The organism is Candidatus Effluviviaceae Genus V sp. (genome assembly GCA_014728125.1).
Lineage (GTDB): Bacteria > Joyebacterota > Joyebacteria > Joyebacterales > Joyebacteraceae > WJMD01.
Window position 1 is genome coordinate 1 of sequence record WJMD01000094.1, and the last position, 41,576, is coordinate 41,576.

The following is a 41,576-nucleotide window of genomic DNA, read 5'->3' on the forward strand; positions in this document are numbered from 1 at the left end:
GCCGCTCCTCGCCATGACGATCGCTCTCTTGACGGAGCCGTCGGCGTCGGTGAGAAGGCGCACTGCCTCGTCCGTGTCCACGCCGGCGGTCTCGCGCAGAATCCGGATCGCCCGGTCCCTGAGCTTGTCGCACGTCGCCGTCAGGTCGACCATCAGGTTCTCGTACGTCTTCCCGAGGAGCACCATGGCCCCGGTCGTGATCGTGTTGAGCACGAGCTTCGTCGCCGTACCCGCCTTCATCCGGGTCGAGCCGGTGATGACTTCAGGGCCGACGACGGGAGCCACCGTGATGTCGGCCTCGACGCCGCCGCGCGCAGGCGAACAGCACACGAAGACGGTCGCCGCTCCGGCACGCCGTCCCTCCCGGAGCGCACCGTGGACGTACGGCGTGACGCCGCTCGTCGCGATCCCGACGATGACGTCATCGTCCCGGGGGTCGAGCTCGGACAGGTCCCGTGCGCCGTCGCCTTCGATGTCCTCGGCCCCCTCCTTCGCCCGCACGAGCGCTCCGTAGCCTCCGGCAATGATGCCCCGGACGGCCGCGGGATCGGTGCCGAACGTCGGGGGGCACTCGGCCGCGTCGAGCACGCCGAGCCTCCCGCTCGTCCCCGCGCCGACGTAGATCAGACGGCCTCCGCGACGGAGCCGCTCGGCCACGAGTTCGACCACTCCGGCCAGCTCATGCCGCACCCGTCCGACCGCCTCCGGGACCAGACGGTCCTCGCCGTTGATGAGATCCACGATCTCGAGCGCCGACATGCGGTCGATGTCCCGCGAACGGGGATTCCTCCGCTCGGTCTCGAGGTCGCCCATGCCCGACATGTCACGCCGGGGCGGTTCGAACGCCTTCGCGTCGGGGCTCATGCCGTGCCCGCCTCCTTCAGCTCGAGATAGGCCAGCGTCCAGTATGCGTAGCTGAAGGTACCGTAGAACCCGTTCGCCAGAATCAGGATGATGAACCCGAGGGGGATTCCGACGGCGAGCGCCGCCACCAGGTTCTGTGTTCCCAGAATGAAGAGAGGCGCTCCGACGACCACCAGGATGAAGACGATGCCGACCGTGTAGACGATTCCCGCCAGGAGCCCTATCAGCCAGTAGGCGAGCGAGTCCCAGACGCGAGACCGGAGCAGCGTCCATCCGGCCGCGATAGCGTCGAAGAACGGCGTCCGGTCGATGACGACGGCCCGTTCAGCGTAGGTCACTGTGAGCGCAAGCGCGAAGAGGAACGCGAGATAGGGAAAGAACAGAATGACCGCGATGACGACCGAGATCGCGATGCCGGGCGCACCCGCCACGATCGGCAGGATGACCGGAATCGCACAGATGGCCGACACAAGAAGAAAGGCGAGCAGTGAGAGCACAACGAGTCCGAACATCGCCAGCGCATTGCTCACACCGAGATCCCAGGCCTTCCCGAACGTCGGCCTCTCGCCCCGTGTGATGCGGCCCACGCTTCCGATGAGCGCTCCACGCGATATCATGCTCATGATGAAGAGCGCCAGGACGAGGACGACGAGCGCCAGGATGATGAGCACCAGGAGCTCGACCCGCTGTGCGAAGAAGTCCTCCACCCACGGGGCGGCGTCCTCGCTCCAGTTCGTCCCGCCCCCACCGCCCCCGCCGGAGGCGGCAAAGAAGCCGAAGAACCAGAGGAGCCTGTGCCGCCCGGCGATCCGGAGCGCGCCCGTGACGGCGCCCCAGTAGTCGACGCTCCTGCGGTCTCGAACCGCAGGCTCGGCGGAACCGCTGCCGTTGTCGTCCATGTCACACTCCTCCCCTGAACACCAGATAGAGGCCCACAAGGTAGACGGGCGCCATGGTCGCAAGGAGCGCCCTCGAGAGACTGCTGGGCGTGCCCCTGCGGGCCGTCCGCATCGCGGCCAGAACTGTTCCTGTCAGGATCAGGGCTACCGCGACGTTCACCATGTTCGCGGATGAGAGGTTCGACCAGCCGCTGCGTCCCTCCGAGAACCAGAGAAGCGGGGCCCCCACCGCGAAGATGAGGACGTTCAGGCTATTGCTGCCGAGAAGCGTCCCCAGTGCCATGTCGCCCGATCTCGCGCCCCGTACCGCTCCGATGGCCACCGTCACCTCCGGAAGCGAGGTCGCGATCGCCACGAAGAGCGTGCCTACGAACGAGTGCCCCAGCACGAAGAACCTGCCGCCGACCGAGAAGCGATACGTCGCGATCGCGTCAGCCGAGAACGAGACGACGACCCCGGCCCCGACGACGAGGACCGCGAGCCCGAGGAACAGCAGGATCTCGCCCTTTGTCGCGGGAACCGGCACGGATCCGTCCTCGTCGTCCTCGATGACTCCGCGTCCGCCGAGGAACGACTCGATGATAAAGACGGCGACGATCGGCAGACTGACGACGAGGATCGGAGCGACCCCGCTCCCGTCGGTCCAGCCGATCACGATGCCCAGTCCCGCGAACGCCGTGAATCCGGCCACGAGCGTGCATGTCCGCGTGAACCGGGACGTGTCGACGTGCGCCAGGAAGACGCCACGGGCCGCGACGAACTCGAGGAACACGACCATTGCGAGGTTGAAGTTGTTGCTGCCGAGGACGTTGCCGAGCGCAAGGTCGGGCGCACCCCTGAGGACCGCCGAGACCGTGACGGCGAACTCGGGAAGCGATGTGATGAGCGCGAGCACGAAGAGACCGATGGTCGTCGCGCCGATGCCCAGGCTGACAGCCACCGACTGTGCGAGGACCGGCAGTCGGCTCCCGCTCCAGAGGATGACGGCCGCCCCGGCGATGAAGAGCGCAATGTGTAGTTCCAGCACGATGCCTCGGATCGCTGTGGCCGGGGGTGACCAGTGCAGTATAGGGAGCCCGGCGAGCGGGTGTCAACGTCGTGGACACGAAACGCGAACGGGCCCCGACCGGCGGTGCGGTCGGGACCCGTTGCGTGACAGGGCGAGCGCTTCGCCCGGCATGCCGGGCGGCGCACGCGAACCGGATGCGCCCGTGCGGGGCCTCAGCGGAAGAGCGCCTTGATCTCACCCCAGCCGCACGGTTCAACGGGCGAGGCCACGTTGACATCGCCGGGCGAGGGTTCGATTCCTGAGATCGGCGGGTCGGCCGGGTTGAGCCCGTCGAGGACCTCCCACCAGCCGACGCCGTCCGGAATGCGGCCGATCGAGCGGTCGTCGTCGACCTGCGACCCGTCGTAGGTCACGGCGTCGACGACCGTGCCGTCGGGACGGACGAGAGCGACCGTGTCGCCGCTGTTGTTGAGCGAGAGACCGTACCTCGGGTATCCGTTCTGATCCTCCCAGTCGTAGGCCTCGTTCCCGTACACGACCGCGTAGGCCCCGGCGGCGAGCGAACCGGAGAATTCGTAGCGCCAGCTCGAGTCGGACACGGCGTCCCTGAGCCTCCAGCCCGTGATGTCGATCGGGCCGGCACCGATGTTCAGGATCTCGATCCACTCATCCTCGACCGAATGGTACTCCTCGTTCCCGTCGGACGGCGACCAGTCGACCGCCGGGTCCGGCATGAACTCATTGATCACAACCTGGGCGCAGGCCGGCGCGGCGACAGCACCCGCGAGCACGAGCACAGCAATGCGCAGCATGAACATGGTGAGCTTCTCCTGGGGAGGCGTTTCTGAGAGCCGACGGCGTCGGGGACGGCAAGGTGAGCGGGGGACGCGGCGGGGGATCTGTCCACGGCGGTGTCGGAACCGCACTGTACGCGCTGTCAGAAGCACGAAGCGTACCACCCGGGACCGGTCGTGGGACCGGGCGGCGGCCACAGGAAGAAGCCCCCCACGCCGGATGACGCGGGGGGCTCTGTTGCTTCTCTATCGACCGAGCGGGCTACTTCAGAAGCACCATCTTCCGGCTGACCATCTCGCCGCCGGCGGTCAGGCGATAGAAGTAGACGCCGCTCGCAACCTGCTCACCCGTGTCGCCACGGCCGTTCCAGACCGCGCGGTGGACGCCGCCCTCGAGGGTGCCGTCCACGAGCGTCGCGACCCTGCGGCCCGTGACGTCGTAGATCGCGAGCTCAACGTCCGTCTCGCGCGGGACGCTGAACGCGATCTCTGTGATCGGGTTGAACGGGTTCGGAGCGTTCTGCGAGAGATCGAACCTCGCGGCGGAGAGACCGTCGTCGATCCCGGCCGGATTGGCCGCGATGTCCGCGTTGTCCCTCGGCTGGATCTTGTAATCGCCGTAGCTGTACTGCACAACGCCGATCACGTAGACGTTGTCACCGATCGTCGGGACGTAGTCGTAGCTCCCAAGATCGTCGACGCGGCAGGTGTCGGCGGGAGCGCCGTTCGTGATCGCCCACTCGCCGTAGCCGAGGTCGTCGTCCTCGACGGTGCAGTCCTCAGCGTACACGAGCACGCCCTCATACTGCTCGCCGGAGACAACGTTCTGGAGCAGACCCGTCGCGATCGAGGTGGGATCGGGGATCGTCGCGCGGGATGTCACCAGCTCGGCCGCCTCGGGGAAGTGGAGCGCGAACTCGGTCTCGCCGAAGTACTCGTCCACCTGCCCGGACAGCAGCACCTCATCGCCACGCTCGAAGCTGAGCGAGCCGGTACGGTCGTAGACGAGGATGCCATTCCAGGCACCCGAGGCGTCCTGAACGTACCAGTTGTAGTCGCTGAACTCGCCAGGGGCGACCGTGACGACACCCTGGATGTTCGCGGCCAGCCCCTTGAGCGAGGACGTGTCCTCGCCGGCCGGCACGGTCTGGATGTCGGCGATGTCCAGGAGGCCGACGTAGAGGCTGTAGCTGCCGGCTGACGGCACGCGGCCGTCCATCTGGCCGTCGGAGACCTCGACGTAGTAGTAGACGCGGTCGCCGCCGGAGAAGGGACCGATATCGGCCGTCCAGGTACCCTCGTAGCGCGTCACCTCGGACATCGGAACGCCCGTGAAGGGACCCGACGACGAGAGCGCGTAGTAGAGGGTGGCCGTCGTCACAGCGACGTCGTCCGCGGCGATGCACGTGACGGTGATGGTCTCGCCCGCCTCGGGCGCCACCGGCGTGTACCGCACGGTACCGACGGTGGGAGGACCGACGATGTCGTCGTCGCTCCTGGGCTCCAGCTTGTAGTCGCTGTAGCTGTACATCAGGATGCCCCTGAGCTCGGACAGCTCGTCGAGGACCTCGGGCTCGTAGTAGTAGAAGCCGTAGTCGCCGACCCACGCGTCCTCACCGGACGAGTCACGCACGCGCCACTCGCCGTACGTGTTCGGCTCGTACGTCACGGTCACGTCGTTGAACTGGCACAGCTGGCCCTCGTAGCGCTCGGCCTCGACCGAGAGCGAGTTGGCCTGCGCCGTGGTGATCTCGGTGAACCCGTACGTCGGGTTGTCGCTCGAGTGCACGACGAGCGCTTCCGCGAAGTGCAGGTAGATCTCGGTCTCGTTGTAGTACTCGGTCACCTGACCGCAGATGGTGACGTCGTCTCCCTCGAGAATGTCGCCGTCGTAGCCGGGCGCATAGCACTTGACACCCTTGAACGGACCGGTGCCTTCGTGGAGATAGAAGTTGCTGCTCCCGAAGGCGTCGTCGCCCGCGGTGACGATGCCGCGGATGTTGACGGCCTGGCCGACGAGCGGCGAGGTGTCGCCGCCGGCCCCGACGAACTGCACGTTGTAGACCGACGTGTAGCCCACCGAGTACTGGTACGGGTCGTTCTGACCCTCGGCCGGGTAGTTGATCCCCGCGCCGAAGTCGTCGACCGCACGGACGTAGTACTTGACCTGCGAACCGGCCATCTGCGCCGGGACGCTCCCCGTATAGACCGAGTCGGGCGAGCTGGCGAAGACGCGCGCCCATCCTGTGTCGTCGACGTTGTAGTACACCATGACCGAGTCGATGACGCCGTCGTCACTGATGGTCGCGCTGATCTCGGTCGGCGTGCCGCCGGTCGGCGGGATCGGCGAGTAGCGCACGTCACGGATCCACGGCGGCGTGTTCAGCACGTTGACCGCGCCCGGCGTCGGCGCCTGGAGCGTCCAGTCGTCGATGCTCGCGTCCGAGTCGGTGCCGCTGGCGTCGCGGCCGATCGTGTTGCCGAGGAAGGGAATCTCGGGGAAGGCGTTGTCGTCGGCGCCGTCGTCGCCCGGGCAGGGGTCGGACGTGCAGATGTCCATGTCGGCGTACTCGACGAGGTCGACGAGTGTGAGGAGCGTCGCGGATGTGTAGAGGTAGACGACGTCCGCGTTCGAGTAACCGCCGCACTGGACGCCGTAGCCGTTCCCGCCGACGAGCGTGATCTCGTCCGTGTAGTACGTGGCGGGGTCGTCATCGAGCAGCGTCAGGTTGTCGACGAGAGCGCTGTCATCGTCGTACTGGAACGACGGATCGAACATCTCGAAGTCCGGATAAAAACCGAACTCCTCGAAGAAACCGTCGTCGCCGTCGGCCCCGTCCTTCGCCACGACGACGTAGCCGCCGGCCGGGATCGATGTGCCGGCGGGGAACTGCCAGCGGTCCTCGCCGCCGCAGGTCTCAGCGTACTCCGTACCGGCCAGCACCCACCCGCTGATGTCGATCGCGGAGCCGGTCGGGTTGTGGAGCTCAATGAACTCGGCGCCGTCGTAGTTTCCCGAGGGATTGGGATAGACCTCGTTCAGAACGACGTTGTTGCCTGAGGGATCCGCCATCGCGAGCCCCGCAAAGAGCACGAGACACGCAACGGCCACGAAAGACACGTTCCTCATCACTGTCTACCTCCTTGTGCATGCGCAGGGATCCCCGACGGGACCCGCAGTTCCAGAAGAGCCGCCCCGAAAAGCGGCTTCCCTGATCATCCAGATACCCATCCGCAGTGCGGGGATAGACCTCTCCATCGCCGCATGCGGCTCGCTTTCGGAGTCTCGCAAGTATAGCAGATTGTCCTTGAAATGTCCAGAGGAACGGGCTCCCTGCCACCGGCATGAACCAGCGCTCAGCGCTGACCGCCGCGCCGCGGGCGCCGTGCGTAGGAGCGCCGCGGTGCACCGTACGTCGCCGACGAGACCGCAGAAGGCCCCCGGAGAGGAGCTCCGGGGGCCTCGCTGCCTGTTTCTGACTGCTGGTCGCTCTCTACTCGTAGGGTCCCGTCTCGACCTCATCCGGCGGCTTCAGAGGCTCCATTCCCTCCATGGCCTCGGCCAGCGCGGGGTCCTTCTCGGCGGTGTCGTCCCGCTGCCAGCGGCCGTCAAGCTCGACGTTGATCGGCGTGTGCCTCTCAATGTAGTGAATGACCGCGTCCTTGATGGTCGTCGAGGTGCGCATGGTCTGATCGTCGGGAATCCCCGGAAGCATGTAGAGCCCCGCGTTCCCGGCGGCCAGGAAGTCGCTCGTCGTGACACGGTAGATCTTGTCCGGCTCCCACTGCTCGCCGCCGACCTTGAAGTGCGTGATGCGGTCGTAGTCGGGCCGCGTCTTGTTGTAGACGATCTCGGCGCCCGACATGTAGACGCCGTGATGGTCGGCGCTGACGCGGTACTCGATGATCTGCTTCAGGAGCCTCCCGCTGATCTCGTAGACAATGAGGCTGTTGCCGAACGGGAGCACGCGGAAGACCTGCCGCGGAGTGATCGGCCCCGCCGGGATCTCGTCGCGGATGCCGCCCAGGTTCGTGAATGCGAAGTCGGCGTCGGTCTCCTCGCGCATGGCGTCGCAGACGAGGTTTCCCATCCGTGTCTCGCCCTCGCCGCCGCGCGTCAGGTTGACCTCGGTGTAGCCGACCACCCGGTCCATGCCCTCCTCGGCCTCCTCGACGAAGGCCGTCACCATGGCGTCCATCTCAGGATCCGGCCAGTGCTCATCCTCGAAGAGCGTGATCAGGCCGCCGCGGATCGAGGGCAGATCGTAGCCGGCGATCGACTCGGTCTCGGGATCGATGAGGATGTCGACGTGCCCGACGCCGGAGCCGCGCCCGTACGTCTGGAAGAGCAGCGTGTGGGTCGACGGTTCCTCCCACGGCTTGTCGAAGCCCTTGTGGATGTGGCCGCCGAAGAACACGTCGATGCCTGGGACGGCGTGCGCGATCTCCATCGCGTTCGCGCCCCACTTCCCCTCTTCGAGAGGCTCGCGGACCGTCTCGCCGCGCTCCTCCTCCTCCTGGATCATCTCCTCGTATCCCTCTTCCGGATCATACGGCAGCCCCATATGTCCGGAGATGAAGACGATGTCGGCGCCCTTCTCGCGCGCCTCCTCGACATACCGCTCGGCCGTCGGGATGGCCGGCAGGAACTGCACGCCCTTGACGTGCTCGGGGAACGCCATCTGCGGCGTGTCGGTGGTGGTGAGACCGATGACCGCGACCTTGATCCCGTTGTAATCCTTCATGACGTAGGGTTCGATGAGGTCGATCTCCGTACCGTCCTCCCACCGCAGATTGGCCGAGAGCACGGGCATCTCCGACATCTCGACAAGATGCCAGAGATTCTCGATTCCCTCGTCGAAGTCGTGGTTGCCGATTGTCCAGAGGTCGATCGGAACGTGATTGAAGTACTCGATGACCGACTCGCCGTTCCTGTAGTTCCCGACCGGTGTGCCCTGGAAGATATCGCCCTGGTCGATTATCAGAACGTATCCGCCCTCCTCGCGTGCCTGCTCCCGGACCCTGTCGATGTAGGCCTTCGCCGAGGCGGCACCGCCAAGCGGCGGCGGGAACTCCGGGTTCATGAAGGTCGCGCCGGTGGGGTCGATCCCGCCGTGGATGTCGTTCGTGAAGATGACGGAGAGGCGCACCAGGCCGTCCTCGTCGGCCGCACCCGCCGGAGCGGCTGCGAGCAGGACAGCCGCGGCCACCGCGACCCACAGAGCCTGTCGTGTCATCCGGTTCCTCATCGCTTCAACTCCTCCCGTCCTCGTAGATCCCCTCGAAGGCGCCGGACGATCCCGCCGGAATCACGCGGCGGCCACATCGCCGGTCGCGTCGCCGAACGTCGGCGTTCGGACCCGGGCGCCGCGTCGGTCTCCGGGGCTGCCCCCGGGCGCGTCAACCTCTCAGAAGGTGTGCACGACCGAGACGGTCGCCCTGCTGGTCGTCTCCCTGACCCGGGCCTCGACAGTGACGAACTCCTCGTTAACGAAGTCGTAGCGCACGTCCTCGATGTCATACTCGCGGACGCCGATCTGGCCGCCCATGTCGACCCTGACACCCAGAACATCGAGTCCGAGACCGGCCGAGAAACCCGTTCTGGTCACACCGTCATCAATATAGGCCGGCTGGTAGAGAAAGCCAAAGCGGGCGAACGAGTTATCGTAGAAGCCGTGCTCCACACCCAGACGGTAGGTGATCGTGTTCTCGAAGTCGGGATCCCCGTGAAGGTCGTCCTCGAACTCGGACCACTGCGCGAACTCGACATCAAGGCTGACGGCGGTCAGGATCTCGTTCCTGGGATGGTACTCGAGGCCGACGACGAACGTCCCGGGATACTCGTACTCGAATCCTCCCTCGGACGTGTCGCCGAAGGCGCTCCGGATCTCGTAGTCGCCGTCGAGCGTATAGCCGCTCCTGTAGACGCAGGCGATATCAAGCCGGTGAAAGCGCTCGTAGAGGAAGCCGAGCGAGACCTGCGAGCCCGACATATCATCGAACTGGGACCAGGACTCGGCGTCGTCGATCTCCGAGTCCTCCGGATGGACCCATCGCTCGCGGACATCGAAACCGCCGCGAAGGAAGTCGATCCCCAGTCCCACATGCACGTCTTCGACGATCGTCTGGCCCAGCGTGACGGTCAGTGCATCGACCCCGCCGTCAGACTCGAGGAAGTAGTCCTCGATGATCCTGTCCTCGGGCTCGGCCTGGCTGTCCGGGTCGCGGTACTGCACATGGTAGTCGTAGCTCATGTCGAGCCTCGGCCGATATGTCAGCCCCACGACGGGCATCCATCGGCCCGCGTTCGGCGACCGGTACGCGACGGCGCCGATGTAGCGATCGTACAGCGCCGAGTTCAGCGCGTAGGTATTGTCGACGATGACGCCGTCGAAGCTGTCGTGCACCGGGACGTTCCTCGCCTCCTCTGCGTTGATCAGGAGGGACGAGAACCCGACCTGAAGTCCGTCGGTCTTGGCGATCAGCGCGGGGTTCATCGCCATGCCGCGCACACCGTCGGCCGACGCGAGACCCGCCTCACCCATCGCGAGCGACCTCCCGTCCGCGGGCGTGATCTCGTTGCCGTAGAGCCGCTCGGCGAGCGTGTAGCCCCAGGCGCTGCCGGCGGTCAGGAGGAGCGCGACGAGGGCCGTCACGGCCGTCGCTCGTCTCATGGTCTGCCTCCGTTCGCTTACCAGTCGCATCGTGTCATCCTCTGTCAGATTCCGTCGGTGTCTACCACGAGTAGTCGAGCTGAACGCGGAACATCGAGCCGTCGTCCCGAACGTACCACGCATCCGGCTCAGGGTTGGCCGGCGGGTCGTTCTCGTTGTACTCCCTGGCATCGACGTACGTGAGCGGGATGCCGGTGTTGTTCGTCCAGCGGACCCTGAGAGCCAGGTGGTCCGAAATGCGGTCGGAGATCGAGATCCAGTATCTGAACGCCTCGCCGTCCATCACCTCGAACTGACCGTCCTCGAAGTTCCAGAGGAAGCCGTCGTAGTAGACGGCGGACGCCGTCAGCTTCAGGTAGTCCGAGAAGTTGTGGGTGACCGTGCCGCCCAGCGCGTACGAGGGCGACCCCGCGTTGCCGTAGGGTGGATTCCCGCCGTCGGCCTCGAAGTTGTCGGTCAGCCGCGAACGCGGCGGCCACTTGATCCACGAGCGCGAGAACAGGAATTCGACCTCGTCGTAGGCCGAGAGGCGATACTCGATGCGGAACCGCGTCTCAACCTGGTCGTAGACCATCGGCGAGAGACTGTTGGAAACGAGCCGTCCCTGCCACTTGTGCCTCAGGTTCATGATGATGTTGTAGATCGGCTGGAACCGGAGCTTGAGCACGAGACGGGAGTAGTCGGACCCGTCGGCCTTGCGCTCCCACACGTCGTACTCGAAGGACGGTGTCAGCCTGTGCGAGAAGCGGTAGCGGGAGTTCAGGTAGAGGCCGCGCTCCGCCTGCGGCATGAACGAGTTCGCGTGAAGAAGGCTGTAGATCGGGTCGGCCACGTAGAAGGGATCCTCCAGGACCGTTCCCTTGAAACGGGCGTACTCCGAGAAGCCTCTGCAGTAGGGGTTCTCGAAGCCGAGGTCGTAATCCCGGTAGACGCCCAGCAGGTTGAGATTCGAGTACTGCGCGTAGCCGGTCACGACGAGCGCCTTCGGATCGTCGTCGAACTGCGAGAGCTTCCCGTCGGCATCGAGGCCGGCATACTCGCCCGCGATGACCATGTTCTCGTGGACCCACTGGAACTCGCTCCCGTAGACCCGACGGAACTTCCCGGGGCTCGTGTACGAGCTGAAGTACTCGCTGTCCATTGCGACCAGGTGGTCCTCGTCGCCGTCCGGTACCATCCAGCTGACGTCGTTCGTGCCCTCGGGGTCGTACGCGGCCTTGAAGTACTTGTTGTACCTGGCCTCGTAGCCCGAGAGGCCGACCCACGTGCCCGGACCGAACACGTACTTGACGTTCCCGCCGAGCGTCTGCTCGTGCAGCACGTCTCGCATCGGCCTTAGGCCCCCCGCCTCAAGGTCCGAGTTCTCGATGCGGGGCGTCATCACGATATACTGATTGGCGCTTCCGTCCGGATTGAGAACTGCGTCCTTCCAGTCGTCGGAGTAGAAGAGGATGCTCCTGACGGGACCCACCTCGAACTCCGCAGCGGCGCCGTTGAGCTGGAACTCCTGCGTCGGGGAGATGTCGCCGAGGATCCCCGTGTAGCGCGTGTTCCAGCCGTACCCGGTGTTTCGCGGCCTGAAGTAGTCCGTGTTCTGCATGACGAGGCCCTGGCCGAACGCGACCGAGTAGTTGCCCAGGATGATGCTGTCAAAGTCCACCGGGCCAAGGGACTGGTCCTGGAAGCTCACGTGAGCCTTTGTAGCATCGAAGTCGGTGTCGCTGCCGAAGCCGCTGTAGACCAGCGCCCCCGCCCGCATCGTCTTCCCGTAGCGCAGGCGCAGCTTGTGCTGGAAACTCGGCGGCGCGTTCTCGAGATCGAGACGGTCCCACCAGGAGTCGTACCCGTCGTACGACTCGTTCCGGTCCTCCCTCAGAATCTCGCTCTCGTCGAAGAGGCTCGGCTCGTACGAACGGAACTGGTAGCTGCCGCGGAACCCGGTCGTCTCCTCGGGCTCCTCGTAGCGAACGAAGTTCCTGGCGTTGTAGTAGCCCCAGTACGTGAGTCCGGGAACCCTGCGAAGCGCCGTCCGGTAGTCGATCTGGTTCCGTCTCGTGTAGCGATAGATCGCCGCCGCGTCGGGCGGCGAGACGTTCTGGAGGTTCGCGAGCTGGTAGTAGGACGCCGTGTTGACGTTGAACGGGTCCTTCGCCAGATCGATCCAGTGGTCGACGAGCGCCTCGTTCGCCCCCTCCTCCGCCTCCCAGCCACGGATACGGTAGTAGATCTCGTTGACCCTCTGGAGCTCCTCGTCCTCGATGGGAACCGGCTCGATGAGCACGAGCGGCTTGATGCGCTCGAACTCCTCGGCCGTCAGATCGTCGAGCGCCCTGACCTCGTAGACGCTCTCGAAGTACGCGCGGAACTCCCGGTAGTGCCAGATGGCTCGCGCCGCCTCCTCGGAGATCGGCAACTCCATGATCTCGTCGAGCGTCGCCCGGTTCAGATCGAGCTGCTCGGCGGCCGTCGCGTCAAGCGCGCCGGCGAGCCCGAACCCAATCAGCACGGCCAGGAGTCCCAGGGTGCCAACTCGTCTCATCGTTCCTCCCACGCTTCCATCGCCGCGCCGCCTTTCCTCCGGGGCGCGACCCTGTCAGACCGCCGTGCTAGAAAGAGACTCCCGCCCCGAAGTGATGCGAGCCGGGGAGCTCCGCGTGCGACGTGTAGCTGTAGTCGATCCGGACCATGCGCCAGTGGGTACCGAACCCGACGGAAAGCCGGTCCGGCTGATTCTGAAGTCCGCCGCGCAGCGTCAGATACTCCGCGATCTCGAACTCGAGTCCGAAGCACGCCCGCAGGTCCTGCGTGTCCTGCTTCTGGAACTCGAGGCTCGTCGTGACGCCTCCGTAGGGATTGTAGGCGACGCCGGCGGTGAACCAGCGGGGCAGGTCCTCGGCGTCCGGCTCACCCATCTTCGGGTTGTTGAAGTTCTTGAGGAAGAACCCGAAGCTCGTCCGCGTCCGCAGCGTGCCCATCACGCCGATGTCGAGCCCGACGGTCGTGGCATCACCAAGGTCCTCGCCCGCGAGGTCCTCGGCGCCGAACGAAAGACCGTAGAGGTTCACGGCGTAGCCGAGCGACAGCGACGAGTGCACGTCCTTCATGACGGTGAACCCGTGAGCGACGGCCAGTGTCGTCTCGCGCTCGAGGTCGACCCCGCCGTACTCGACGGCCAGAACGCGTCCGCCGACGCCGATGGTGCCGTACTTCGTCGGAACCCGCGCCGCCACCGAGCCCAGGTCCAGGAAGTCGTACCCGTAGAGATCGACGTAGCTCCCGTAGACCCCCACACCCTCCTGCTCCGCGAGCCCGGCCGGGTTCGTGAACACGGCCGTCTCATCGTCGGAGACCGCGACGAACGCTCCGCCCATGGCGCGCGCCCGGGGCGACAGATTGAGGTTGTCGAAGACGCCCGCCGCCGATGCGACCGCCGGCGTCAGAAGGAGCGCCGCGCAGAGAACCGCTCCTGCTGTTACCTTCCTCACGATGTCCTCCTTGTCCGGTCCGTTCCGCCGGATCCCTGTCATCGAGTGTCTCTCCGGATTACGCGTTCTCATATCACTCAAGCTCCCTGCCCACGACGATCGGTATGGCCGCGTCGCCGTCCGATCCGCCCGTGGTGCTCCGGGACTGAACGTGGCAGATATAGACGCCCACGGGGACCTTCAACCCCTCGTCGTCCCGCCCGTCCCAGCTGACGCGCTGCGGGCCGAGCGAGAGTCCGTCGTAGAGCGTCGCGACGCTGCGCCCCTGCAGGTCGAAGACCTGGATCGACACGTAGCTTGAGCGCGGAGCGTTGTAGGCGATCTGGATTGACTGATCAGCGTCGATGTTCAGGATCAGCCGGTCCTCGTTCTCCGTATCGACGACCAGCGACGCCTCGGCCGAAGACGAGTAGTGGGCGTCGCGGATGATCATGTCGCTCTGATACCTCGGCGCCAGCTCGTAGCCCGAGAAGTAGGGACGCGAGAGGTCGTACTGCAGGATGACCCCCTGGACCTCGACGCTGTCGCCGAGCGCGAACTCGGAGAAGTCGAGGTCGGAGAAGTTCTGGTAGACTTGGATGGAGCCGGAGCCGTCGTCGATGAAGTAGGCGAAGCCCTCGACGCTGATGACGACGCCCGAGGTCTTCACGAAGGCGCCCTCGTAGCGCTCGTCGTTGACGTCGCCCGACGGCAGATCGACGGGCTCGATGATGTCGAAGCCGCGGGCGAGCACCGTGATGACGGCGTCGTCGATCTCGGTCGTCGCGCCGGCGCCGCTCGAAGCGCTCACGTAGTCGGTCACGCTTCCCGAGGCCTTCACGAGATCACCGAAGATCGGCGGCTGCGCCACGAGACCGTTCGAATAGAGATTGATGCCCCAATCGTCCAGGCCCTGGATATACATGTTCGTGCGGTCGGGCTGGAAGACGCCCGGGGGGACGGTCGTGAACCCGACAACGGCGACCTCCTCGGTCACCATCTGTGAGAAGCCGTCGTCGTTCCACGCCTGCGTCTCGGCGATCGGCGTCGTGTCGTCGAAGTAGCCGCTGAAGGTCACCGAGGTGTCCGGGAGGGCGTTCCCGGCGACGTCATCGATGCCGGTCACGAACATCGTGTACTGCTCGTCCGGGACCTGCCGGCTCGTCGAGATGAGAACGGTTCGCCCGTCCCTCGAAAGCCAGGCGCTGTTGAGGTCGAGCGTCCGGTCGACATCGTAGCTTCCGAGGTCCTCGGCGTCGCCCTCGTCGACGGGCTCATTGAACACGACCAGCAAGAACTCGCTGCCAGCCCCCTGCACGCTCTCGACCTCCGGTGCGAGGTCGTCGGTCACGACGTTGACCTCGCCGGGTGTCGGCGTGGAGGAGAGCACGAGATCGGCGCTCGAGACGTCGGTGTCGGTCGAAAGTTCGTCCCTGCCGAGCGAGTAATGTGTGGGTGGCGGCCCCGGAACCCACGCGTCCGCTGTCCCGCCGAGGCCGGCGCCGGTGCACGCATCCGTGTCCAGGAAGACCGGGTCGCGGTACTCGACGGCGTCGACCAGGTAAGCCTTCGTGCGGTCGGAGTAGAGGTAGACCGCTTCGTAGGCCGGCGTGTTCGCGACGAGCGTCCCGTTCTCGTCGTATCCACCGACGAGCCGGATCTCTCTGCTTCCCTCCTCCGTCGAGCTCGCAACGAGGGTCAGGTTGTCGACCCCGGGCCAGTCGACGTCGCCGTACTCGGCGTCGTAGAGTTCGTAGTCGGGATTGAAGCCGAAGACGGGATTGAATCCCTGCGACGACGTCCGCTTCGTGTCTTTCGCGATGACGAGATACTCGCCGGCACCGATCTCGGCACCCGCGGGGAACTCCCAGAGGTTCGCGCCGCACTCGCCGGAGTCGTCCACGTCCGTCAGGACCCAGCCCGTCAGGTCGACCGGCGAGCCGCCCGGGTTGTAGAGCTCGACGAACTCGGCCCGGTCCCGCGAGTCGGTCGATTTCGATACGGCGTAGATCTCGTTGATGAGAACGACCCCCTCGTCGGCCGATGCTCCGACGTCCACCACGGGCGACGTCGCCAGCTCCGCCAGCGAGTCCGAGCCCGTCGAGACGACGAACATCGACTGAACGGCCGAGGCCGGGGTACCGAGTCCTGAGATGGTCACTGTTCCCGCAACCTCGCTCTCGAGCGACGCACCCGTCACGCTGACGCGCGATGCGGACGTACTGTCGGCGAGGACGCTCGCCCCCGAGAAGCCGTCGCCGGAGAGCGAGACATCGGCGACGTCGCCGCTCCAGGTCCAGCCGTCGGGGATCGCGATGTCGACGCGCGAGAGCACCGACCCCTCTCCCTCGACGTCGACATCGATCGTCACGGTCTCACTCGTGTAGACCCTGTCCGGGTTCACTGACGCGGTGCCGCTGCCGGGCCCCAGCGAGAGGATCCACGAACGCATGGCCGGCAGCACGCCGTGTCCGGGCTGCCAGTTGGAGCGCGGGTCCGGTGTCACGATGCCGTACACGTCGAACGACTCGAGTGGAGCACGCGAGCCACAGACGTCGGTGTCGTTGTCGAGCCACAGCCAGCACAGCGTGTCGTCGTCGGCGACCTGTGTCGCTCCGTCGCCGTTCTGGGGACAGGAGGGCGGCCAGCTGTAAAGGAGCGAAACATCGCGCACGACGACGTAGCTCCCCTCCCAGTCCTCTCCGTTGACATAGATGTCCTCGCAGTCGAGCTCGATCGGTTCGGGCAGCGGGTTCCCCGAGTTGAGCACCTCGATGCTCGACCCCGGCACCAGCATCGTACTGACGAAGACGGCCGTCCGCTTCGACGCCGTCTGAACGACGACCTGCCCGGTCACCAGGACGCTGTCGCCCGCGGCCACACTCGGTGACGTCATGCCGTCCTGGATGACGTTCACACCGCCCGTCGTGTCCTGAATGTAGATGTCGTTCGTGCTGTCGAGAAGTCCTGTGCCGACCGTGACGACGCCGCGGACCGTGACAACCTCATCCCACAGAATCGGGAAGCCGTCCACGTCGTCGGCATTGACGTCGGAGATGGGTATCACGTCCGCGTGCAGCGTCGCCGCGAGGAGGACGACCAGGACTCCGGCGAGAAATGCTCCTCTACTCATGGGTCTTCCTTTCGACGGTTCTCCTGGTGCTATCCGTCCAGCTTGACACCGACGACAACGGGCATCGTCGCAACGCTGGTGTCGCCGTCCCTGTCGGTGGCTTCGAGTCTCACGATGTAGGTCCCGGCGGGAACGAGCCGCTTGAGTTCGTCGCGGCCGTCCCACCCCTGGATGCCGGTCACGTAGAAGTCGTCCTTGTAGTACCCGGGGAGGTCCGAGTGACCGGTGTACTCCCCGTCCGTCAGCGTCCGCACACGACGGCCCTGGAGATCATAGACCTCGATGGTGACCGTGCTCTCCTCGGGCGCTGCGTATTCGATCGGCATGACGTAGCCGAGCTCGGGGACGAACGGCTTTGCCGGCGCCCTCAGCGTTGCGTTCGGCCAGTACTCGGGGTCTCCCGGCTCGGGCGCGTCGGCGTACCTGAGGTCGCGCTGGAACCGCGGCACGAGCTCCCAGCCGTCGAAGTACGGCTGGTCCCGGTCGTACTGCAGCGTGATCCCCGTCACGTCCAGCGTATCCCCGATGTCGAAGCCCGAGAAGTCGGTCGAGTCGTTGTTCGACTGGTAGACCTGGATCTCGGCACCCGACCAAGGCTGCCAGATGTACATCTGCCAGTCGTAGTTGGTCTCCCTGACGACGCCGATGGTCCGGATGAGACGGCCCTCGTACTCCTCCTGCCCGGCCTCCTGCAGGTTGAAATAGCTCGGCTCCGGCTCGGGGTTTCCCGACGAAATGAGCGTGATGTCACTCGGGTTGTCGCAGAAGATCTGTGTCGTGGCGCCGGCTCCCGTCGACGTGCTCACGTACTCGTTGACCTCGCCGCTGATCTGGATGGTGTCCCCGAGCGCCAGGTCGAACGGTAGAGGGTCGAAACAGAAGACAGCCACTCCGCAGCCGTCGTTCTCGATGTACATCGACGTGTACATGGGCTGGATGTAGCCCGGAGGAAGCGTGACGGCGCCCCTCACCGTCACGTTCTGACCCTGCAGCGGCGAGAACCCGTTCTCGTCGTACTCCTGAACGTCGCAGATCGTGACGGCCCGGGCCGGGGCCGCGAGGGCCGCTCCCGTCAGCAGGACGGCCATCGCCGCCAGTGCGACCGTTGCGCTTCTCGTCATATCACTCTCCCAGGTGTTTCCCCGCAGACGGCTCGTCTGCGACGTGTACCGTACGGGCCTTCTAGAGCTCGGCGTTCACCGCGGCCGCGGCTTTGGCGAGCGCCTCCGCCGGCTCGGCCTGTTTTCTGAGCGCGCTCTCGACGGCCATCTCCTCCAGGTACTTCCTCCCCGCGTACCACGCGGCCGTCCGCGGCTCGTAGCTCGCGAACTCGAGCTGCCGCAGCACGGCGTCGAGTCCGTCGACCTCGGCGAACCTCGCGACCATCGCGTCGTCCTCGACGGCGCTCATCCTGACCGGCACGTAACCGGTCCGGGCCGCCCACCGCGCGGTGACCTCCGGACTCGTGAACCACTTGATGAACTCCCAGGCAGCCTGCTTCTCCGCCTCGGACGCGTCGGCGAAGACAACGACGTTCGTACCGGCGATGAAGCAGCCCTTCTCCTCCTTCTCTGGAAGCGGCGCGACCGCCATGTCGAACGTGTACTTCCCCTCCATGAAGGAGAGCGAGACGGTCGACCCCTCGATCATCGCGACCTTCCCGGCCTGGAAGTCGTTCTGGTATTCGTAGCCGGACGTTACCTTCCCCCACTTCGTCAGCAGCTCGACCATGAACGAGAGCGCCTCGACGCCCTCGGGGCCGTCGAAGGCGGCCTCCGTGCCGTCCTCGTTGAGGATGCGCCCGCCGTTCTGGATCAGCAGGTTCTCGAACATCCACGCGCTGATCTGACCCGCCGTGCCCCACTGGTCGATCTCCCCGTCGCCGTCGGTGTCCTTCGTCAGGCGCTTCGCGAAGCCCAGGTAGTCGTCCCAGTTTCTCGGGGCGCACTCGAGCCCCTCCTCGGCGAAGAGGTCGCGGTTCCAGTAGATGGCGCGCACGCTCTTGTTGAACGGAAATGAGTAGACGACGCCGTCCCACGTGTTGTTTTCGAGCATGCCCGGAACGAAGTCGGCCCGCTCGGCCTCCGTCAGCCCGTTCGGGCCTTCGATGTAGCCGTTCAGCGGCTCAGCGCTTCCGTTCTCGATGAGCTCGCCGGTCCAGGCCTCGTACGCCTGCGCAAGCACGGGCGGCTGATTGGCGGCGACCGATGCCATGATCTTCTGCGACAGCGCCTGGTAGCGGCCCATGCTGACCGACTCGATCTCGATATCGTCGCGCGACGCATTGAACTCGGCGATGAGTTCGTCGAGCACGTCTCCCAGAGGGCCTCCCATCGCGTGCCAGAACTCGACGGTGACGACGCCCGACTCGGTCTCCCCCTCACCGCCGCACCCGGTGAACGCGAGGAGCGCGGCGAGCGCGGCGACGATCATGATCCGCTTCATTCTTCCTCCCTCGATGAAAGCCCGGACGTCAACTCTTGAGTCCCGACGTCGCGAGGCTCTGGATGATCTGCTTCTGCGCGAAGAAGTAGGCGATGATGAGCGGAGCGACGCTGAAGGTCGCCGCTGCCATCATGAGCTCGTGGTTCGTGCCCTGCTCCTGCGAGAACCGCGCGAGTCCTACCTGAAGCGGCCGCACCTCGGGCGAGTTCGTCATGACGAGTGGCCAGAGGAACGAGTTCCAGGTCCCCACGATCGTGAAGATGACCACCGCCACGAGCACGGCCTTCGACAGCGGAAGCACGATCCTCCACAGGAAACCCAGCCGGCTGCAGCCGTCGATGATCGCCGCGTCGTAGAGGTCGTTCGGGATCGTCCGGAAGTGCTGCCTCAGAAGAAAGATGGAGAAGATGTGGGCGATCCATGGAATGATGAGCGCCTGGTACGTGTCGACCATCCCGAGCTTCACGAGGATGATGTACGACGGCACGATGTAGACGGGCTGCGGCACCATCATCATCGACAGGAACAGGACGAACAGGTTCTCCCTTCCCCAGAACTTCATGCGCGCGAACGCGTACGCCGCCAGCGAGGAGGTCACGAGCACGCCGGCCACGACGAAGAGCGTCACGAAGATCGTGTTGAAGTAGTAGCGCCCGAACGGCGCCTGGCGCCATGCCTCCAGGTAGTTCCCGAAGCGGAGTCGGACGCGGTCGACGACTTGTTCGGCGTCGACCGTTCTCTCCCCCGCTCCGTCGACCGATGTCACGACGACGGTGCCCCCGGCTTCGTTCTCGGAGACGACGTAGACCTCCTCCCACGAGCCGTCGGCCTCCTGCACGAAGTGACCGGTCGGGATCCACGTGGGAGGGAACGAGAGGATCTCGATCGGCGACTTGAGGGACGTCGAGATCATCCACAGGAACGGCACGATCATCAGGATCACGCCGAACCACAGTGCGGCGTAGATACCCGCCCGTCCCGCAGCGCGACTCGCGCGGTACGACGAATCGTCGTGCGATGCCAGTGTCGCCTCGGCACTCATTCGAGTCTCGTGCTCCCGTCCGAATCGGCCGCTCGAGTGACCTTTGCCGGCGCTAGTAGTACACGCGCCGCTCGACGACGCGCCGCTGTATCAGGGTCAGCGTCAGGATGATGGCGAAGAGGATCAGCGCGACGGCGCTCGCGTACCCCATGTTGCCGCCGGCGTCGAACCCCTTCTCGAAGAGATAGTAGACGATGACCTTCGTGGTGCCCATCGGGCCGCCGACCGGCGGGCCCGTCATCAGGTAGATCTGCGTGAACACCTGGAACGAGACGATCGTCGTCGACAGCAGCACGTAGAACGTCGTCGGTGAGAGGAGCGGCCACGTGATGCGCCAGAAGACCTGACGGCCGTTCGCCCCGTCGATCCGCGCCGCCTCGTAGTACTGCTCCGGGATGTTCTGAAGCCCGGCGAGGAAAATGACGATGTTGTATCCTATGCCCCTCCACACCGCCACGACGATGACCGCGATGAGCGCGAGGCTCGGGCCCGCCAGCCAGTCGGGCCACCATCCCCATCCCGCCGTCTCCGCCAGCATCTGGAAGACGCCGCGCGGCTCCTCGAGCCAGAGAAGCGGCGAGCCTCCGAGCGACTGGATGGCGTAGTTCAGAAGCCCCAGCCGCGGGTGGAAGATCCACTTCCACACCATTGAGACGGCGACGAGCGACGTCACGACGGGAAGGAAGTAGACCGTACGGTAGAATCCCAGCCCCCGGATCTTCTTGTTCAGGAGCACCGCTGCGAAGAGCGAGAGGAAGAGCGAGATCGGCACGACGCCGAGAACGTAGTAGCCGGTCGTGCCGAGTGAGCTCCAGAACGTCGGGTCCTGAAGAAGGCGCGCGTACTGGGCGAGCCCCACGAAGCCCCGGATGCGTCCCATCTTGACGTCGAAGAAGCTCAGGAGAAACGCCGAGGCGATCGGCACCATGCGGAAGATGACGATGACGATCCCGGCCGGGACGATGTAGAGCATCGCCGTCACCGGGTCCATCGCCTTCTTGCGCTTGAGTTTCTCGAGCCAGCTCACGCCGCCCGTCTCTCCCTCCCCGGGGAACCGGCCCGGGGACGCCCGAAGCCGCCCGGGCGCCACGGTTCAGCGTCTAGTGCGGATCGGGGTCCAGAGTGACCTCGATCGACTCGCCGTCGGTCTCGAGGACCAGATTGCCGTAGACCGGCTCCGCGTTGCGCGAGGTGTTGGGGAAGATGCGGTCCGTAATGAAGTAGTCCGCGTCGACCGCGCGGAGACCCTGGAGCACCTCTTCCTTCGCCAGCGCGGCCTCGACCATCGCGTTCGAGATGAACGCGACTCTCGGCCGGACGTTGTCGAGCCAGAGTTCGGAGGAGGAATCGTCGCTTCCGTGATGGCCCACCTGAAGGAAATCGGCGTTGAGCACGTCGCGACCGAAAGCGGTCACGATGTCGTACTCGGTGAAGTGCTCCGCGTCCCCCGTCGTGATGATCTCGACGTCGCCGTAGCGGATCATCAGAACGACGGAGTCGTTGTTGGTGTTCATCCCCTCCTCACCGGAGTCGTCGACCGCCATCATGGCCCCGCCCAGACCGGCGGCGAGGACCGTGACCTCGAAGCCGGGCGAATCGTCCCAGTCGAGCGCGTCGACGGTCTCGGACGAGTCACCCTGTCTGATGTAGGTGATCGGGATGTCATAGCGAGCGGCCTTCGCGCGGAGCCGCTCGGGGATGTCGCGGTAGAGGTCGGTCGTGTCCGGGCAGCAGAAGTGGTTGAAGACGAACCGGTTCAGGACGCCGTCGTTCTCGTCCCCCGGCTCGTAGGTCCCGAAGCCGCCGTAGTGGTCTATGTGATAGTGGGTCACAACCGCCGCGTCGAAGACGTCGAGTCCGTTCTCGTCGAGAAACGCCAGAACGTCGTCCAGCTTCTCGTAGTAGCCGGCGTCGATGAGAACGTTCGATCCGTCGGGGGTGGTCAGCGCCATCGAGAGTCCCCAGCCGACGTCGATCATGCCCAGTCGCAACGACTCGCCGTAGAACGCGTCGCCTGTCAGCGTGTCAGGCAGACCGGCCGTGTTCTCGTAGGAGGTGTTGCCGGCGCGGTCGACGCTTCTCACCCGTACGACGTACTCCTCCCCCTCCTCCATCCCCAGCACCCGGACGCGGTGGAACGTCGAGTGGTACTTCGTCGACGCGTAGACGTAGTGCACGTAGTCGCCGCCGACCGGCGCGTACTCGAGGACCGACAGCGCCTCCTCGTTCGTGGACCACGTGGCCTCCCCGCCCGAGTAGACGAAGTTCGTCACCTGAGGGCCCTCAGTATCGGAGGCCGGATCGAACGGGTTCGTCTCGCGCTCGCTGCACCCGACGACACTCAGCGCCACGAGGGTCAAGACGGCCAGGGGTCGAATGATCATCCGTCCCATAATCAGCCTGCTCCTGTTCGTATGTGTGTCAGCATTCCGCGCCGGCGCGGCGACCGACGCGTTCAGCGATGGTAGGGCCAAACAGGTGGGAAGTCAAGGAATGGGGAACGGAGGTTGCGCAGGACACGGGTGAACGGCCTCGATGCCGCAGACGCGGCGAACTCGACGGGAACTAGTACGGTTTCCCGACGGCCGCGGGCGGTCTCGCCCGCCCGATGACGCTCACGAGAGCGAGCATCGTGAGCACATACGGGATCATCTGCACGAACTGGCTGGGGACGCCCCGCCCCTGGAGGCCCATCTGCACGGCCTCCGCGTATCCGAACAGGAGGCACGCAGCGAGCGCCCCTCCCGGCGTCCACTTCCCGAAGATCATCGCGGCGAGCGCGATGAACCCGCGTCCGGCCGACATGTTCTTCACGAACTGGTGTGTGTTGAGCGCGAGGAACGCGCCGCCCAGACCTGCCAGGACACCGGACAGAAGCACCCCGGCGTAACGCATCCGCCGGACACGAATCCCGAGGGTATCGGCGGCCTCCGGATGCTCTCCCGTCGCCCGGAGCCTCAGGCCGAACGGGGTGCGGAAGAGCACGACGTGCGCAGCGAGCACTCCGAGCAGCGCGAGGTAGACGAGCGGCGGGTAGTGACCGATGACCGGGTTGACCGCGCGCGCGACCGCTCCCCACGACTCGGGCAGCGCCCAGTGACTCATCGCGGCGACGGCCGGCGAGTTGGCGGAGCTCCCCCACACCAGCCACGTCCCGAACTGCGTCGCGCCCATCGCGAAGAGGTTGATGGCGACGCCGCTGACGATCTGGTCGGCGCGGAACGTGACCGAGACGACGGCATGCACAAGCGAGACCAGGACCCCTGCGGTCATGCCGGCTACGACGCCCGCCCACGGATCGCCCGTGAGGTCGGTCGCCAGGATGCTGGCGAACGCTCCGGAGAGCAGGATGCCCTCCAGTCCGATGTTCACGACGCCCGACCGCTCGGAGAACATGCCTCCCAGCGCCGCCAGAATGAGCGGCGTCGCCATGCGGAGCGCCGAATCGAGAACGGCAAGGTCGAACATCGTCGTCTCTCACTCCCCGGTTCGTGGTCGCATCATCAGTCGAGATCGAGCGGCGGACCGTCATCACCGCCCGGCGCCCGCGGCCCGCGGCGGCGGCCCATGCGGCGGAGCGCCCTGAAGCGGATCTCCCCGAAGCCGTCGCGGATGGTCCTGACAGTGTCCCGAAGCTCCCGTCGGGCGAGGAGCCAAGCGGCACCCAGATAGACGAGCGCGCCGACGAGCGCTACGGCGACGAGCGCGAGCGCTCTCGGCCAGCCCTCGACGCCGAGCGCCAACCGGTCGGCGTACGGGAGGATCAGGTAGAGGACGCCCCCCATGATCGCGGTCGCCGCCGCGGCGCCGGCGAACCCCCTGAGCATCCTGCCGTACCGTCCACGCCTGATGGCCCTCGGCACGAAGATGAGGAGCAGGATGATCTTGAGAATGTGCGACAGCGACGTGGCCAGCGCCACGCCGGCGTGATCGAGCGTTCCGATGAGCAGGTAGACCAGCAGCACCTTGAATCCGAGCCTGACGAACCCGGTGATCACCGGCGTCTTCGTGTCCCTGAGCGCCACGAAGCCGGACGTCAGGATGCTCGTCAGGCCCAGTGCCCAGACGGTCGGGGTGTAGAAGAGGAGCGCCCGCACCGTGAACGCGACCGACCGCTCGTCGAACTCGCCCCTCTGGAAGATCAGCCTCACGACCGGTTCGGCGAGAAGAGCCATCGCCACCGACACGGGCAGAAGCACGAAGAACCCGATCGACATCGACGTCGTCAGCTTATCGCCCAGCTCGTCGAGCCTGCCCTTCGCCGCCAGCCTCGCATAAAGCGGGAAGAGCACCGTCGAGAACCCGAGGATGAGGACCTCCTTCGGGATCTCGATCAGCCGGAGGGCGTACGCCAGGCCGGAGATGCTGCCCTCCGCCAGCAGCGAGGCGAAGAGACGGTCCACGACGTCGTCGAGCTTGGCCCCCGCCATGCCGATGAAGAGCGGCAGCGCCAGCCTCAGAATGCCCAGGAGCATCGGATGTCGGAAGTCGATGCGGAAGACCATCCGCTTGATGTTCCGGATGAGCATGGGTGACAGGATGAGGAAGCGGACGACGCTCGCCGCCAGGACGCCCCAGGCGAGCCCCCTGATGCCGTAGCGCGTCGCCAGGAAGACGGCCGCCGCGATCAGGATGACGTTGTGGACCGGCGCCGAGAGGGCCGGGACCGAGAAGATCCCGTACACGTGATAGAGCGACGAGAGAATGCCCGACGCGGCCGCGACGGCGATGGTCGCCGCCATGATGCGTGTCAGCGACGCCGCGAGCTCGTGGGTCGGCCCGTCGAAGCCGGGAGCTATCGCGCGGACGATCCACGGCGCCGCGACGAAGACGACGAGAGCCGCGACGGCCACGATGGCCACGAAGTCCGTCAGGAGAACCCCGACGGAGCGCCAGGCGCGGTCCTCGCCGTCGCGCTCCGCCGTCTCAGAGAAGATCGGAATGAACCCCGACCGGATGGGCGTACGAAGCCAGCTGTTGACGATCGTCGGGACGGTGAAGGCGACGAGGAACGCGTCCATCACGGCGGTGGTCCCGAACTGCGCCGCCACCACGATGTCCTTCACGAGCCCGAGGGCCTTACCCACAAGAGCAAGGCCGATGACCCAGGCCGCCGACACGAACAGACGGCCGGCATCCGATCTGGTGCGGTTCGCACTCACGACGCCTCCGCTCTCTCCGGGACGTCGTCCTCCGGACCTCCCGCCGCTCTGCGACGCCTCCGGAGGACCTCGTTCACCACGACGACGAGGACGATGGTGACCGCCTGGATGACCAGTATGAGCTCACGGGGGACATCGGTGAACACGTCGACCTCGAGCGCGCCGGTGTTGAGCACACCGAAGAGGAGCGCCGCCGGCAGCACGCCGAGCGGCGAGTTCCTTCCGAGAAGAGCGACCGCGATGCCGAGGAAGCCGATGCCGCCCGAGAAGTTGTCGAGGAAGCGGTAGCGGAACCCCATGACCTCGTTCGTCGCGACGAGCCCCGCGAAGGCCCCGCTCAGGGCCATGGCCGCGACCGTCACCCTCCGTACGCTGATTCCGGCATACTCGGCAGCCTTCGGGTTCTCACCGACGGCGCGGATCTCGTAGCCGAGCCGCGTGCGGTACAGAATGAACCACGCGGCGGCGACCGCGGCCAGCGCGACGATCAGCGAGGCGTTCAGCGGGTTCGCGTCCGGCACCGGGATCCCGATCGCCTGAAGCGCGGGCGCCAGCCTGGGAAGACGCGCCGCCACTGCGATCCGCGGCGTCTGGGGCGTCATCTGGCCGGCCTCGCGAAAGACGTTGACGACGAGGTAGCTCGTGAGCCCGATCGCGATGAAGTTCATCATGATCGTGTTGATGACCTCATGGACCCCGAGGCGCGCCTTGAGATACCCCGGCACGGCCGCCCAGAGCGCGCCGCCCCCGGCCGCCGCCACAAGGGCCGCCGGGACCGCGAGGACGGCCGGCACGCCGTCCAGGGCGAGTCCGGCAACGGCGCAGAGGAGCGATCCGATGTAGAGCTGCCCCTCGCCGCCGATGTTGAAGAGCCCGGCGCGGAAGGCGAACGCCACAGCGAGACCGGCGAAGATGAGAGGACAGGCGTTGAAGAGGACGAGGGCCAGACCGTCCACGCTCCCGAAGGCCCCGCGCAGGAGAATGGCGAACACGGTGAGCGGGTTCTCGCCGATGGCCAGCACGACGAGGCCGCCCACGAGCATCGCCGCCGCCACGGCCAGGAGTGGCGACAGAACATCCACGATGCCCGCGCGCGCGTTTCTCATGACGCTCCCCCCGCAGCACCGGTCATGAGGAGGCCGATCGACTCCTCGGTCGCGTCGGAGGCATCGACGACCGCCGCGAGCCGTCCCTTGTACATGACCGCGATGCGGTCGGCGAGCGTCAGGATCTCGGACAGCTCCGAGGAGACCAGGACGACGGCTGCGCCGTCGTCGCGCAGTCTGAGGATCTCACCGTGGACGAACTCGATGGCTCCGATGTCGACGCCGCGGGTGGGCTGCGATGCGACCAGGAGGCGCGGGGCGCCGTCGAGTTCACGTGCCACGATGAGCTTCTGCTGGTTCCCGCCTGAGAGTCCGGAGGCGAGGGCTTCCGGGTCCGGCGGCCTGAGGTCGTTCTCCTCGATGAGCCGCTCAGCCTCGCTGCGGAAGGACGTCGGATCGAGCAGGCCGCGCGACGAGTAGGGCTCCCGGTGATGCCGTCCCAGCGCCAGGTTCTCCGAGACGCTGAACGCACCGACCAGCCCGCGCTCCAGACGGTCCTCGGGAACGTGTGAGACGCCGAGGTCCCTGATGCCCCGCGGTCCGAGCCCCGCCACGTCGGTGCCGTCCAGTTCGACCCGGCCCGAGGACGGTCGTCTGAGGCCGGTCAGCGCCTCGACGAGCTCCGTCTGGCCGTTTCCCTGCACGCCGGCCACGCCGAGTATCTCCCCGGCACGGACCTCGAATGATACGTCCTCGACCAGGGTCTCGCCCCGCAGTCCCCTCACCGACAGCCCGTCGACGGTCAGGCGGACGGGACCAGGTGTCGGCGGTTTCTTCGTCACCCTGAGCAGCACGTCCCGCCCGACCATCATCCTCGCGAGCGAGCCCTCGTCCGTCGCCCCAGCCTCGACGAGACCCGTGACCCGGCCGTCACGCATCACGGTGATCCGGTCGGCGAGCGCAAGCACCTCGTCCAGCTTGTGGGTGATGAAGAGGATGGTCCTTCCGTCCTCGCGGAGCGCGCGGAGAATCGCGAAGAGCTCGTCGACCTCGGACGGCGTCAGAACCCCCGTCGGCTCGTCGAGGATCAGCGTTCTCGCCCCGCGGTAGAGCACCTTGGCGATCTCGACGCGCTGCTCGAGACCGACTGAGAGATCGCCTACGAGCGCCTCCGGGTCGAGTGCGAACCCGTACTCCTGCGAGAGCCGCTCGACGCGCCGGGCCGCGGCCCCCGAGTCGAGAAGGACGCCGAAGCGGGTGGGCTCCTCGTTGAGGACGACGTTCTCGGCGACTGTCAGTGTGTCGACGAGCATGAAGTGCTGGTGGACCATGCCCAGGCCGAGCCGGATCGCGGCGGAGGGACTGTGGCGGCGGACGGGCCGCCCGTGAACGGCGATCTCGCCGGCGTCGGGAGGGACGAGACCGTAGAGGATCTTCATCAGGGTCGACTTGCCCGCGCCGTTCTCGCCGACGATGGCGTGGATCTCGCCCTCCTCGACAAGGAGGTCGACGTCGCTGTTCGCGAGAACGCCCGGGTAGGACTTCGTGATCCCGCGCATCTCGACGGCCGGACGTGGGGCCATGGATCCTCCGTCGGCGCCTCAGGCTTCCTCGCTGGAGCGAAGCGGGGCGGACCTTCGCCTACTCTCTGGGAACGTCGATCTCGCCGGCGATGATCGCGGCCCGCGCCTCTTCGACGGCGGTGATCATCTCTTTCGTCAGAAGAGCCTCGTTGTACTGGTCGACCGCGTAGCCGATGCCGTTGTCCTCCAGACCGAACTCTCGGACACCGCCCTCGAAGTTCCTCTCGACGACCGATTTGACGATCATGTAGACCGCGTTGTCAACGCGCTTGACCATGCTGGTCAGCACGTGACCGGGCGCCATGTAGTTCTGGTTCGAGTCGACGCCGATGGCGTACCGGCCCGTCTCCCGGGCCGCCTCGATGACACCGTTCCCGGTGCTGCCGGAGGCGTGGTAGATGACATCGACCCCTCTACCGTACTGAAGGAGGGCCAGCTCCTTGCCCTTCGCCGGGTCGGCGAAGGCCTGGGGCGTTGAGCCCGCGTACGCGACGGTCGTGGACACACGCGGGTTGGCATACTCGGCTCCCGCGACGAAGCCGGCCTCGAACCTGTGAATGAGCGGGATGTCCATCCCGCCGATGAAGCCGATGCGGTCTGTCTTCGTGAACTCCCCCGCGAGCACGCCGACGAGGAACGAGCCCTCCTCTTCCCGGAACGTGAGTCCCGCGAGGTTCGGAGGCAGCGTCTCGTCCGGCCGGACGTCGTAGTCCACACATGCGAACTTCGTCTCAGGATAGTCGGCGGCGACCGACCGGATGGAGTCGCTGAAAAGGAAACCGACGCCGATGATGAGATCGTATCCGGACTGCGCGAGCTTCCGGAGACCCGTCTCGCGGTCGGCATCCTGTCCGGGCTCGAACTCGGTGAACGTGACACCGAGTTCGTCGGCCGCCAGGAGGAGTCCCCTGTACGCCGAGTCGTTGAACGACTTGTCGCCCTTTCCACCGACGTCGAACACCATGCCGACCCTGACACCGTCGTGGTCGGCGCCGTCGGGCGCTTCGCCGCACCCGGTCACGCCAGCGACCAGCGCCGCGGCCACGAGGAGGAGCACGAGCTTCCTGTCCATTGTCACCCCCGTCACTTGACGTTGTGTCGAGACCCGGTTCAGCCGCTCGAGGCGGCCGGAACGTCGTCATCCTCTTCCTGCTCGATGCAGGCGAGCGCGCCGGACGCCGCGGCCCTCCGCATCAGGAAGGTGTAGGCCACAAGACCGCCGACGACAACGAGAGAACCACCCTTGAAGACGAAGTCAAGGCCGAAGATGCCCTCGGCGAAGCCGCCGGCCAGGGGCCCCAGAATGAGCCCGATGCTCATGCCGCTGTTGAAGAGCGCCATGACGGTCCCCATGCCGTTGAACCTCCGCCCGCACTGCGTCGCCGTCGCCATCGCCGAAGGGAACCCGAGGGCGCTGGCCATGCCGGTGGCCATCTGCAGGAAGAACAGATGGGTCACGGTCCTGCAGTACGGTATGGCGAAGATCACGGCCGCGCTCGCCGCCATGCCGATGCCCATCAGAACGTGCTTCGGGGCGCGGTCGGCGAGCTTCCCGAAGGGGATCTGCATGAAGCCGGCGAGCATGATGTTCGTGGCGAGCAGGACGCCGATCATCGTGAGCGAGGCGCCGCGTTCCTCAGCGACGAACGGCAGGAACGGGATGACGACACCCCGCCCCAGGGCGATCGCGATGCGATAGATGAGCAGCGCCCCGACGATGCTGTGCGACAGGACCGACCGGACGGGCGCCCGCCGCTTCCACCGTTCGCGGTGCAGGCCCAGCTCCGGCAGCAGGAAGATCACCAGAATGAGCGCCACGGCCGAGAACGACCCCATGGCGTAGAAGACCGCCCCCATGCCGAAGCGGTCCGCGAGGCCGCCTCCCAGAAGGGGCCCGAGCCCGAACGCCGTGAAGAGCGAGACCATGAAGGTCCCCATGAACGAGCCCTCGCGACCCCTGGGCGCAATGTCCCCGATGTAGGCCTGGGCGACGGGGATGACCATCCCGGCCGACGCTCCATGAAGGACACGAACCAGAATGAGATGCCAGGCGCTGTCGGCGTTCAGGTACCCAAGCGAGAAGATCGAGTAGGCCGCCAGGCCGATCGCGAGGAAGAGCTTCCTGCCGAAGCGGTCGGAGAGTCGACCGATGAACGGAACGAGGAGGAGCCGCGCCGTGGAGAACCCGGCGAAGATCATGCCCAGCGAGAGCCCTGCCGCGCCGAGGTCGCGGGCGTAGAGCGGCAGAAGCGGGCCGATGAACCCCACGCCGATCGTCGACGCGAACATGGCTATGAAGAGAATCGTGTAGACGCGCCGGTGCACGACACCTCCGGGCCAGCTTCGGCGTGCCTGCGCTCTAGACGAAGAGGTCGACGAACTCGAAGGCGTTGACATCGACGAGCCCGAGGTCGGTGACCTTGAGCTCGGGGATGACGGGGAGCGCAAGGAACGACATCGCCATAAACGGGTCATCGAGCGTCGAACCCAGGTCGCGGGCAGCGTCGTGAACCCGCTCGAGTCCGTCCACGACGTCCTCGAGCCCCGACTCGCTCATGAGGCCGGCGATCGGGAGCGGAAGCCCCTCGACAAGCTCTCCGTTCCGGACGACAGCCAGTCCGCCCTTCATCTTCGAGATCTCGACGACTGCGGCCATCATCTCCTCACTCGAGGTGCCGACGACCACGATATTATGGGAGTCGTGCGCCACCGAGCTGGCGATCGCTCCGTGCTTCAGACCGAACCCGCGGACCACGGCCTTCCCCACGGTGTCGCTGGCGTGATGGCGTTCGACGACCGCGACCGGAAGGAGGTCCCGCTCGAGGTCCGGCACAAGTTCGCCGTTCGAGACCTTCGCGTCCTCTACGCGCGCCCGGGTGATGATCTGGTCGGGGACGAGGTCGATGACGCGGATGCGGCTGCCCGTCGCCTCGATGCGGAAGTCCTCCGGCGACACCCACTTGATGTTGATCGAGCTCCTGAGGCTCGGGAGCGGTATCTCAGGCTTCGGGACGACCATCTCGCCGTCCTCGGCAACGACCTTCCCGCCCTTGAGGACCTTCCTCACGATGAACTTCTCGAGGTCGTCGGCGACGACGAGATCGGCCGTGTAACCGGGCGCGATCGCGCCGAGGTCGTTCAGGCGGTAGTACTGTGCCGTGTTGATCGTCGCCATCCTGATGGCGGAGACGGGGTCGAGCCCCTCGCTGACGGCCAGACGGACCATGTGGTCGATGTGCCCCTTCTCGAGGAGGTCTTTCGGGTGGCGGTCATCGGTGGCGAAGAAGCAGCGCGACAGGTTCTCGCACGTGACGGCCGGCAGGAGGTCCTTGAGGTTCTTCGTCACTGAGCCTTCACGGAGCATGATGTGCATGCCGAGGCGGAGCTTCTCGAGAACCTCGTCCGTCGAGGTGCTCTCGTGGTCGGACGTGACGCCCGTGGCGAGATAGGCGTTCAGGTCCTTCCCCGACAGACCGGGTGCGTGCCCGTCGATCCGCTTCCGGTCCTGGGTCATGGTGATCTTATCGAGAAGCCCCTCGTCCTCTCGGAGCACGCCCGGGAAGTTCATCACCTCTCCGAGACCAAGGACCCACTTCTCGGCCAGGAGCGGGTAGAGATCGAAGCCCTTGAGGTCCGCGCCCCCGGTCTCGAAGTGAGTGGCTGGAACGCAGGACGGGAGCATGACGAAGACGTTGACGGGTCCGAACTTGCTGGAGTTCAGCATGTAGTGGATGCCCTCGAGACCATGGACGTTCGCGATCTCGTGCGGATCGGCCACGACCGATGTCGTGCCGCGGGGTGCGACGGAGCGCGCGAACTCCTGGACGGTCACCATCGTGCTCTCGATGTGCATGTGGCCGTCGATGAGACCGGGAAGAAGATAGGCGCCCTTGAGATCGAGCTCCCGACGTCCCTTGTAGTCTCCGACGCCTGCGATGCGGGTCCCGCTGATAGCGACGTCGCCCTCGTGGATCTCGGACGAGAAGACATTGACGATCCGACCGTTCTTGAGAACAAGGTCGGCCGGCATGGTCCCCCGCGCCACGCGGATCATCCTGACGATGTCTTTCATGCGCTCCTCGCAGCCCTTCGTTCGTCGGTTCTCCGTCTGATGTCCGATCCGGAGTGCGCCTCGTCCGCGTCCCGCACCTGCATGCGGCGGCGGCAGCCCGCCGGTCACGCCGTCATGTGCGTCCCGGTCTCGCCGTCGAGCGCCCGCCCGATGGATTCGGGCGAGGTGATGATGACCTCCTCGCCTCCGCCGTCGATGAAGTGGATTCCGGCCAGGATCTTCGGCCCCATGCTCCCCGGAGGGAAGTGACCCTCGTCGCAGTAGACGCGGGCGTCGGACACCGATAGACGCGGGAGCCGGGCCTCGTTCTCCTCACCGAAGTGCAGGGAGACCTGCTCCACGGCCGTCGAGATGAGCAGGAGCTGCGCGCCGATCGAGTTCCCGATGAGTCTGGACGCGTGGTCCTTGTCGATGACGGCCTCGATGCCCTGGAGCTCCCCGTGCCGGTTCTCGACCACGGGCACTCCGCCGCCGCCGACCGCTATCACGATCGACCCGGCCTCGAGCAAGCGCTTGATGGAACGCGCCTCCACAACACGTTTCGGCATCGGTGACGGCACGACGCGCCGCCACCCGCGATTGGCGTCCTCGACGACGTCCCAGCCCGCTTCGTCCCGCTTCCGCTCGGCTTCCTCGCGGGTGTAGAACGGGCCGATCGGCTTCGTCGGCTCATCGAACGCGGGGTCGTCCGGGTCGACGACGACCTGCGTGACGACCGTCACGACCTCCCGGTCGATGCTCCGCGCGCCGAGCTCTGCGCTCAGCACCTGCTGGAGCATGTATCCCATGCTGCCCTGCGTATCCGCGACACAAGAGTCGAGGGGAATCGGGGGAACCACGTGCGCCGCCATCTCAGCGCGGAGGAGGATACCGCCGACCTGAGGGCCGTTCCCGTGGGTCACCACGATGTCGTAGCCCCGTGCGATCATGTCGGCGATGTGGGCCGCTGTCTCGCGCGCGTTGGCGAACTGCTCGGACACGGTCCCCCGCTGTCCCGGCTTCGTGATGGAGTTCCCGCCGACGGCGACAACTGCGAGTTTGCTCATCCCTGCTCCCGTGAGATCCCCGCGGCGTCCACCTCGCCGTCCCGGACCGCCGGTCCCTGAAAGCGAGCGGCGTGGCCGCAGCAGCAGCCACGCCCGACGCGGAACGCCCGGAGAACCTAGAGCCCTGCCTTCACAGCCTGATAGTCGTCCATCGTGTCGACGTCGATCAGGAAGCCTTCGTCGTCCCGCTCGACCTCCACGACCGCCTCGCCCTCTTTCTCGACGATGTCGCGGGCGCCGGAGTCGCCGCTCAGGCTCTCCAGCTCCTCGCGGTAGGACCCGTCGAACAGCTGCGGGTGTCCTCGCCGGCCGTCGAGCACGGGGACCGCGATGCGCGCCCCCTGCGAGTGAGCGTCGACCAGAGCGTCGACATCGTCCGTCGTGAAGAAGGGCGTGTCGCCGGGCACGATGAGTATGGGAGAAGCCTCCCACGAGCAGGCGCTGACGCCCTGTCCGATGGACGATCCGACACCCTCTGTGTAGCGGGCGTTGCCGACCAGCTCGAGTCGCTCGTCGAGCACTCCGGCCAACGAGGTGCCCACCTCGTCCGCCTCCGCACCCAGGACGACGACCACCTCGTCGATCTTTTTCGAATCCAGAAGGCGGCCGACGATCTGTCTGATCATCGGCACTCCGTCGATCGGGAGGACCTCCTTCTTCATCCCAAGGCGTTTCGACTCACCGGCTGCGAGTACGACTGCTGATGCCATGAAACCCCTCTTCAGTATTCCGAGCGGTCTTCGGACCGCGGCGCCCGCCGACACACGGGCGCCGCCGACCGCACGCCCGCTAGCCGCGGGACATCACGTCCTTGATCGACTCGAGCGCCTTCTCGATGTTCTCGAGCGAGTTGGCGTAGCTGAACCTCAGATAGCCCTCGCCGAACTTGCCGAAACAGGTCCCGGAGAGGCAGGCGACGCCGGCCTCGTTCAGCATCCTGTCCGCCAGCTCCTGCGACTTCATTCCCGTCTCGGTGATGTTCGGGAAGACGTAGAACGCGCCCCTGGGCCTCAGGCACGAGAAGCCGTCGACCTCGTTCAGCCCGTCGACGATCGCGTCGCGGCGCTTCTTGAAGATGCCGACCATCTTCTCGACCTCGTCCTGGGGGCCCTTCAGGGCCTCGATACCGGCGATCTGCACGAACGACGTCGCATGCGAGTAGACGTTCGTGTTGAGCTTCGTGAACTTCTCGGCGATCGCCTTCGGCATCGCGGCGTACCCCAGGCGCCATCCGGTCATCGCGTAGGTCTTCGAATGCGCATCCATCAGGATCGTGCGCTCCTTCATGCCCGGCAGGGCGGCGATCGTCTGGTGCTCGCCCTCGTAGACGATCTTGCTGTAGACCTCGTCGGACAGCACGACCACGTCGTTCTCGATCGCCAGCTCGGCGATACGCTCGAGGTCACCCTTCGTCAGCACGCCGCCGGTCGGGTTCTGCGGCGAGTTGATAATGAGCATCTTCGTGTTCGGGTTGATCTTCTCCTCGAGCTCCGCGATGTCGAAACGGAAGTCCTTGTCCTCGCGGAGCTGGAGCGGAACATCCTTGCCGCCCGCGAACCGGATCGCCGACTCGTAGATCGGATAGCCCGGGTTCGGGTAGATGACCTCGTCGCCGTGGTCGACCAGCGCGAGGATGGGGAGGAAGATGATCGGCTTGCCGCCCGGCGTCAGGACGATCTCGTCGGGCGTGTACTGAATGCCCCGGTCCTCAGCGAAGAACTCGCAGACGGCCTCGCGCGCGACCATGAGGCCGGCCGACGGTCCGTAGTGCGTCATCCCGTCCCAGATGGCCTTCTCGGCCGCCTTCCGGATGTTGTCGGGCGTATCGAAGTCCGGCTCGCCGATCTCGAGATGGACGATCTCGCGCCCTTTCGCCTCGAGGGCACGGGCCTTGGCCAGCACCTCGAACGCGGTCTCAGTACCCAACCTGTTCATGCGCTCCGCGAACATGTCAGTCCTCCTTGTGTCGCTCTCACGGCCCCTCGCGGAGCCTCGTCAACGCACCACGGCGGGCTCAGACGCCGCCGTCCGTATCACCCGACTCCGTACGCTTCTTCAGGACGTCCCTGACGGCCTGCGCGATGTCCCGCGCCTTGAGACCGAAATGAGCGAGCAGCTGTTCGTGCTCGCCCGAGACGCCGAACCTGTCTCCTACTCCGATGATCCTGATGGGGGTCGGTCGCTCCGTGTGTGTCAGGGCCTCCGCAACGGCGCCGCCGAGGCCGCCGATGATGGAGCCCTCCTCGACCGTCACGATGGCCGACGTCTCCGCCGCCGCCCGCCCGACGATGGCCCTGTCGAGCGGCTTGATCGTGTGGCAGTTGATGACGCGCACCGAGATTCCCGTGTCCTCGAGCGTCCTTGCCGCCTTCATCGCCTCGTAGACCATGACGCCGCAGGCGATCACGGTCACGTCCTGACCCTGGCGATACACGCTGCCCTGTCCGACGATGAACGGCGTGAGGTCGGTCGTCACGACGGGCACGCGCGTGGCCGCCATGCGCATGTAGACTGGACCGGGGATCCGGGCGGCCGCCACGGTAGCCCGCGCCGCCTGCACCGAATCGGCGGGCACGACGACCGTCATCCCGGGGAGCGTTCGCATGACGGCGACGTCCTCGAGCGACTGCCGGGAACCTCCCGCGGCCCCGGCCGACAGGCCGGCGTCGGCGCCGCAGATATTGACGTTGAGCGACCCGTAGCAGATCGTCGAGCGGATGATGTCCCACGCCTTGCCGGCCGCGAGCATTCCGTGCGTCGTGACGAACACACACTTGCCGGCCAGCGCGAGCCCGGCCGCCGTACCGATCATGTCCTGTTCACAGAGTCCGATGTCCATGAACCGATCGGGGAACCGCTTCCGGAACTCGGCCGTCCCGCTGGAGCCGGCCAGGTCCGCGTCCATCACGATGATGTCGTCACCGCGCTCGGCGAGCTCGATCAGCCCGCGCTCGTAGCCGCTGTTCGTGGCCTCGGTCTCGATCACGCTGTGCGCGATGTCGACGAGTCCCGTCTCCACCATTCAGGAATCCTCCGACGCCGCCGGCCGGCGGCGTTCGTGCGTCTCATCCGGACGGCGTCCGGTCGGCTCGTCAGGCCAGGGCCTTCATCGCCTCTTCGTACATCTCCTCGGTGAGAGGACGATCGTGCCACTCCGCCCGTCCCTCCATGAACGGCACGCCCTTTCCCTTGACGGTCCGGGCAAGGACGACCGTCGGCCGGCCCTTGACCGACGCCGCCTCGGAGAGGGCGCCCGACAGCCGCTCGGCATCGTGACCGTCGAGGTCGATGACGTGCCAGTTGAAGGTCCGCCACTTGTCCGACAGCGGAGCGAGGGCGACGATGTTCTCCGTGTTTCCGTCACCCATCATCTTGTTGCGATCGATGATGACGCAGACGTTGTCGAGTTTGTGGTGCGCGGCCGTCATCGCGGCCTCCCACACCTGTCCCTCGTGCGCCTCGCCGTCACCCATGAGGCAGTAGACGCGATGTTCCTTCCTGTCGCGCTTCGCGGCGATGGCGCACCCGTTCGCGATCGAGAGTCCCTGTCCGGGCGAGCCCACCGAGGCGTCGATGCCCGGCGTCGTCTGCATGTCAGGGAATCCCTGCAGGATTGACTTCAGCTTGCGGAACGTCATCAGCTCCTTGACGTCGAAGAACCCTCGACGCGCCAGGACGGAGTAGAGCGCCGGCGCGGCGTGCGCCTTGGACAGGATGAAGCGATCGCGATCGTCCCAAGCTGGGTCCTCCGGCTTGACACGCATGGCGTCCCAGTAGAGCACGACGAGCGCGTCCACGGCAGACAGCGACCCTCCGACGTGCCCGGAGCCCGCCTCGAGGATCATCGTGAGGACGTCGCGCCTGACGACCTTCGCTATCTCCGCCAGTTCGATCGGCGTCGGAGACATCGATCACTCCCCGCCCAGCGAGAGCGCCATGAGCCCGGTCGCACCGTCGAGCCTGCGCTTCGCCTTCGCGTCCGTCTTGAGGATGACGATCTCGTTGGTGACGTTGACCTTGCCCTTCGAGAGGTGTCCGGCGACGGCCTCCTTTGTGTGCCGGGCCAGCACGGCATGGACGTGGAAGTGCCAGTCGCCGTCCTGCTTGATGATGTTGCCCGTCATCGACACGAGTTCCATGGGCTCGGGGAAGAGCACCGCGGAGTACTCCCCGTTCTTGACGAAGAAGTTGAGCTCCGCCTGCTTGAGCATGCCGATACCGGAGAGCACGACACCGGTCCGGACGTCGCATGCTTCGGCTACGGCCTTGAGCTGTTCGTAGAGATCCTCATCCTGATGAAGCCGCACGAGGATCAGATCGCCGGACTGCGTGTACTCCATCGTTCCCCACCCCCCGTTCCGAGCCGCGCATCGACCGTCGACGCCGTGAGACGTGCGACAGCCGGTAGCGACGCAAAGACGCGTCCGCCGGAGCCGCTGTGGTTCGGGACCCAGGGACGGCTCCGGAGCGAAATAGCGCCTAGCAGTAGGCGTTTCAGAACTGATAAGCCTACGCTACGGAACGCGGCATGTCAACGTGATTCGCCCTGGCGGGCCCGTGATGGGGCGCACGCTTGCGAGACTTCGAGCAAACGTTAGGATGAGTAACTGAGTCAGATTCGATGAGGGGGGGGGAGTAGCTGGGAGCTTCCGGCGACGTGTGCTATACTCCAGATGCCTCCCCCTGTGAGAGGAGGGACATGCCATGAAGTGCTGCCACAGAGCGGTGATCATCCTCGCCCTGATTCCCGCCGTCGCCGCAGCCACGACGCACACGGTCGACGACTCCGGCACCCAGACCTACGTGACGATCGGAGAGGCCTTCGCGGCCGCCTCTTCGGGCGACACCATTCTCGTCTCCCCCGGCACCTACACGGGCCCCGGCAACCGCCGGATCGACTTCGTGGGCAGGGACCTCGTGCTCAAGTCGACATCGGGCGCGGGCGTCACGGTGATCGACTGCGAGGGACAAGGGCCGGCACTCGTTCTCGAGCGAGGCGAGTCGGACCACTGCGCCGTCGAGGGCTTCACGTTCCAGAACGGCAGCGGCTATGAGTTCGGCGATACGGGGCTCGGCCTCGAAGGCGGCGCGATCTACCTGTGGGGCGCCGACCCGCTCATCATCGACTGTGAGTTCGTGTCGAACGAGGCCGATTACGGCGGCGCCATCTTCTCGGGACCGTACTCGTCCCCGAAGATCTACTACTGCAACTTCGCCGACAACCATGCGAACGACTACGGCGGCGCCGTGTACACATATCAGGCCTCTCCTGAGTTCCGCACCTGCGAGTTCACCGACAACACGGCCAACCTCAACGGCGGGGCAATCTCGTCGAAGACCGAATCGGCTATCGTCGTGTCGAGCTGCGACTTCACCGGGAACGTGGCCAGTGAGGGCGGCGCCGTCTTCGCGGGCTCGACGCCTCCCGAAGAGGAGATACGCTTTCCCACGACGGCCTCCATCGTCAAGAACTCCCACTTCTATGAAAACGAGGCCAACCTGGGGGGCGCGCTCTTCATCAGCGGCTTCTCCGCCACGGTCGTCAACTTCTGCACAATCGCCGAGAACACGGCCGACCGGGGAGGAGGACTGTACGCCGTCACGAAATCCGAGCGGACGCCGGTCATCGAGAACTGCACGTTCGCGCTGAACTCCGCCCGGTACGGCGCCGGCATCTACTCGAAGGCCGACGTGACCTACGAGTTCATGTCCGTCAAGAACACCCTGCTCGCGTTCAACACCGGCGGAGGCGGCGCCATCCACCGCGAGGACTACTCGGCGCTCGAGACCACGCGCTGCGTGGCGTACGGCAACGAGGGCGGAGACGACCTCTGGGGCGAGGACGTCCTGGTCGACGACCCGCTCTTCTGCGACATGGGATCCAGGAACTTCCGACTCTGCTCGAACTCGGTCTGCATCAAGTCGAACAACCCGTGGGACTTCCTCATCGGGTCGGGCTACGAGGGGTGCGACGCGTGCACCTCGCCGGTTCAGGATGTGTCGTGGGGATCGATCAAGGCGATCTACCGGTGACACGTCGGGGCGCGGGCGGCCTCTGTCAGGTAAGCCGAAGTACGACGGCGCGGGACATGAACCCGCGCCGTTCCCGTTTCAGACCGCCGCTTGGACGCCCGACCGCTACCGCACGCCGGGCCGCTGACAGACGGTCTTCCTCGGGACGAACGCCCCATGGGAAGGGGCCCCCACCAGCCGTCGGTTCTCGACCACCCAGACGCCGCGGACCATCGTCGCCACGGGCCATCCGGTCAGCGCCCCGGCGTCGTACACGGCGTAGTCCGAGTGACCGCCGACGACGTCAGGGGTCGCGTCGAGCGTCAGCTCCGGGTCGAGAATGACGAGGTCGGCGTCCGCCCCCTCACGGATGGCGCCCTTCCTCGGGTAGAGTCCGAAGATCTCCGAGGGCTGTGTCGCGATCAGGTCGACGAGCTCGTTCTCGGTCATCCGTCCCTCGCGGACACCGGCAGTCCACAGCACAGGGAGCAGCGTGCCGATCGACGGCACGCCCGGCGGAATCCGCCGAAAGTCGTCGGAGCCCTCGTCCTTCTCGTCCGCGGTGAAGGAGCAGTGGTCGCTCGCGACGACCTGAACGAACCCGTCCTCGATCCCCTGCCAGAGCGCCTCCCTGTGCGCACTGCCGCGGAGCGGCGGAAGCGTCGCGAAGCGATGTCCGTCTGACCGCTGAAGCAGGTCCTCGTCGAGCACCAGGTAGTGCGATGCCGTCTGACAGTAGACGTCGACGCCGAGGTCGATCGCCTCTTCGGCCGCAGTCAGCGCCTCCCCGGTCGATACGTTGGCGATGCACACGGGGGCGTCGGCCTGGAAGGCGGCGCGAAGCGTACGCGCCACGGCCTCACCCTCAGCGTAGCTGGGGCGCGACGCGGCCAGCGCGCGGGCCCCCAGCCGACCCTTCTCCGCAAGGCGGCCGGTTCTGCGCCTGGTCAACCAGCCGGTCTCGCTCCGCACAGAGACGAGGGCCCCCTCGCGCGAGGATTCCAGCAGGAGACCGTAAAGCTCATCGTCCCCGAGGGCCGTCGGGTCATCGATGCCGCCCGTGTTCGCAACGAGGCTGGGTGCCCCGAGCTCAACCAGGTCCGCGATCTCGCCGTCAGAGCGCTCTTCGATCCGGGTGAACCCCGCGTGGAACGCGAAGTCGACGTGCGAGACGCCCGTCGCCTCGAGCACGGCCGCATCGACCGCGTCGGGGAGCGACTGTCCCTTGACCGGATAGGCGTGCGCCATGAAGGTCGTGACCCCACCCAGCGCCGCCTCCCCCGCCGTGTCCCCGAAGCCCGACGACTCGTGCCCCGAGTGCTCGACCCCCACGTGCGTTCTGACGTCGACGGCTCCCGGCAGGACGAGCATGCCGCGGGCGTCGAAGCGTTCTGCGTCCCTCGGGACCTCGATGTGCCGACCGACGGCCTTGATCGTCCCGTCCTCGATGAGGACGGACGCGTTGAAGGAGTCGATCGGGCCGACGACCCGGCCGCCCTCAATGACGATGCTCCTCGCAGTCGTTCTCTCCCGGCTCATCGGGATGCCCTCTGTCCGGCCGCGTCGACGAAGCCGACGATCGCCCGGACCAGCTCAACCTCGTGTCCCCAGTAGACGTGGTTCGCACCGGATATCACGACGCACGATGCCTCGCCTCCGAGGTGCGACGCCACGAGCTCGGCTGCCCGTGCCGGGTCGATCGTCACCGCTTCCTCGACGTCCCCCATGGTCACGAGCGCCGGAACGCTCAGCTTCTCGATGCGGTCGTAGTCGCCCTCGTCGCCCTGGCGCACAGCGAAGACATCGGTCACGGACGGGTCGCCGTAGAGACTCACCAGCGATGCGGCGGAGACGGGATGGTCCCGACCAGCGGTGATGAGCTCGTCACCCCTTCCGGCCTCGACGAACTCCCGGGCCTCGCTCACGACGGCCTCGAACCGGCCTTCTGTCCGCTGATCGAGCAGCCCGAACATGTCCGGCGGGGATATCAGGACGATGCCGCGTACGCCGTCCTCTCCTCGCTCGCTCAGGTAGTGCACGACACGCAGCGTTCCCAGGCTGTGTCCTGAGAACCAGACCGACTCAAAGCCCCGGTCTCTGACATGGCCGACGTACGCATCGATGTCATCGAGCGTTCGCTCGAAGAGATCGTACGCGGCCCCGCCCGGGACCGTGGTCGTCCCCGACCCAGAGCCGCTCAGGTTGTCGGCCACGTAGTCGTGACCGCGGTTGTTGACGGCGAGCATCGCCACGCCGGCCGACGCGAGCGCGTCGCCCATCTCGCTGACGAACCGGTTCTCGTAGAACGTGCCCGCGTAGCCGTGGACGTGA

30 protein-coding genes are annotated in these 41,576 nt (G+C 66.2%); 1 reads left to right on the top strand and 29 read right to left on the bottom strand.

The features are described 5' to 3' along the window. From murQ to GF405_05500, 27 genes are all read right to left on the bottom strand, one after another. Window positions 1-1,137 (bottom strand): N-acetylmuramic acid 6-phosphate etherase (gene murQ, locus GF405_05370; GenBank protein ID MBD3367585.1); only part of this gene is annotated, 1,137 nt, incomplete at its 3' end. A gap of 627 nt (window positions 1,138-1,764) precedes the next feature. Continuing rightward, window positions 1,765-2,790, bottom strand: a complete 1,026-nt coding sequence (locus tag GF405_05375; protein ID MBD3367586.1) for a hypothetical protein — start codon at window positions 2,788-2,790, stop codon at window positions 1,765-1,767. Between the two features lie 194 nt (window positions 2,791-2,984). Further along, window positions 2,985-3,590, bottom strand: a complete 606-nt coding sequence (locus GF405_05380) for a hypothetical protein (protein ID MBD3367587.1) — start codon at window positions 3,588-3,590, stop codon at window positions 2,985-2,987. 238 nt (window positions 3,591-3,828) lie between these two features. Continuing rightward, window positions 3,829-6,696 (bottom strand): T9SS type A sorting domain-containing protein, encoded by a 2,868-nt coding sequence (locus GF405_05385; GenBank protein ID MBD3367588.1) that lies wholly within the window; start codon window positions 6,694-6,696, stop codon window positions 3,829-3,831. A gap of 364 nt (window positions 6,697-7,060) precedes the next feature. Then, the gene (locus GF405_05390; protein ID MBD3367589.1) at window positions 7,061-8,815 is read right to left on the bottom strand and encodes a multifunctional 2',3'-cyclic-nucleotide 2'-phosphodiesterase/5'-nucleotidase/3'-nucleotidase; all 1,755 of its coding nucleotides are present in this window, start codon (window positions 8,813-8,815) and stop codon (window positions 7,061-7,063) included. Between the two features lie 159 nt (window positions 8,816-8,974). Beyond that, window positions 8,975-10,240, bottom strand: a complete 1,266-nt coding sequence (locus tag GF405_05395; GenBank protein MBD3367590.1) for a hypothetical protein — start codon at window positions 10,238-10,240, stop codon at window positions 8,975-8,977. Window positions 10,241-10,301: 61 nt separating this feature from the next. Beyond that, window positions 10,302-12,779: a hypothetical protein gene (locus GF405_05400; GenBank protein ID MBD3367591.1), complete on the bottom strand. Its 2,478-nt coding sequence runs from the start codon at window positions 12,777-12,779 to the stop codon at window positions 10,302-10,304. A gap of 67 nt (window positions 12,780-12,846) precedes the next feature. Further along, complete coding sequence (locus GF405_05405) at window positions 12,847-13,725, bottom strand: hypothetical protein (protein MBD3367592.1); 879 nt, start codon at window positions 13,723-13,725, stop codon at window positions 12,847-12,849. 73 nt (window positions 13,726-13,798) lie between these two features. After that, window positions 13,799-16,837: a hypothetical protein gene (locus GF405_05410; protein MBD3367593.1), complete on the bottom strand. Its 3,039-nt coding sequence runs from the start codon at window positions 16,835-16,837 to the stop codon at window positions 13,799-13,801. 29 nt (window positions 16,838-16,866) lie between these two features. Then, window positions 16,867-17,958, bottom strand: coding sequence for a hypothetical protein (locus GF405_05415; protein MBD3367594.1), 1,092 nt, complete (start codon window positions 17,956-17,958; stop codon window positions 16,867-16,869). 61 nt (window positions 17,959-18,019) lie between these two features. Further along, complete coding sequence (locus GF405_05420) at window positions 18,020-19,282, bottom strand: extracellular solute-binding protein (protein MBD3367595.1); 1,263 nt, start codon at window positions 19,280-19,282, stop codon at window positions 18,020-18,022. 28 nt (window positions 19,283-19,310) lie between these two features. Continuing rightward, entirely contained in the window at window positions 19,311-20,324 is a 1,014-nt protein-coding gene (locus GF405_05425; GenBank protein ID MBD3367596.1) for an ABC transporter permease subunit, read from the bottom strand. Window positions 20,325-20,376: 52 nt separating this feature from the next. Next, window positions 20,377-21,315, bottom strand: a complete 939-nt coding sequence (locus GF405_05430; protein MBD3367597.1) for an ABC transporter permease subunit — start codon at window positions 21,313-21,315, stop codon at window positions 20,377-20,379. Window positions 21,316-21,424: 109 nt separating this feature from the next. Further along, window positions 21,425-22,717 carry an MBL fold metallo-hydrolase gene (locus GF405_05435; protein MBD3367598.1) on the bottom strand — a complete coding sequence of 431 codons (1,293 nt, stop codon included), beginning with the start codon at window positions 22,715-22,717 and terminating at the stop codon, window positions 21,425-21,427. A gap of 172 nt (window positions 22,718-22,889) precedes the next feature. Next, entirely contained in the window at window positions 22,890-23,792 is a 903-nt protein-coding gene (locus GF405_05440; protein ID MBD3367599.1) for an ABC transporter permease, read from the bottom strand. A 35-nt stretch (window positions 23,793-23,827) separates the two neighbouring features. Continuing rightward, complete coding sequence (murJ, locus tag GF405_05445; GenBank protein MBD3367600.1) at window positions 23,828-25,486, bottom strand: murein biosynthesis integral membrane protein MurJ; 1,659 nt, start codon at window positions 25,484-25,486, stop codon at window positions 23,828-23,830. Next, entirely contained in the window at window positions 25,483-26,592 is a 1,110-nt protein-coding gene (locus GF405_05450) for an ABC transporter permease (protein ID MBD3367601.1), read from the bottom strand. Before GF405_05450 ends, murJ begins: the two co-directional genes overlap by 4 nt. Next, complete coding sequence (locus tag GF405_05455; GenBank protein MBD3367602.1) at window positions 26,589-28,115, bottom strand: ATP-binding cassette domain-containing protein; 1,527 nt, start codon at window positions 28,113-28,115, stop codon at window positions 26,589-26,591. The genes GF405_05450 and GF405_05455 overlap by 4 nt, the downstream gene beginning before the upstream one ends. A gap of 58 nt (window positions 28,116-28,173) precedes the next feature. Next, complete coding sequence (locus tag GF405_05460; protein ID MBD3367603.1) at window positions 28,174-29,187, bottom strand: BMP family ABC transporter substrate-binding protein; 1,014 nt, start codon at window positions 29,185-29,187, stop codon at window positions 28,174-28,176. A 38-nt stretch (window positions 29,188-29,225) separates the two neighbouring features. After that, complete coding sequence (locus GF405_05465; GenBank protein ID MBD3367604.1) at window positions 29,226-30,512, bottom strand: MFS transporter; 1,287 nt, start codon at window positions 30,510-30,512, stop codon at window positions 29,226-29,228. Further along, complete coding sequence (gene ade / locus GF405_05470; protein MBD3367605.1) at window positions 30,475-32,187, bottom strand: adenine deaminase; 1,713 nt, start codon at window positions 32,185-32,187, stop codon at window positions 30,475-30,477. Before ade ends, GF405_05465 begins: the two co-directional genes overlap by 38 nt. 104 nt (window positions 32,188-32,291) lie before the next feature. Then, complete coding sequence (arcC, locus tag GF405_05475; protein MBD3367606.1) at window positions 32,292-33,233, bottom strand: carbamate kinase; 942 nt, start codon at window positions 33,231-33,233, stop codon at window positions 32,292-32,294. A gap of 116 nt (window positions 33,234-33,349) precedes the next feature. Next, window positions 33,350-33,943, bottom strand: coding sequence for an NTP transferase domain-containing protein (locus GF405_05480; protein MBD3367607.1), 594 nt, complete (start codon window positions 33,941-33,943; stop codon window positions 33,350-33,352). Window positions 33,944-34,022: 79 nt separating this feature from the next. Beyond that, window positions 34,023-35,183 carry an aminotransferase class I/II-fold pyridoxal phosphate-dependent enzyme gene (locus GF405_05485; protein MBD3367608.1) on the bottom strand — a complete coding sequence of 387 codons (1,161 nt, stop codon included), beginning with the start codon at window positions 35,181-35,183 and terminating at the stop codon, window positions 34,023-34,025. 64 nt (window positions 35,184-35,247) lie between these two features. Next, window positions 35,248-36,255, bottom strand: a complete 1,008-nt coding sequence (locus tag GF405_05490) for a transketolase family protein (protein ID MBD3367609.1) — start codon at window positions 36,253-36,255, stop codon at window positions 35,248-35,250. 70 nt (window positions 36,256-36,325) lie between these two features. After that, window positions 36,326-37,141: a transketolase gene (locus GF405_05495; GenBank protein MBD3367610.1), complete on the bottom strand. Its 816-nt coding sequence runs from the start codon at window positions 37,139-37,141 to the stop codon at window positions 36,326-36,328. A 3-nt stretch (window positions 37,142-37,144) separates the two neighbouring features. Then, window positions 37,145-37,573, bottom strand: a complete 429-nt coding sequence (locus GF405_05500) for a DUF296 domain-containing protein (protein ID MBD3367611.1) — start codon at window positions 37,571-37,573, stop codon at window positions 37,145-37,147. A 364-nt stretch (window positions 37,574-37,937) separates the two neighbouring features. Between GF405_05500 and GF405_05505 the strand changes: the two genes are divergently transcribed. Next, window positions 37,938-39,266, top strand: coding sequence for a hypothetical protein (locus tag GF405_05505; GenBank protein MBD3367612.1), 1,329 nt, complete (start codon window positions 37,938-37,940; stop codon window positions 39,264-39,266). 105 nt (window positions 39,267-39,371) lie between these two features. Here the strand turns inward: GF405_05505 and GF405_05510 are convergent, their stop codons facing one another. Both GF405_05510 and GF405_05515 read right to left on the bottom strand, forming a co-directional pair. Next, window positions 39,372-40,784, bottom strand: coding sequence for an amidohydrolase family protein (locus GF405_05510; GenBank protein ID MBD3367613.1), 1,413 nt, complete (start codon window positions 40,782-40,784; stop codon window positions 39,372-39,374). Continuing rightward, window positions 40,781-41,576, bottom strand: a 796-nt coding sequence (locus GF405_05515) for an alpha/beta fold hydrolase (protein MBD3367614.1), incomplete at its 5' end; no start/stop codon positions are given. The genes GF405_05510 and GF405_05515, both read right to left, overlap by 4 nt.

Coding starts and splice junctions, on each gene's coding strand:
- GF405_05510 (MBD3367613.1), bottom strand. CDS start 40,784: ATGAGCCGGGAGAGAACGACTGCGAGGAGCATCGTCATTGAGGGCGGC.
- GF405_05410 (MBD3367593.1), bottom strand. CDS start 16,837: ATGAGTAGAGGAGCATTTCTCGCCGGAGTCCTGGTCGTCCTCCTCGCG.
- GF405_05425 (MBD3367596.1), bottom strand. CDS start 20,324: ATGAGTGCCGAGGCGACACTGGCATCGCACGACGATTCGTCGTACCGC.
- GF405_05430 (MBD3367597.1), bottom strand. CDS start 21,315: ATGGACCCGGTGACGGCGATGCTCTACATCGTCCCGGCCGGGATCGTC.
- GF405_05415 (MBD3367594.1), bottom strand. CDS start 17,958: ATGACGAGAAGCGCAACGGTCGCACTGGCGGCGATGGCCGTCCTGCTG.
- GF405_05460 (MBD3367603.1), bottom strand. CDS start 29,187: ATGGACAGGAAGCTCGTGCTCCTCCTCGTGGCCGCGGCGCTGGTCGCT.
- GF405_05495 (MBD3367610.1), bottom strand. CDS start 37,141: ATGTCTCCGACGCCGATCGAACTGGCGGAGATAGCGAAGGTCGTCAGG.
- GF405_05455 (MBD3367602.1), bottom strand. CDS start 28,115: ATGGCCCCACGTCCGGCCGTCGAGATGCGCGGGATCACGAAGTCCTAC.
- GF405_05390 (MBD3367589.1), bottom strand. CDS start 8,815: ATGAGGAACCGGATGACACGACAGGCTCTGTGGGTCGCGGTGGCCGCG.
- GF405_05465 (MBD3367604.1), bottom strand. CDS start 30,512: ATGTCAACGCCTTCGAGTTCGTCGACCTCTTCGTCTAGAGCGCAGGCA.
- GF405_05490 (MBD3367609.1), bottom strand. CDS start 36,255: ATGGTGGAGACGGGACTCGTCGACATCGCGCACAGCGTGATCGAGACC.
- GF405_05505 (MBD3367612.1), top strand. CDS start 37,938: ATGAAGTGCTGCCACAGAGCGGTGATCATCCTCGCCCTGATTCCCGCC.
- GF405_05395 (MBD3367590.1), bottom strand. CDS start 10,240: ATGAGACGAGCGACGGCCGTGACGGCCCTCGTCGCGCTCCTCCTGACC.
- GF405_05500 (MBD3367611.1), bottom strand. CDS start 37,573: ATGGAGTACACGCAGTCCGGCGATCTGATCCTCGTGCGGCTTCATCAG.
- GF405_05420 (MBD3367595.1), bottom strand. CDS start 19,282: ATGAAGCGGATCATGATCGTCGCCGCGCTCGCCGCGCTCCTCGCGTTC.
- GF405_05400 (MBD3367591.1), bottom strand. CDS start 12,779: ATGAGACGAGTTGGCACCCTGGGACTCCTGGCCGTGCTGATTGGGTTC.
- GF405_05385 (MBD3367588.1), bottom strand. CDS start 6,696: ATGAGGAACGTGTCTTTCGTGGCCGTTGCGTGTCTCGTGCTCTTTGCG.
- ade (MBD3367605.1), bottom strand. CDS start 32,187: ATGAAAGACATCGTCAGGATGATCCGCGTGGCGCGGGGGACCATGCCG.
- GF405_05440 (MBD3367599.1), bottom strand. CDS start 23,792: ATGTTCGACCTTGCCGTTCTCGATTCGGCGCTCCGCATGGCGACGCCG.
- GF405_05450 (MBD3367601.1), bottom strand. CDS start 26,592: ATGAGAAACGCGCGCGCGGGCATCGTGGATGTTCTGTCGCCACTCCTG.
- GF405_05480 (MBD3367607.1), bottom strand. CDS start 33,943: ATGGCATCAGCAGTCGTACTCGCAGCCGGTGAGTCGAAACGCCTTGGG.
- GF405_05435 (MBD3367598.1), bottom strand. CDS start 22,717: ATGGGACGGATGATCATTCGACCCCTGGCCGTCTTGACCCTCGTGGCG.
- arcC (MBD3367606.1), bottom strand. CDS start 33,233: ATGAGCAAACTCGCAGTTGTCGCCGTCGGCGGGAACTCCATCACGAAG.
- GF405_05485 (MBD3367608.1), bottom strand. CDS start 35,183: ATGTTCGCGGAGCGCATGAACAGGTTGGGTACTGAGACCGCGTTCGAG.
- GF405_05380 (MBD3367587.1), bottom strand. CDS start 3,590: ATGTTCATGCTGCGCATTGCTGTGCTCGTGCTCGCGGGTGCTGTCGCC.